At 68.1% G+C, this 55839-nt stretch carries 56 protein-coding genes and 3 pseudogenes (2 of these 59 cut by a window edge); 33 read left to right on the top strand and 26 right to left on the bottom strand.

The window, feature by feature from the left end; genetic code table 11:
- From ACZ7KI_RS13345 to ACZ7KI_RS13335, 3 genes are all read right to left on the bottom strand, one after another.
- A protein-coding gene (locus ACZ7KI_RS13345; RefSeq protein WP_470273400.1) for a fatty acyl-AMP ligase crosses the window boundary here: on the bottom strand, positions 1-128 show its start. Its footprint begins 1507 nt before the window's first position; 128 of the gene's 1635 nt are visible here — the first part of the coding sequence; it begins with the start codon at positions 126-128; its stop codon lies off the left edge, out of view.
- A gap of 668 nt (positions 129-796) precedes the next feature.
- Positions 797-1057 (bottom strand): hypothetical protein, encoded by a 261-nt coding sequence (locus ACZ7KI_RS13340; RefSeq protein ID WP_465505667.1) that lies wholly within the window; start codon positions 1055-1057, stop codon positions 797-799.
- A gap of 436 nt (positions 1058-1493) precedes the next feature.
- On the bottom strand, positions 1494-1742 hold the full coding sequence (locus ACZ7KI_RS13335; RefSeq protein WP_470273399.1) for a hypothetical protein: 249 nt from the start codon (positions 1740-1742) through the stop codon (positions 1494-1496).
- Between the two features lie 146 nt (positions 1743-1888).
- On the opposite strand from ACZ7KI_RS13335, the gene ACZ7KI_RS13330 reads away from it, so the two are divergent.
- The 3 genes from ACZ7KI_RS13330 (at position 1889) to ACZ7KI_RS13320 (ending at position 4233) form a co-directional block, all read left to right on the top strand.
- The gene (locus ACZ7KI_RS13330) at positions 1889-2239 is read left to right on the top strand and encodes a helix-turn-helix domain-containing protein (protein WP_465505668.1); all 351 of its coding nucleotides are present in this window, start codon (positions 1889-1891) and stop codon (positions 2237-2239) included.
- A gap of 234 nt (positions 2240-2473) precedes the next feature.
- Positions 2474-3427 (top strand): hypothetical protein, encoded by a 954-nt coding sequence (locus tag ACZ7KI_RS13325; protein WP_470273398.1) that lies wholly within the window; start codon positions 2474-2476, stop codon positions 3425-3427.
- 107 nt (positions 3428-3534) lie between these two features.
- Complete coding sequence (locus ACZ7KI_RS13320) at positions 3535-4233, top strand: esterase/lipase family protein (RefSeq protein ID WP_470273397.1); 699 nt, start codon at positions 3535-3537, stop codon at positions 4231-4233.
- Between the two features lie 24 nt (positions 4234-4257).
- Here the strand turns inward: ACZ7KI_RS13320 and ACZ7KI_RS13315 are convergent, their stop codons facing one another.
- The 3 genes from ACZ7KI_RS13315 to ACZ7KI_RS13305 all read right to left on the bottom strand — a co-directional run bounded on the left by ACZ7KI_RS13315 (position 4258) and on the right by ACZ7KI_RS13305 (position 8107).
- A complete protein-coding gene (locus tag ACZ7KI_RS13315; protein ID WP_470273396.1) occupies positions 4258-6555 on the bottom strand; it encodes an ATP-binding protein in 2298 nt (765 codons plus the stop codon).
- 6 nt (positions 6556-6561) lie between these two features.
- Entirely contained in the window at positions 6562-7188 is a 627-nt protein-coding gene (locus tag ACZ7KI_RS13310; RefSeq protein WP_470273395.1) for a TetR/AcrR family transcriptional regulator, read from the bottom strand.
- Between the two features lie 70 nt (positions 7189-7258).
- Positions 7259-8107, bottom strand: a complete 849-nt coding sequence (locus ACZ7KI_RS13305) for a poly(ethylene terephthalate) hydrolase family protein (RefSeq protein WP_470273394.1) — start codon at positions 8105-8107, stop codon at positions 7259-7261.
- Positions 8108-8234: 127 nt separating this feature from the next.
- On the opposite strand from ACZ7KI_RS13305, the gene ACZ7KI_RS13300 reads away from it, so the two are divergent.
- The gene (locus ACZ7KI_RS13300; protein ID WP_470273393.1) at positions 8235-8822 is read left to right on the top strand and encodes a TetR/AcrR family transcriptional regulator; all 588 of its coding nucleotides are present in this window, start codon (positions 8235-8237) and stop codon (positions 8820-8822) included.
- A gap of 15 nt (positions 8823-8837) precedes the next feature.
- Entirely contained in the window at positions 8838-9389 is a 552-nt protein-coding gene (locus ACZ7KI_RS13295) for a carboxymuconolactone decarboxylase family protein (RefSeq protein WP_470273392.1), read from the top strand.
- A gap of 74 nt (positions 9390-9463) precedes the next feature.
- Here ACZ7KI_RS13295 and ACZ7KI_RS13290 read toward each other — a convergent pair whose 3' ends face one another.
- Positions 9464-9940, bottom strand: coding sequence for a hypothetical protein (locus tag ACZ7KI_RS13290; RefSeq protein ID WP_470273391.1), 477 nt, complete (start codon positions 9938-9940; stop codon positions 9464-9466).
- 144 nt (positions 9941-10084) lie between these two features.
- On the opposite strand from ACZ7KI_RS13290, the gene ACZ7KI_RS13285 reads away from it, so the two are divergent.
- From ACZ7KI_RS13285 to ACZ7KI_RS13255, 7 genes are all read left to right on the top strand, one after another.
- A complete protein-coding gene (locus ACZ7KI_RS13285) occupies positions 10085-10966 on the top strand; it encodes a LysR family transcriptional regulator (RefSeq protein ID WP_470273390.1) in 882 nt (293 codons plus the stop codon).
- 75 nt (positions 10967-11041) lie between these two features.
- Positions 11042-12001 carry an alpha/beta hydrolase fold domain-containing protein gene (locus ACZ7KI_RS13280; protein WP_470273389.1) on the top strand — a complete coding sequence of 320 codons (960 nt, stop codon included), beginning with the start codon at positions 11042-11044 and terminating at the stop codon, positions 11999-12001.
- Positions 11998-13044, top strand: a complete 1047-nt coding sequence (locus ACZ7KI_RS13275; protein ID WP_470273388.1) for a quercetin 2,3-dioxygenase — start codon at positions 11998-12000, stop codon at positions 13042-13044. The genes ACZ7KI_RS13280 and ACZ7KI_RS13275 overlap by 4 nt, the downstream gene beginning before the upstream one ends.
- 109 nt (positions 13045-13153) lie before the next feature.
- Entirely contained in the window at positions 13154-13870 is a 717-nt protein-coding gene (locus ACZ7KI_RS13270; RefSeq protein WP_470273387.1) for an IclR family transcriptional regulator, read from the top strand.
- Between the two features lie 106 nt (positions 13871-13976).
- Positions 13977-15023, top strand: a complete 1047-nt coding sequence (locus ACZ7KI_RS13265; RefSeq protein ID WP_470273386.1) for a Rieske 2Fe-2S domain-containing protein — start codon at positions 13977-13979, stop codon at positions 15021-15023.
- The gene (locus ACZ7KI_RS13260; protein ID WP_470273385.1) at positions 15020-15211 is read left to right on the top strand and encodes a hypothetical protein; all 192 of its coding nucleotides are present in this window, start codon (positions 15020-15022) and stop codon (positions 15209-15211) included. Before ACZ7KI_RS13265 ends, ACZ7KI_RS13260 begins: the two co-directional genes overlap by 4 nt.
- Positions 15208-16179, top strand: coding sequence for a PDR/VanB family oxidoreductase (locus ACZ7KI_RS13255; protein WP_470273384.1), 972 nt, complete (start codon positions 15208-15210; stop codon positions 16177-16179). The genes ACZ7KI_RS13260 and ACZ7KI_RS13255 overlap by 4 nt, the downstream gene beginning before the upstream one ends.
- Here the strand turns inward: ACZ7KI_RS13255 and ACZ7KI_RS13250 are convergent.
- Positions 16094-16624, bottom strand: a complete 531-nt coding sequence (locus ACZ7KI_RS13250) for a hypothetical protein (RefSeq protein ID WP_470273383.1) — start codon at positions 16622-16624, stop codon at positions 16094-16096. The two genes, ACZ7KI_RS13255 and ACZ7KI_RS13250, sit on opposite strands and share 86 nt — an antisense overlap.
- A 100-nt stretch (positions 16625-16724) precedes the next feature.
- Between ACZ7KI_RS13250 and ACZ7KI_RS13245 the strand changes: the two are divergent.
- Positions 16725-16919 (top strand): annotated as a pseudogene (locus tag ACZ7KI_RS13245) (helix-turn-helix domain-containing protein); the annotation flags it as partial.
- Positions 16920-16987: 68 nt separating this feature from the next.
- The gene (locus ACZ7KI_RS13240) at positions 16988-17413 is read left to right on the top strand and encodes a hypothetical protein (RefSeq protein WP_470273382.1); all 426 of its coding nucleotides are present in this window, start codon (positions 16988-16990) and stop codon (positions 17411-17413) included.
- On the opposite strand, the gene ACZ7KI_RS13235 is transcribed toward ACZ7KI_RS13240, so the two are convergent.
- The 3 genes and pseudogenes from ACZ7KI_RS13235 to ACZ7KI_RS13225 form a co-directional block, all read right to left on the bottom strand.
- Entirely contained in the window at positions 17338-17958 is a 621-nt protein-coding gene (locus ACZ7KI_RS13235; protein WP_470273438.1) for a TetR/AcrR family transcriptional regulator, read from the bottom strand. The two genes, ACZ7KI_RS13240 and ACZ7KI_RS13235, sit on opposite strands and share 76 nt — an antisense overlap.
- 858 nt (positions 17959-18816) lie before the next feature.
- Positions 18817-19512: pseudogene (locus ACZ7KI_RS13230) on the bottom strand (BTAD domain-containing putative transcriptional regulator); the annotation flags it as partial.
- A gap of 412 nt (positions 19513-19924) precedes the next feature.
- A complete protein-coding gene (locus ACZ7KI_RS13225; RefSeq protein ID WP_470273381.1) occupies positions 19925-21280 on the bottom strand; it encodes a type I glutamate--ammonia ligase in 1356 nt (451 codons plus the stop codon).
- A 186-nt stretch (positions 21281-21466) separates the two neighbouring features.
- Here ACZ7KI_RS13225 and ACZ7KI_RS13220 point away from each other — a divergent pair, with 186 nt between their 5' ends.
- Positions 21467-21898: an organic hydroperoxide resistance protein gene (locus tag ACZ7KI_RS13220; RefSeq protein ID WP_470273380.1), complete on the top strand. Its 432-nt coding sequence runs from the start codon at positions 21467-21469 to the stop codon at positions 21896-21898.
- Between the two features lie 565 nt (positions 21899-22463).
- Positions 22464-23918 (top strand): aldehyde dehydrogenase, encoded by a 1455-nt coding sequence (locus tag ACZ7KI_RS13215; protein WP_470273379.1) that lies wholly within the window; start codon positions 22464-22466, stop codon positions 23916-23918.
- Between the two features lie 52 nt (positions 23919-23970).
- On the opposite strand, the gene ACZ7KI_RS13210 is transcribed toward ACZ7KI_RS13215, so the two are convergent.
- On the bottom strand, positions 23971-25008 hold the full coding sequence (locus tag ACZ7KI_RS13210) for an alpha/beta hydrolase (RefSeq protein ID WP_470273378.1): 1038 nt from the start codon (positions 25006-25008) through the stop codon (positions 23971-23973).
- Between the two features lie 114 nt (positions 25009-25122).
- The gene (locus ACZ7KI_RS13205) at positions 25123-26286 is read right to left on the bottom strand and encodes an acyl-CoA dehydrogenase family protein (RefSeq protein WP_470273377.1); all 1164 of its coding nucleotides are present in this window, start codon (positions 26284-26286) and stop codon (positions 25123-25125) included.
- Between the two features lie 93 nt (positions 26287-26379).
- On the opposite strand from ACZ7KI_RS13205, the gene ACZ7KI_RS13200 reads away from it, so the two are divergent.
- Both ACZ7KI_RS13200 and ACZ7KI_RS13195 read left to right on the top strand, forming a co-directional pair.
- Positions 26380-26811: a cupin domain-containing protein gene (locus ACZ7KI_RS13200; protein WP_470273376.1), complete on the top strand. Its 432-nt coding sequence runs from the start codon at positions 26380-26382 to the stop codon at positions 26809-26811.
- 75 nt (positions 26812-26886) lie between these two features.
- Positions 26887-28521 (top strand): tannase/feruloyl esterase family alpha/beta hydrolase, encoded by a 1635-nt coding sequence (locus tag ACZ7KI_RS13195; protein WP_470273375.1) that lies wholly within the window; start codon positions 26887-26889, stop codon positions 28519-28521.
- A 133-nt stretch (positions 28522-28654) separates the two neighbouring features.
- On the opposite strand, the gene ACZ7KI_RS13190 is transcribed toward ACZ7KI_RS13195, so the two are convergent.
- A complete protein-coding gene (locus tag ACZ7KI_RS13190) occupies positions 28655-29116 on the bottom strand; it encodes a glycoside hydrolase family 16 protein (RefSeq protein ID WP_470273374.1) in 462 nt (153 codons plus the stop codon).
- Between ACZ7KI_RS13190 and ACZ7KI_RS13185 the strand changes: the two are divergent.
- Together ACZ7KI_RS13185 and ACZ7KI_RS13180 are read left to right on the top strand one after the other, a co-directional pair.
- Positions 29009-29467, top strand: a pseudogene (locus tag ACZ7KI_RS13185) (CoA-transferase); the annotation flags it as partial. The gene ACZ7KI_RS13190 and the pseudogene ACZ7KI_RS13185 sit on opposite strands and share 108 nt — an antisense overlap.
- Before the next feature lie 626 nt (positions 29468-30093).
- Positions 30094-30555: an SRPBCC family protein gene (locus ACZ7KI_RS13180; protein WP_470273373.1), complete on the top strand. Its 462-nt coding sequence runs from the start codon at positions 30094-30096 to the stop codon at positions 30553-30555.
- On the opposite strand, the gene ACZ7KI_RS13175 is transcribed toward ACZ7KI_RS13180, so the two are convergent.
- The 4 genes from ACZ7KI_RS13175 to ACZ7KI_RS13160 form a co-directional block, all read right to left on the bottom strand.
- Entirely contained in the window at positions 30546-32138 is a 1593-nt protein-coding gene (locus ACZ7KI_RS13175; protein WP_470273372.1) for a phytoene desaturase family protein, read from the bottom strand. The genes ACZ7KI_RS13180 and ACZ7KI_RS13175 overlap by 10 nt on opposite strands.
- A 16-nt stretch (positions 32139-32154) precedes the next feature.
- Positions 32155-33231 (bottom strand): NAD-dependent epimerase/dehydratase family protein, encoded by a 1077-nt coding sequence (locus ACZ7KI_RS13170; protein WP_470273371.1) that lies wholly within the window; start codon positions 33229-33231, stop codon positions 32155-32157.
- 484 nt (positions 33232-33715) lie between these two features.
- The gene (locus tag ACZ7KI_RS13165; RefSeq protein WP_470273370.1) at positions 33716-34723 is read right to left on the bottom strand and encodes a DUF5914 domain-containing protein; all 1008 of its coding nucleotides are present in this window, start codon (positions 34721-34723) and stop codon (positions 33716-33718) included.
- A gap of 68 nt (positions 34724-34791) precedes the next feature.
- Complete coding sequence (locus tag ACZ7KI_RS13160) at positions 34792-35682, bottom strand: MerR family transcriptional regulator (RefSeq protein ID WP_470273369.1); 891 nt, start codon at positions 35680-35682, stop codon at positions 34792-34794.
- Between the two features lie 423 nt (positions 35683-36105).
- On the opposite strand from ACZ7KI_RS13160, the gene ACZ7KI_RS13155 reads away from it, so the two are divergent.
- From ACZ7KI_RS13155 to ACZ7KI_RS13120, 8 genes are all read left to right on the top strand, one after another.
- Entirely contained in the window at positions 36106-37206 is a 1101-nt protein-coding gene (locus ACZ7KI_RS13155) for a polyprenyl synthetase family protein (RefSeq protein WP_470273368.1), read from the top strand.
- Entirely contained in the window at positions 37203-38720 is a 1518-nt protein-coding gene (crtI, locus tag ACZ7KI_RS13150) for a phytoene desaturase family protein (RefSeq protein ID WP_470273367.1), read from the top strand. Before ACZ7KI_RS13155 ends, crtI begins: the two co-directional genes overlap by 4 nt.
- On the top strand, positions 38717-39679 hold the full coding sequence (locus ACZ7KI_RS13145) for a phytoene/squalene synthase family protein (RefSeq protein ID WP_470273366.1): 963 nt from the start codon (positions 38717-38719) through the stop codon (positions 39677-39679). Before crtI ends, ACZ7KI_RS13145 begins: the two co-directional genes overlap by 4 nt.
- Positions 39680-40021, top strand: a complete 342-nt coding sequence (locus ACZ7KI_RS13140; protein ID WP_470273365.1) for a lycopene cyclase domain-containing protein — start codon at positions 39680-39682, stop codon at positions 40019-40021.
- Entirely contained in the window at positions 40018-40338 is a 321-nt protein-coding gene (locus tag ACZ7KI_RS13135) for a lycopene cyclase domain-containing protein (protein WP_470273364.1), read from the top strand. The genes ACZ7KI_RS13140 and ACZ7KI_RS13135 overlap by 4 nt, the downstream gene beginning before the upstream one ends.
- Complete coding sequence (locus ACZ7KI_RS13130) at positions 40335-41066, top strand: class I SAM-dependent methyltransferase (protein WP_470273363.1); 732 nt, start codon at positions 40335-40337, stop codon at positions 41064-41066. The genes ACZ7KI_RS13135 and ACZ7KI_RS13130 overlap by 4 nt, the downstream gene beginning before the upstream one ends.
- A complete protein-coding gene (locus ACZ7KI_RS13125) occupies positions 41063-42592 on the top strand; it encodes an FAD-dependent oxidoreductase (RefSeq protein WP_470273362.1) in 1530 nt (509 codons plus the stop codon). Before ACZ7KI_RS13130 ends, ACZ7KI_RS13125 begins: the two co-directional genes overlap by 4 nt.
- A 378-nt stretch (positions 42593-42970) precedes the next feature.
- Positions 42971-43402, top strand: a complete 432-nt coding sequence (locus ACZ7KI_RS13120) for a hypothetical protein (protein WP_470273361.1) — start codon at positions 42971-42973, stop codon at positions 43400-43402.
- A 53-nt stretch (positions 43403-43455) separates the two neighbouring features.
- Here ACZ7KI_RS13120 and ACZ7KI_RS13115 read toward each other — a convergent pair whose 3' ends face one another.
- The 3 genes from ACZ7KI_RS13115 to ACZ7KI_RS13105 all read right to left on the bottom strand — a co-directional run bounded on the left by ACZ7KI_RS13115 (position 43456) and on the right by ACZ7KI_RS13105 (position 48393).
- Positions 43456-46773: a fibronectin type III domain-containing protein gene (locus ACZ7KI_RS13115; RefSeq protein ID WP_470273360.1), complete on the bottom strand. Its 3318-nt coding sequence runs from the start codon at positions 46771-46773 to the stop codon at positions 43456-43458.
- 375 nt (positions 46774-47148) lie between these two features.
- Positions 47149-47778 (bottom strand): DUF1707 SHOCT-like domain-containing protein, encoded by a 630-nt coding sequence (locus tag ACZ7KI_RS13110; RefSeq protein WP_470273359.1) that lies wholly within the window; start codon positions 47776-47778, stop codon positions 47149-47151.
- 195 nt (positions 47779-47973) lie between these two features.
- Positions 47974-48393 carry a MarR family winged helix-turn-helix transcriptional regulator gene (locus ACZ7KI_RS13105; RefSeq protein ID WP_470273358.1) on the bottom strand — a complete coding sequence of 140 codons (420 nt, stop codon included), beginning with the start codon at positions 48391-48393 and terminating at the stop codon, positions 47974-47976.
- A gap of 56 nt (positions 48394-48449) precedes the next feature.
- On the opposite strand from ACZ7KI_RS13105, the gene ACZ7KI_RS13100 reads away from it, so the two are divergent.
- From ACZ7KI_RS13100 to ACZ7KI_RS13090, 3 genes are all read left to right on the top strand, one after another.
- The gene (locus tag ACZ7KI_RS13100) at positions 48450-48974 is read left to right on the top strand and encodes a DUF6790 family protein (RefSeq protein ID WP_470273357.1); all 525 of its coding nucleotides are present in this window, start codon (positions 48450-48452) and stop codon (positions 48972-48974) included.
- A 5-nt stretch (positions 48975-48979) separates the two neighbouring features.
- Positions 48980-49627 (top strand): TMEM175 family protein, encoded by a 648-nt coding sequence (locus ACZ7KI_RS13095; protein ID WP_470273356.1) that lies wholly within the window; start codon positions 48980-48982, stop codon positions 49625-49627.
- A gap of 129 nt (positions 49628-49756) precedes the next feature.
- A complete protein-coding gene (locus ACZ7KI_RS13090; RefSeq protein ID WP_470273355.1) occupies positions 49757-50266 on the top strand; it encodes a hypothetical protein in 510 nt (169 codons plus the stop codon).
- A 104-nt stretch (positions 50267-50370) separates the two neighbouring features.
- Here the strand turns inward: ACZ7KI_RS13090 and ACZ7KI_RS13085 are convergent, their stop codons facing one another.
- Positions 50371-51207 (bottom strand): hypothetical protein, encoded by an 837-nt coding sequence (locus ACZ7KI_RS13085; protein WP_470273354.1) that lies wholly within the window; start codon positions 51205-51207, stop codon positions 50371-50373.
- A gap of 229 nt (positions 51208-51436) precedes the next feature.
- On the opposite strand from ACZ7KI_RS13085, the gene ACZ7KI_RS13080 reads away from it, so the two are divergent.
- Complete coding sequence (locus ACZ7KI_RS13080; RefSeq protein ID WP_470273353.1) at positions 51437-52345, top strand: helix-turn-helix domain-containing protein; 909 nt, start codon at positions 51437-51439, stop codon at positions 52343-52345.
- The gene (locus tag ACZ7KI_RS13075) at positions 52342-52557 is read left to right on the top strand and encodes a DUF397 domain-containing protein (RefSeq protein ID WP_470273352.1); all 216 of its coding nucleotides are present in this window, start codon (positions 52342-52344) and stop codon (positions 52555-52557) included. The genes ACZ7KI_RS13080 and ACZ7KI_RS13075 overlap by 4 nt, the downstream gene beginning before the upstream one ends.
- Before the next feature lie 19 nt (positions 52558-52576).
- On the opposite strand, the gene ACZ7KI_RS13070 is transcribed toward ACZ7KI_RS13075, so the two are convergent.
- From ACZ7KI_RS13070 to ACZ7KI_RS13055, 4 genes are all read right to left on the bottom strand, one after another.
- Positions 52577-53044 (bottom strand): hypothetical protein, encoded by a 468-nt coding sequence (locus ACZ7KI_RS13070; RefSeq protein WP_470273351.1) that lies wholly within the window; start codon positions 53042-53044, stop codon positions 52577-52579.
- The gene (locus tag ACZ7KI_RS13065) at positions 53041-54006 is read right to left on the bottom strand and encodes a phosphotransferase family protein (RefSeq protein WP_470273350.1); all 966 of its coding nucleotides are present in this window, start codon (positions 54004-54006) and stop codon (positions 53041-53043) included. Before ACZ7KI_RS13065 ends, ACZ7KI_RS13070 begins: the two co-directional genes overlap by 4 nt.
- Before the next feature lie 73 nt (positions 54007-54079).
- Positions 54080-54985 carry a trypsin-like serine peptidase gene (locus tag ACZ7KI_RS13060; protein ID WP_470273349.1) on the bottom strand — a complete coding sequence of 302 codons (906 nt, stop codon included), beginning with the start codon at positions 54983-54985 and terminating at the stop codon, positions 54080-54082.
- Between the two features lie 87 nt (positions 54986-55072).
- Positions 55073-55839 carry the 3' portion of a cation-translocating P-type ATPase gene (locus ACZ7KI_RS13055; protein WP_470273348.1) on the bottom strand. It continues 1780 nt past the right edge of the window, so only the last 767 of its 2547 coding nucleotides appear in the window; its start codon lies beyond the right edge, outside the window — the gene reads right to left on this strand; its stop codon occupies positions 55073-55075.

The following is a 55839-nucleotide window of genomic DNA, read 5'->3' as shown; positions in this document are numbered from 1 at the left end:
GTCCAGGTGAGCGTGGTGTCCACCCCGACGCTGTGGTCCTGATGCGTGAACAGCGGACGCGGATCGGCGGCGCGGGCGAACAACCGCTCGATGATCGAGGTGCGCAGAACCTGCTCCGGAACATCCACCGGCGGCAACCTACTCGTGAGTGATCCGGGCCGTTCCGGTGAGGCCCGGGTGGCAAGTCCGTGAAGGCCTCCTTCCCTACCTTGAGCATCAGGGTCTTCCTGCGCATGGCCTGCGCCGGGATGCCGGTTCAGCGGATGCCGGGATCGACGACGGAGGATTGGGGACGTTGAGTGATGCTGTTGGTTTATTCGGGTTCGGGCGGTTTCGCGTGATCAGACGGAGGACACGCGTGATCAGACGGAGGACACGCGTGTCTGGACGGACGGCACGCGTGCAGCCGGGTTCCGCCGCGTGTCGTCTGTCTGGACACAGGTGCCCTCCGTCTGATCACGCGTGTCGTCCCTTCAAGCACACGAGATCGCCATCCGATCACGCAGGTCCTCCCTCAGAGCACGCGACGACCAGGGGATCCTGCGCTCAACACGAATAAACCAACAGCATCGTTGAGTGTCCCCGATCCTCCGTTGATCAACGTCAGGTCGGCCATGACCTCCGGCAGACCCCCGAGCGGGGAAGAATCCGGACGTCCAACGGCCGGAATCTTCCCCGCTCAGGGGTCTGGTTGGGATGGGTGAACGTGTCGCGGGGGTGAGGGGGTGTGTGGATTTCGGGTCATCTAACGCGCCCCTGACCGTGAGCGTAGGGAAAGAGGCCTTCCCCGGAGCGTTCAGGCGCCGAGACGGCTGTAGAGGCGGCTCGCCAGTGACGCGGCCAGCTGGTTCAGCGCCCCGCGGGGGTCGAGCTGCGCGAAGCGGCCCAGCAGTTCCGCCGCCGCGTAGGCCTCGGCCTCCGACAACAACGCCGCGAACCGTTCCCGGCGTCCCCGCTCCAGCAGCAGGGTCAAGGCCTCGGCGTACTCCTCCAGGTCACGCACACCGACGAGGCCGTAACGCTCGTCGAGCGGATCCCGCATGACCTCGTCACTCATGCCCGTGAGCCCCTCTTCCCGTACTCCGTCCGACACGCCGCAGAAAATCTATGCTGAGCGGAGTAGACATTCAACGACGGGTGTGTGTAGTGTTCTCCTTGTACCGAGAGAGACAACGTCAAGCAGGCGCGGGAGAGAACGTAACTACCCGCGAGGTGAGACAAGGCGGTCAGGCAGGACGGAGCCGATCAAGGAACAGGTTCCGGCTGGTGACCGGAAGCAGTACTCAAGGACCGTGTTGTGAAGAGGTTTTGCCAGGTAGTACCGGTCCTGGAGCAGCAGTATCGAAGTACCGGCAGTACCAGAAGTTGCAGTACCAGAAGTTGAGCAGTATCAGCAGTAGGCAAGTGCAGTTGCAGGACCGGTCAGGTGGCCGGAGCCGATCAGTGAACGGGGCTCCGGCCAGTGACCAGCGGCGTCAGCGTGCTGGGACCGATCAGTGAAAGGGTTCCAGCAGTGACGCTCGCAGTAGGTGAAGTCGCAGTACCAGCAGTTGAAGTTGCAGTATCAGCAGTTGAAGTTGCAGTATCAGCAGTCGCAGTACCAGCAGTTGAAGTTGCAGTACCCAGTAAGTGGAAAACACAGGAAAGAAGGGAACGGCATCATCATTGGATCGCCCGCAGCGGCCGGATAGCGCCGCGCGGGTGCCGTAGTTCCATCGAGTTCGGAGGTGGTTCTCGGTCACGAATGAGCGATCCCCGCAACGTCCGGTTTTTCGACGGACGCGGGTGCAGGAAGCCGGGCAACACGCCGGTTGACAATGGTGAAACCCAACCCTGAGGACCCCGGGTGCCGTTCGGCACCCGGGGTCCTTCGTGATGTGGAGGTGGAATGATCCCTGACCAAGAAGGACCGGCCACGCCCAGCGGGGCCGACAGGTTCGACGACGAGCACTATCCCGCGTACACCATGGGCCGGGCCGCCGACATGCTCGGCACGACCCAAGGTTTCCTGCGCAGCCTCGACGAGGCCGGCTTGATCACCCCGCAACGATCCGCCGGCGGGCACCGCCGCTACTCCCGGCACCAGCTGCGCCTGGCCGCCAGGGTGCGGGAAATGGTCGACCAGGGCACCGCCATCGACGCCGCCTGCCGCATCGTCACCCTCGAAGACCAGCTCCACGAAGCCCAGAACCTCAACCGATCCCAAGGTCTCGCCAACGAGGGCAACACGCGCGACTGACGAACCATTTCTCTCCACCCCTTCGGCACGCGGCTCCAGCGCCGCGTGCCGTTCGCATGTCCGGGGACTCGAACGCGCTCGTGAGTGCCGGGCGGCAGTTCGCTCCTCCGTACGCCGCCGTAACACCTAGGCTGTCCAGTCGTATACGAAGCGATATCATTGAGACGACGGTGCCGAGTAGGAGACACTTCCCGTCTTGACCCACGGAAGTCCTACCGTGAACCGAGGTCCCTCATGCGCCGCGAATTCCGCGTTTCACTGCTGTCCGCTTGCCTCGCCTTGTCCCTCGTCCAGTTTCCCGTCGCCGCCGCGCAACCCGCTTCGAACACCGGCGGGCCGCGCGCCGCGTTCTGCTACGAAGAACCCGTGCAGCCAAAGGCCGATGTAAGCGACATCAAGGCCGGTTTCCAGTCTTCGAAGTGGTTGCAGACGATCCAAGCCGTGTACAAACGACGCTGGCCCAGCGGCGAAGGCCTCGCGACCGCTCAAGCCAATGACAAGTATTTCAGCCAGTTCGTCGAGAAATCCAGTTTCAACGCCCTCGCCGAATCACTGATGGTGGCGATCCACGAGGAAACCCATATGTGGGACCTGGATCCGTCGAGAACGTCGTGGGACGTCTACATGTCCGCGTGGATCAACGCGTCCCGAAAGGCGATGAAGGTGCCTCTGTACGGCGGGTTCCCCCGCCGCGAAATCCTGCCGCTGATCACGGACAAGCTCACCTCCTCCATGGACGACATCTACCTGCGGGACGCGCAGCAGGGAACGTATCGCCTCCAGGGAGTCCTCGCCGAACTCAACGCCGGGCTCATGGGACTGCCCGCGGCGACTGTCGTCGCCGAATACATCCAAGGCGTGGGAGCGAGCAATTCCAGGGACATCGTCGCCACCAACATTCGTTATCTTCTGCTCTACCTGCGCACGGCCAAGACGAAGCATGCCGACTACTGGACCAAGATCAAGGCCGACCCCGCGCTGCGCGAACTGGTGCTCATCGAGTTCCTGCGGTCGGCGTACTGGCTCGATCAATCCGCGTCCTATGCCGCCAAACTCGGCAGTGCGGACGTGGACAAGATCGTCGCCAAGAACTACGCCCCGGAGAACATCGCGATACTCGAGGAGTTCACCGGGGCCAAGGTCAATGTGAGTACACCGAAGAACTGCACGGCACCTTCACCTACGTAGGGACAACTCCGTAGTTCTGCCGATGTCCCGGCCGCGCGATCACGAGACGGTGTGTGCCTGTGACCGAGACCGCGAGGGTCTTGGCCAGGTGCGAGGAGAAAAGTCTCATGAAGCGTGCGCGCCGCAGTGTGGCGGCCCTCGCGGTGGCCGCCATGGCCACCGCCGGGGTCCTTGTCCAGTCCTGGGTTCCCGCCGCGGCGGGAACCCAGGCGGCCGCCGAACGCGATCCGGTGATCCTGATCCACGGGTTGTTCGGCAGCCCGAGCAACTGGACCGAGTTCACGGCCTCGTTGAAGCAGGCCGGGTACCGCGACGATCAGGTCTTCACGTTCGGCTACAACACCTTGACGCAGTCCAACGTCCTCACCGCGGAACAACTCGGCGCGAAGGTCGATGAGGTGCTGAGCCGCACCGGTGCGTCGAAAGTGGACTTGGTCGGCCATTCGATGGGCAGCCTCAACAGCCGTTACTGCGTCAAGTACGGCGCGTGCGCCGGCAAGGTGGACGACTGGGTGTCGCTGGCCGGACCGAACAACGGCACGGCCAACGCCGGTCTCTGCGCGTGGCAGGTCACCTGCCGTGAAATGCAGCCCGGTTCCGGATTCCTGACGAAACTCAACGCGGGCGAGGCGGTGCCCGGCGACGTGGCGGGCACCGTCATCTGGTCGCCGAACGACGGCGTGGTCACCCCGGCCACCAGTTCGAAACTGGACGGCGTGCACAACATCGAGGTGCCCGGAGTCAGTCACCTCGCGATGCTGCGCGACGACAAGGTCGCCGATCTGGTGGTGCAGGCGCTGTCGTGATCGGACGCCGTGCGGCCCGCGGGATCAGTTCTCGTGGGCCGCACGGCGTTCGATGACCCAGACCGTGAGCTGGGTGCGGTTCGCGAAACCCAGCTTCGTCAGGATGTGCTGGACGTGCGTGTCGGCCGTGCGCTGGGCGATGACCAGACGGCGCGCGATCTCCCGGTTCGTCATTCCTTCGGCGACCAGATCCGCGACCTCGGCTTCCCGGCGGGTCAGCGGGGACGACGAACGCGGGAGCCGCAGGGGCTCCTCGATGTGGTCGTCACCGCTGCCGCCGGCGGCTTCGGCCGGGGTCATCGAGCGTCCCTCGGCGAACGCGCGCTCGAACCGCTCGACGCCGAGGGCCTCGCGGGTGGCGTCGCGGAAGCACCGGTGCGGAATCGACACGGCGACGTCGGGAGTCGCTCCGCAGCGCTCCCACATGGTCGCCGCCGCACCGAAAAGCCTTGCCGCCCGCGTGTTCCCGCCCTGCCGCGACGCGACCCAGGCCAGCCCGTCGACCCGGTACGCGGCGGAGAGCCTGTCGCAGGCACGCAGGTCGATCCGCAGCGCCTCGCGCATCGCCGTCTCAGCGACCTCGGCGTCGCCGAACCACACCTCGACGACACCGATTCCGAAGAGAGCCATCGAACGGTAGTGGCTGTCACCGGCGTCCTCGCACAGCGACAGCATCCAGCGCAGCAGGGCCCGCGCGAGGTCGAGGTCGCCGCGATAGGCCACCGCGATACCGAGGATGAACAGCGGATGCATCTGCCTGCGGACCTCGCCCCGTTCGGCGAAGGCCCGCACCGCCTTCGCGGCCAGTTCCACCGTCGGCTCGGTACACAGCATCGCTGCGAAGCTCCGCACGTAGTCGAGATGCGCCTCGGCCGCCGCGCTGTCGAGGGCCGCCGCTTCGTCCAGCCGGGCACGAGCCAAGGGCAGGTCGGAATGGAACAACGCGCACAGTGCCGACGTGCTCAGCGCGAGCGCCCGCCCAGGCTCGTCCTCCTCCACGGCCGCCAGCGCGCGATCGATCCACTCACGGGCCTCGCGCGCGGCGCCGCTCATCACGAAGTACTCGGAGACCCGGGTTGCCATGCGCAGCGCCACAGCGGCTTCGCCGGGCTCAGTGAGAGACCACGTCAGCGCGACACGCAGGTTCGCGTGTTCGGCGCGCAGCCGGTCGCTCCACGCGGGCTGGCGTGGCCCGAACCATTCGGTGTCGGCGTCGCAGGTCAGCCGGTCATAGTGGTCGCGGTGCCGACGGGCGGTCTCGCGATCCGCCTTCTGGGCCACCAGCTGCTCGTGACCGTAGTCGCGCAGCGTCTCCAGCATTCGGTAACGCACGGTCGTACCGGCGTCCTCTCGCTGCAGCACCGACATGTCGATAAGACCGTCGACAGCGGTGAGGACGTCCTCACCGCGTGCGTCACCGGCGCAGACGTACTCCGCCGCGGCCAGGTCGAAGGATCCGGCGAACACCGAGCACCGTGCCCAGACCACCCGCTCGGCCTCGGTGCACAACGCGAAACTCCAGTCCGCCGTCGCCCGCAGGGTGCGCTGCCGTTCGGGCACGGTGGGTGAGCCGGTGCTCAGCGTTGCCAGGCGGTCTTCGAGCCGCTGTGCGATCTGGTGCGGCGACAGCGCCCGGATCCGGGCCGCGGCGAGTTCGATACCCAGTGGCAGCCCGTCCACCTGACGGCACACCTTGGCCACGTCCGGCCCGTTGTCGTCGGTGAGCCGGAACGAGGGCAATACCGAGCAGGCGCGATCGACGAACAGCTGGACGGCCTCGCTGGCCGCGAGCTCCCGCGCGGAGGTGACGTGTCCGGATGGGACGGTCAGCGGCGGCACGGCGTGAACGTGTTCACCGGTCACGCCGAGGGACCGCCGGCTGGTGCACAACACCACCAGCCGCGGGCAGTGGCGCAAGAGCATGGCGACCAGCTCGGCGCAGCCCGCGACGAGATGCTCGCAGTTGTCGAGCACGAGCAGTAGCTGTTTCTCGCGCAGATAGTCGGCGACCGTGTGCAGGGTGGGTCGGAGCGACCGGTCGTGCAGCCCGAGCCGGTGCGCGATCAACCCGGCGAGTAGGCGCTCGTCGCGCGCTTCGGCGAGCGGCACGCCGACCACCCCGTCGGCGAACGCCCGGCAGATCCTGGCCGCGACCTGTTCGGCGAGACGGGTCTTCCCCACCCCGCCCGGACCGGTCAACGTGACCAGACGCGCGGACCCGAGCAGCCTGCGTACTTCGGCGCCCTCCTCCTGCCTGCCGACGTAGGTGGCCAGTTCCGTCCAGGCTGGGGACGCGTCACCGGTGCGGGAATCGGTCCACATGGCCGGTCACCTCGACCGGTCCGGCCCCGAGGGGTCCCCGGGCCGCAGCATCCGGATGGCCAGCTCGGCGTAGGCGTCGGCGAGGTCGGCGGGTCCGTAGCCGGAGGTGGGAACGAACCAGTACGGCGCCCGGACACCCATGCTCGCGATCGCCGCCGTGGTCGCGACGACCTCGGAGCCGTCGAACACTCCTTGTTCGACACCACGGATACCCACCTCGACAGCGATCTGTTCGGTACGTTGCCGCAAGGCGAGGACCTCCTCGGCACGCGCCGGGGAAAGGTGGTGCAACTCGTCGTTGGTGACGATGGCCAGCAGCGGGTACGTGACGTGGTTGAGCACATGGGTACGCACCAGTTCCCGGATCTGGCTCACCGGGTCGGGGTCACATTCGGCGATCGTCCGCTCGAACGAGGTCAGCAGCGCACTGTGTCCGATGTGGACTATCCGCGTCAGGATGTCCTCCTTGGCGGAGAAATGCTCGTACAGACTGGGCGCCTTGATCCCGATCGCGGTGGCGATCTTCCGCACGCTGGTGGCCGGATAGCCATGGTAGGCGAACAGGCGCAACGATTCCAGGAGGATGCGCAGCTCGGTACCCGTGCTGGTCCCCGGCGGCAATTTCGGCTCCACCGCGCGAACCCTGGTCAATGCGGTGAGATCGCGGGTTTGCGGGTTCTCGTTCAGCGTGGTGGCCCTTTCCTCAGACCTGGCCGCTCTCGGCCTTGTCATTGCGCCGCACGTCGCTCCAGTCAGGATCCGTGCACAGCCCGCAGGAGGGGCCCGCGAACTCGGCTTTGGCCCGCTCGTCTCCCTTGAGACGATAGGCGAACCACGCCGTGAGGACACCACGGAACCTGCCGCCGTCGAGCGCCGGTTCGAAATGGCCCGCGCCCTTCAGTTCGGCGTAGACCGCGGGAATCTGGTCAGCGGCCTCGTAGAACGGCAGCACGATCAAGCCGGGTTTGACGATAGTGTCCGTCTGTCCGGCGAGGAAGAGCGTAGGCCCGTGCAGCTTGCCCGCGTCGGCCAGCGGTCCGGGCTGCAGCGCGATCGTCGTGGTGATCAACGGATCGGCCCCGGCGTTGATCGCTCCGGCACCGCCCTGCGAATGCCCCGCCGACCCGATCGCCATCGCGGCGACCTTGCGGTAGTAGCGACTTCCCGGTCGCTGATTCTCTCCGACGAGCCACCGCGCGCCGCCCAGCATCGCCTTACCGTCATTGGCGAACGGCGTGTTGGCCGCCGCGACGATGAACCCGTACGAGGCCCAGTGCCGCAACAGACCGTCGTAGGCCGCCGGAGTCGCCCCGGTGCCGTTCCCCCAGACGATCACCGGATGCGGAGCGCCCTGGTCGAGCGCCGCCGGCCGGTAGAACGTGTGGATCAGCCCGGCGTCGACCGCGACGGCGAACGGCCCGGGATCCGCCCAATGCGGGTCGACCGACGAAGCCACCGGATCGGCGGCCTCGGCGGCGTGTGTGGCCGGTGCGACCAGAACCGCCGCGACCGCGAACAGGACTGCGAGAAGTACGCGAGTAGGGAACTTCATTGTTTCCTCCCTAACGATTGTTAGGGAGGATCGCAGCACCTCCCGTCGCTGTCAACCCACCCCCCTTGCGGGAGGCGCGAGTGGACCGCTAACTTGGAATGGACGTTCCAAGTTAGCGAGGGTGGCCATGCCCGATGTGAAACACTTCGATCCGGACGCGGTGCTCGACTCCGTCGTGCGGCTGTTCTGGCGCCAGGGCGTGGATTCGACCGGGGTCCAGGACATCGTGACCGCGACCGGCGTCAACCGGTCGAGCCTGTACTCGACCTTCGGCGGCAAGCGGGATCTCTACGTCGCGGCGCTGCGGCACTATGTCGAGCGGCGTTCCGAGCCGATCCTGCGACGGCTCACCGACGACACCCGCGGCCTGCCCGCCATCTCGTCCTTTTTCGACGGGCTGATCACGACCCGCTGTTCGGGCGAGCACGCACGATGGGGCTGCATGATTTCCAATGCCCACGCGAACGGGGAAAACGACGATCCCGACGTGCGAGCGGTCCTGCACCTGCACCACGACCGGCTCCGTACCGCGATGCTCGCCGCCTTGGCGCACGCGTCGGATTCCGGGCAGTTACGCCCGGAAGTCACCTCGGCCACGGCCGCCGACATGCTGGCCCTGCTGGCCTATGGCGTCAATCTCCGGTCCCGCGCGGGAGCGGAACCGGAAACGCTCGAGAAAACCGTAACGGCCACGATCAGCTTGCTGGCCGCCTGAGAGGAGACAGTCCCGATGCCCCAGTTCACGGTCCATGACGAAGCGAGCGCACCGGAGAACTCCCGACCCCACTTGGCATCCGCGAAACGCCGCATGGGTTTCGTCACCACGCTGAACGCGGTGATGGCCGAGTCGCCGGAGCTGCTCGCCGGATACAACACCCTGGCGGAACTGTTCGGCAAATCCTCCTTGCCCGCCAAGGCCAAGCACGTCGTCTGGATCACGGCCAGCGTTCAGAACGGCTGCGAGTACTGCGTGGCCGCGCACTCCACGCTGGCGCTGAAGTCCGGAGTGGACAGTGCCACCGTCACCGCCTTGCGTGAAGGCAAACCGCTGCCCGATGACACGCTGGACGCGGCACGGCGCTTCACCGCGTCGATGGTCGCCAACCAAGGCTGGGTTCCCGACGACGAGGTCGCGCGGTTCCTGGCCGCGGGCTACACGAAACGCCACGTGATGGACGTGATCCTCGGTGTCGGGATGAAGACGTTGTCCAACTACACCAACCACATCGCGCACACGCCACTCGATCCCGCGTGGAAGGAGCAGGAGTGGAAGCGCCACTGACCGCCACCTGATGTCTCCAATGTGGGTGACCAGCCTCCTCAAGCCCTCAACGAGATGTTGCGAAAGGCCGCTCGTTATTCCACCGGGACGTACTCACCGCCGGTCCGTGCGGCGGTGAGACCGGCGTACGTGGACACACTGCCGATGAAACGCCCCTGGGTCACGCGGACATAGGACCCGTCCAACGGAAAGACGACCACGAATCTCAACCCGTCGTTTCCTCGGAGAACGACTCGCTTTCTCAAGTTGTCGAGGAATTCGGCGATGTCCCGTTCGATCTCTTCCGCGAATTCGCGCTGCTTGTCCTGCGATATGTCATACAGGTCGGTGTCGATCTCGTAGGTGGCGCGTCTGCCGGTCACGGGATCCAGCGCCTCGAATGCCAACCCGAGCCAACGCAGCGGTTCGACGACCACGGTCGCTTGCCATGTCGATCCGCCAAGCCGCCACGTCGAAGTACCGGCTTCTTCGGTGACCGCGACCGTCCACGTGGTGGTCACCTGGAGCTCGCGAAGAAAAGCCAGGAGTCGATGGCCTCTTTCGGATTTCATGCACCCACCACTGTCGTCATAGCTCAAATCTTATAGGCGTGGTGTCGTCGGTTACCCTGCGCTCTCGTACCCGACCACACCAGGAGAAGCACCTCATGTCCATCGCACCGCTCACCACTCCGGGCTCCTGATCAGGCGGGAAACGTGGACCTCACCATTCATCACCTCCGGTGTTTCCTCGCCGTGGCGGAGGAAAGTCATTTCGGCCGCGCCGCGGCCCGGCTGCACCTGAGTCCGTCCGCGATGAGCGAGCAGATCGCCGCGCTCGAACGGCGCCTCGCCCGGACGTTGTTCCAGCGCACGTCCCGGAGCGTCGAACTGACCGAACACGGCCGGGAGCTGGCGCCACGGGCCCGGCGGGCGATCGCGGCCATGGACGAGGTCGTGGACTGGGCGCGGAAAGCGGTCGACGAGCCGGGGATCCGGGTCGGGTTGATGGTCTCCAGTCCACGGTTTCGCGAGATCATGGCGGCGGTGGCGGAGGAACTGCCGCAGGTCCGCTGGCAGATCCGGCAGCTGGGCTTCCTCGGTTGTTACGACGCGCTGGCCGACGGCGAAGTGGACTGCGCCTTCGTCGCCGAGCTCGGCCGGAACCCGGCTCCCGCGTTCGAGTCGGTGCCGTTGTGGGAAGAAGGGTGCGTGCTGGTGGCCCCCGACCGGCATCCACTGGCCGCGCGGGACTCGGTACGGCTGGCCGACCTGGCCGGGGAAACCTTCGTGTCCGTCGAGGACGACGAGGTGGCCGAACACTGGTATTCGCCGCTCACCGCGGCCGGTGTCGTACCCCGGTTGCTGCCGGTTTCCAGGAACTTCGAAGAGGTGCTCGAACTGTGCGGGGCCGGGCAGGGGCTCAACATCGCCGGGGAATCCGCGTCCGCCACCTACGCGCGACCAGGGCTTTCGTTCGTGCCCATCGTGGATTCCCCGCCTGCGACGACCTACCTCTATCTGCGCCGGGAACGCCGATCCGACGCACTGGAGCGGTTTGTCCGGATCGCCGCCGGACTCGGCGGCCTGGCCCGCTGATCATCCGGATCCGCCGAACGATCGTGCGGATGATCGCGCTGGTGTGGCCCGGTCCGGGCGACCAAGCTCGATGACATGGCACACCGCTTCACCCCGCCGTCGGGGGCGGTCAGGGTCGGCGCCGATGTCGTCTTCGCCCGGCGGGAAACCGGGGACCTGTTGCTCGATCTCTATCGACCCGTCACCGACGAAGCGGTCCCGGTGGTGCTGTGGCTGCACGGCGGCGGCTGGTTCACCGGCGACCGCACGCTGGCACCCGACCTCGTCCAGTCCGCTCTGGCCACCGGCTGCGCGATGGCGAGCATCGAATACCGGCTCTCGCCGCAGGCGTTGTTCCCGGCCCAGCTGCACGACCTGCGCGCCGCGATCCGGTTCCTGGACGCGAACGCCGAACGGTATCGCCTCGTTCCCGGCGCGATCGGGCTCTGGGGCGCGTCGGCCGGTGGTCATCTGGCCGCCCTCGGCGGGCTCACCGGGCACCTCACCGACGTCCCGGGCGAGCGGGAGGCGGGTGCCGTCCCGGTGCGCGCGGTCGCCGCGTCCTATCCACCGGTCGACCTCGCCGAAGTGGTCGCGGAAGCGGAAGCCACCCACCTCGGGCCGAGCGGGGCGCCGTCGCCGGAGGAACGGTTGCTCGGCGGGCATCCGGCGCGGTCGCCGGAGCCGGCACGGCAAGCCTGTCCCCTGACCTGGGTCAGCGCCGCGGCGCCGCCGTTCCAGCTCTCCCACGGCACCGGGGACGTGCTGGTGTCACACCGGCAGAGCGAACGGCTGCACGCGGCACTCGTTGCCGCCGGGGTGCCGAGCGAGCTGTACCTCCTGAAGGGGTACCGGCACGGTTTCCTCAACCCGCCCGGCCGCCTCGACGTCGCGCTCGGCCAGGTGATGGACGACGGGAGGCTCGCGGCGGAAGGCAGCGCGTCCGCCGTGCGGCGGACATCGGCCGACGACGGCGGACCGGCCACGTTCGGCTTCTCCGACATCCACGATTTCTTCCGCAGGCATCTCACGTCCAGGACAGGAGAAACCCGGTGACGACCCCCGATCTGGAGACCATGCACGGCCGCGCGCCGGTCATCGACGCACTGCCCGGGGAACCGGTCCCCTACTATCTCGCCGCGGGCGAAGGCGCACGGTTCGAAACCGGCGGTCTCTTGTGGACGGTCATCGCCCGAACCGAGGACACCGGTGGCCTTTTCGACGCGGCGTTCATACTCGGCCCGCGAGGGGCCGAAATCCCGTTCCACACCTTCGCCGGCCATCAACGTTCCTACTACGTCTTCGAGGGCAGCGCCCAGTTCTGGCTGCCGGGCGAGAGCCGGATCCTGGTGCCCGGCGACTCGGTGCACGTCCCGCCGGGCACCCCGGTGGCCTGTCGCATGCTGAGTCACTTGACCAAGGTGCTGCAGTACTCCGCTCCCGGCGGCGCACTGGACGGACTCCCCGGGACGGTCGCGAACGTCGAGCGGCACCTCTACGCGGCAGGCGCTGTGCTCACCGGGGAACTGCCGCCGGGTGCGACGCCGCACGACCTGCCCCGGGTGGCCGCCGGCGAGGCGTGGGACGACACCCTTCCCGTCGGCACCGAAGGCTATTTCCTGCGCGCCCGCACCGGGGAGCGGCGAGGCTGGCCGGACGCGGTGAACTCCTTCCTGGCCAGGGGCCGCAACACCGGTGGCCGATACTTCGCGGTGAACACCCTCGCCGCACCCCAGCCGTACATCATCCGGCATTTCCACCAGCGGCACACCGAGAACTTCCTGTGCCTTTCCGGCCGGATCTGGCTGTGGGTCAACGGTGAGGAAATCCTGCTCACCCCGGGGGACTTCCTGCACGCCCCACCCGGAACCGTGCACAGCTTCGCCGTCACCGCGCACAACACCCAGCTACTCGGCGTGCTCACCTCCGACATCTTCGAGCCGTTCTTCGACGTGACCGGGGTGCCGACCGAGGACCACGTGCACACCGAGGGACTCATCGACCCGTCGATCGTGCTGGGCGGCATGCGGGCCAACCCGGATCTGGACGTCGTCGTGGCCGGTGGCCCGCCGGAACGGGTTCGGGCGGCCGGTATCTGAGATCCTGGCTTGACTCGGGCGACGAGCCGCCCGCGAGACCGAGCGAGGACGAGTGAGAACGATGCCGAGAGGTCGCCGTCCTGGCCGCACGGGATCCGTGGTCGGTCGCATGTTCCAGGTGCTGGACGCGTTCAGCGTCCAACGACCGACGCTGAGCCTCAGCGAAATCGCCCGCCGGGCGGATATGCCACTGTCCACAGTGCACCGTTTGTTGAACGAGCTTTCTTCCTGGGGCGCCGTCGAGCGAGGCGAAGACGGATTGTTCCGGGTCGGGTTGCGCCTGTGGGAACTCGGCGCGCTGGCGCCGCGCGGACAAGGACTGCGGGAGCGCGCGCTGCCGTTCCTCGAAGACCTTTCCCAGATCACGAAGGAAAACGTGCAACTCGCGGTCCGTGAGGGCACCGAGGTCGTCTTCATCGAACGTATCGCCGGTTCCGGTGCCGTGCCCGTGCTGACCAGGGTCGGCGGCCGGTTCGCGCTCACCGCGACCGGCGTCGGCCTGGTGCTGCTCGCGCATGCCCCCACCGCGGTACAGGACGAGGTGCTCGGCAAGCCGATCGAGCGCTACACCCGCAAGACGGTCACCGATCCGGCCGGGTTGCGGCGGATGCTCGCCGACGTCCGCACCAACGGCTTCGCGATCAGCGATCGGCAGGTCACCATGGACGCCCTGTCGGTGGCCGCGCCGATCGACGACGGCCGCGGGCAGGTCGTCGCCGCGGTGTCCCTCGTCGTCCACCACACCGGCACCAAACCGCACGCGCTGGCTCCGCTGGTCCGCACCAGCGCACGGGCGATCTCCCGCGCCCTGATCGCACCGACCTAGGAAAAGTCTTCCATCTTTCGGAAACGCTGTTCGGCGCGACCGGTCCTTTTCGTCAGGCTGACCTCGGCTTCCTGGCTCTGCCCTCGACGACGAGGAGACACCGATCATGACCACCACCATCCCGCGGGACCAATGGTACGTCGCCGCGTACGGCACCGAAATCGAACAGGAGCTGTTCTCCCGCACGATCTGCGGTGAGCCCATCCTCTTCTGGCGCGCTCGTGACGGCGAGGTCACCGCGATGGCCGATCGCTGCGTGCATCGCCGCTTCCCGCTGTCACAAGCGCCTTCCCGGCTCGTGGACGACCGAGTCGTCTGCGGCTACCACGGATTCACCTACGGCACCGACGGCAAATGCGTCTTCGTGCCGGGCCAGCAGCGCGTCCCGCGCACCGCCCGGCTACGGCGATACCCGTTGGTGGAGCAGGATTCCTTGATCTGGGTCTTCATCGGCGACCCGGAAAAGGCGGATGCCTCGCGTATCCCGCGGGTGCCCTATCTCGACTCGCCGGACTACACCACCGTGCGCGGGATGGAACCGCTGAAGGCCCGGTACTCGCTACTGGTCGACAATCTTCTCGACCTGTCACACGAAACGTATCTGCATGGCGGTTACATCGGCACCCCCGAAGTGGCGGAAACGCCGATCACGACGGAGGTCGACGAGGACGCGGGCATCGTCTACGTCTCGCGTCACATGGACGACGCCGAATGCCCGCCGTTCTACTCGAAATCGACGGGGCTGCGGGGCAGGATCGCGCGCTGGCAGGACATCGAGTACACCCCGCCCTGTCTGTACAAACTGCACAGCCGCATCGCGCCGACCGGATCGGTCCCCCGGCCGGACGGAAGCGATCCGGACGCCTTCCACGTCGAGGTGGTGTACGCGATCACCCCGGAGACGGAACACTCCACCCACGACTTCTGGGCCGTCGCCCGCGACTTCGCGCTCGGCGACGACGAGGTGTCGAAGTTCCTCGCCGAAAACAACCGCACCGTGGTCCTCCAGGACGTCGTCGCGCTCGATGTCCTGGAAAAGGTCATCGAGGCCGAGCCCGACGGTTATCAGGAACTGTCGATCAACATCGACACCGGCGGCCTCGCGGCGAGGCGGATGCTCGCCAGGCTACAGAACCCCACGGCCACGGCATGACCGGCGCTCCCGCGAACCGGCCGATGTTGTCCGGCGACCGCGTGTACCGCATCCATTGGGTGCTGGGCACGGACCTGTTGCGCGCGGTCTGCCACTGCTCCGCCGAGCGAGACTTCGAAGACCCCGTCCAGCTGTGGGAATGGCTGCTCGCCCATCCCAGCGGACACGACCCGGAATCCTCCCGATGAAGAACACACCCCACACCGAGCACGAACTGGATCTGGTGCTCGAACGCAAGGAAACCCTCGCCGACGACGTCGTCCGGTTGTCCCTGCGGCATCCGGACGGGGACGCCCTTCCCGGCTGGGAACCGGGTGCACACCTCGACCTCGTGCTGGAGTCCGGCCTGACCCGCCAGTACTCGCTGTGCGGTGATCCGCGGGACTCGTCGGTTCTCCAGGTGGCCGTGCTCCGGGAAGAGGCCGGACGCGGCGGGTCGCGGTACGTGCACGACACCCTCGCCGAAGGACAGCGAGTGCGCGTGCGCGGTCCCCGCAATCATTTTCCTTTGGTGGAAGCCGAACGCTACCTGTTCATCGCGGGCGGCATCGGCATCACGCCGATCCTTCCGATGATCGCGCGGGTGGCCGCGGCCGGTGGCGAGTGGCGTCTCGTCTACGGCGGCCGGACCCGCTCCTCCATGGCCTTCCGCGACGAGCTCGAAAGGCGCTACCCCGACCGCCTCGAACTGCACCCACAGGATGAACGCGGCCTGCTCGACTTGCCCACGCTGCTCGCCGGAGGTGACGAAGACGTCGAGACGGCGATCTATTGCTGCGGACCGGAAGGCCTGATCACCGCCACCGAAGAGCACTGTGCGCATCGACCGGCCGGTGCCCTGCACGTCGAACGATTCACGCCGAAGGAGGGCGCCGCCGCGGGTCCCCGCGGGGCTTTCGAGGTGGAGCTGGCACGGACCGGCACCGTACTGGAAGTCCCCGCCGACCGCTCCATCCTCGACGTCGTCGAAGAAGCCGGGACGACCGTCCTTTCTTCGTGCCGGGAAGGAACCTGCGGTACCTGCGAAACCCCCGTGCTTTCCGGAAAACCGGATCATCGGGACTCGCTTCTCACCGACGAAGAACGGGACGCCTGCGACACGATGATGATCTGCGTGTCCCGCTCGTGGTCACCCCGTCTGGTCCTCGACCTCTGACGGTGGCGCGCTGGTGGACCTCGACGGCGTGCGGGCCACCGAGTGCCCCCGCCTGCTCCGCGGTTTCGGGGAACACGGCCATCGCCCCGGGGGCCTCGCCGCGAGCGGCGGCGGTGCGCGCCAGGGCGGCGGCATCGAGCAGGCTCTGGAAGACGGCGTGGTCCTGGGTGCCATCCGCGCCGAGGCGGAACTGGCGGGCGACGTCGACCCCGGAGACGGTCGCGACGGCCTTGACGCGGTGGTCGGCGTCGACCTCTGCGTGGGGGACGAAGCCACGCTGCGCCATACGACGCGCGTACGTGCCAGAGGCCTGTTCCTTCACGCCGGTGCCGGGGTGACCGACGACGAGCGCCGGGCGCGGGCCTGACGTCGGCGTGTCGGGGAGGTAGAGGTGGGCGGCGAGCGGGATGTCGGCGCTGTCGAAGCTGACGGTGGTCCTGGCCATGGGGCACTCTCCTGAGACGGTGACGAGATGTCGTCGCGAACCCGGGCGGTGCCCCCGCAAACCCGTGCCGGGATCCCCGCGGTGGCCGCACACTGGAGTCATGAGTTCCGACCCCGACGCCAAGGCGCCGGGAGCCTTCCTCAAGGCTCGCCGGGCCCAGCTGACCCCGAAGGAGTGCGGTCTTCCCGAGACGGAGTCCGCCCGCAAGGTCGCCGGGTTACGCCGCGAGGAAGCCGCTCAGCTCGCCGCCATCAGCGTCGACTACTACACACGACTGGAACAGGGCCGTGTGCGGGCGTCCGCACGATGCGGCCGCGCAACCGAAGAGGTGTCCGGCTACGTCTTCGGCACATGAGATGGATAGTGACGTGTCTTGTGCTGGTGCTGGCGGGATGTGGCGCGGTCGCCGACGGGAAGACGCGGCTGGAGGCCTTCGTGCGCCTCGACGGCCTGCACAAGAGGTCGGCGGACCTGCGGCCCGCGGAACTGGGCACAGCCGAGGCGCGGGCGTTCCAACGAGCGCTGGAGAGTGCCGAGATCGCGACCATGGATGAGGTCCGCGCGGCTTTGTCGTTCGTTCCGCCGTCCGATCGGCGTGCTTTCGCCTTCGCCGTGCCCGGTTGCACCGAGGACAGCGCCGAGCTGACCTTGGCGCACGGCGCGCTGACCGTGCGCCTCACCGGCGGGGAGAATGTCAACTGCGCTCAGGCGAACTATTTCCTCGCTGTCTTTTCCCTCGAACGTGATTCGATACCGCCGACGCCGAAGTTCTCGACATCGCCGGGGTGATGCTCATCCGCGCCGAAACCGCGCAGGAACGTGTCGACGATGACATCGGCGGCGCGCGCGTCGCTCAGGTCGGGGAGTTCGCGTGACGCAAGGTGCAGCAACTGGCCGAGCACGTGACTCGCCCAGCGGTCCGGCCGGCCGGGCCGGAGCAGTCCGTCCTCGGTGGCCCGCCGGAGAAACCGTTCGACCTCGTCGACCGCCCGAAGCCGCCGCGCCCAGATCTCCGGTTCCGTCCGCATCCTGCTGAGTTCGACGGGCCACTTGCGGTTCACCCCGACGATTCCCTCGACGTACCGGTGCAGCGCGACCGGCACTGGCGCCTCCCGGAGCCGGGCGGCTTCGATCGCCGCCTCGATCGCGTCCAGCCGGGCCTCGTACACCGCTGTCAGCAGTTCGTCCCGTCCGGCGAACCGCCGGTACACGGTGCGGCGGTCCACGCCCGCCTCGGCCGCGATCGCGGCGACGCTGGTCGCGGGGTCGTCGGCGAGCATGCGGGCCCCCGTGGTCAGCACGAGTTCCAGGTTCCGCGCGGCATCGGCTCTCACTGTGCCAACATACCCACACGTGTAGCGCTTCGCGCGAGTACCCGCTACATCGCCGAGGCACTGCCGGGGCGGGTCGCACAGCAGCGTGTTCTTCACGTAATGCCGGATCCGCCGGTGCATCCGCTCGTAGCCGACCGGGTCCCGCCACCGCAGGTGTGCCTCCAGTGCTTTCCGCAGGACGCCGTTGATGTCCAGCCCGTGCCCCGGTGTCTCGACGTAGGGCCGGGTCCGCAACCAGTCGAACAGTTCCGCGGCGTCGCCGCCCGGTACGGCCACCCGCAAGAGGTCTTCGGTGGTGCAGCGGGCGTGCGCGCACACGTGAAGCGCCCACCGGTGCCGCGGCGACGGAACGTCGTCGAGCAGGGTCTCCAGCACGGTGTCGACCACGTACCGCACGGCCTCGCGCCGCGACGGCCCTCCGGTGTGCGACATGCTCCGGCCGACCTCGGCGGCCAAGGACAGCGCGAACGGGTTGCCCGCCGCGAAATCCACAATGGACCGAACGAATCCGGCGTCGACACCACGGGCCTCGACCAGCGCCGCCGACTCCGTGGCGCCGAGGGCTTCCAGCCGCCGCACCACCATCGCGCCGGACCACGCCGGATCGGTGATCCAGGCGACGCCGGGACCGGTACGGCTCGCCACGACGACGATCGAACCGGCGGGCAGCGTGCGAAGGTAGGTGTCGCGCAGCCAGGGCTCGAGTTCGCCGTGCCGCTCGAACGAGTCGACGAGCGCGACCGGGCGGGCGGAGGTCCCCGCGACTCCGGCCGCGAGCCGTTCGAGACGTTCCCGCAGTTCCGCGGTCGTGAGGTCGTGAAGGCGCCACACCGTCCGCCCCGCGACCTCGGCGTCGTCGGCGTACCGGCGCAGCAGGGTCGACTTGCCGATGCCCGCGTGACCGCGGATGAAGAGCACCTCGAGACCCTCACCGCGTTCGCGTTCGAGCATGGCCGCGAACGCCGCACGCTCGGCGTCCCGTCCGACGAACCGGGAATCGGCGTTGCGGTCCAAAGCCGCGCCCGCGGGTTCGCTCGGCGGTTCCTCGGCAGGCGGCGCCACCACCCGGGGACGCGGGGCGGGCACGTAGGCGTCCTCGGCGTCGGGGTCCGCCCGCAGGATCTTCTCGTGGATCGCCCGCAGCCGGGAGCCAGGGCTGACCCCCAGTTCCTTGCCGAACAGGTCGTAGACCATCCGGTAGACCTCCAGCGCCTCTGCGCGGCGGCCGCCGCGGTCAAGGGCAAGCAGGTAGATCTCGTACAGCGGCTCCTCCAGCCGGTTCAGCTGGATGAGGAGGGGCACCTCGGCCACCACTTCGGCGTGCTCCCCCAGCTCCAGTCGCAGTCGCAGCAGCTCCTGGGTGGCGATCAGCTTCAGCCGTTCCAGGCGGGAACGTTCCCGCTCCGCCGCGTCGCCCGGCACGCCGGCGAGCGCGGTGCCCGTCCACAGGTCGAGCGCCTCCCGCAGATGCCCTGCCGCACTCGGCACGTCACCGCTCGCGCGCTCCTGCCGTGCCGTCTCGACCAGCCGCGTGAACTCGGCCGCGTCCAGCATGAACAACGACGAGTCGAGCAGGTAGCCACCGGACTGCGAGCGGATCGCCGAACCGAGGCCGTGCGCGGAGAACACCCGGCGGATCCGTGAGATGTAGGTGCGGATGACGGCCTCACCGGTCGCCGGGGCCCGATCGCCCCACAACCCGTCGACGAGTTCGTCGACCCGGACGAAATTCCCGCCGCGGACGAGCAGCAGCGTCAGTACCGCCTGCTGTTGTGGCGCGCCGAGGTCCAGCTCCGCGTCACCGCGGCTGAGTCCGGGCGGTCCGAGGATGGTGAACCGGCATGGGGGCGACACCGCTCGCTGTTGTCCGATCACGACCGCCTGGCTCCGCATATCGGGAAGGTAGGCCTGCCGGAACGGTCCTCGCGAGCGTCACGTGACGCCGTGCTTGTACGTCGCCCCGCGGTCAGTACAACCAGTGGTGTCCCGCGACCACCTCCTCGGGCGACCGCGCCGCCGCCCACGCGGCGTCGGACTCCCGAACAGCACGGAAGGCGTCGGCCAGGTCCGCGCCGAGGACCGCGGAAACCCGCGCGTCGTCCGCCAGCGCGGCGAGCTGTTCGTCCACTGTGGAGGGAAGGAGGCGGATGCCCGCGGCCGCGCGTTCGGCGTCGGTCCACGTGCCGGGGTCCTGCTGCACCGGATCCGGCGGGGTCAGGCCGTCCTCGATACCGGACACCCCGGCCGCGATGACGACCGCCAGCGCGAGGTACGGGTTGGCCGAGGCGTCCGACGGTTTGAGCTCGACGTTGGCGTGCCCGGCACCCAGGAATTCCGATCCCGGGACCAGCCTCAGCGCCGCTTCCCGGTTCTCGGCACCCCAGAATCCATAGGCGCCGGACCAGAACCCAGGACGCCGGCGCAGCAGCGACACGACGCTCGGCGCGGTGACGGCGACGACAGCGGGCAGGTCCCGCAGCAGCCCGGCCAGGTAGGCGGCCCCGTCCGCGGTGAGGCCGTGCGGTCCGGTGCCGCCTTCGAGCAGGTTGACGCCGTCGCGGCTGACGGAGGTGTGCAGATGCCAGCCGTTGCCGACGGTGCCGGTCTCCACGAGCGGCGAAAAACTCGCCCGCAGACCGTGCGTGCGGGCGGCGGCGTGGATGGTCTGGCGGGCGAGCAGCTGGTGATCGGCCGCCGTGAGCGGGTCCTGGGCCGCGATGCTGAGCTCGAACTGTCCTGGCCCGTACTCGCCGTGGAACTGGTGCACCCCGACACCGTTTCGGTCCAGGTCGCGCAGCAGCTGCTCGGCGAACCCGTCGACGGCCAGCGTGCGGACGGGCCCGTAGGAGGGACCGTCGTGCACCGGGCGGAACCCGTCCGCGTCCGCGGTCGTGAGCTGGAACTCCATCTCGTAGCCCGCGCGCACGGTCAGGCCGGCGCTCGCGGCCCGCTCCACCTGCCGCTCGAGTACCCGTCGCGGGTCGTAGGGCCACGCCGAGCCGTCGGCGGCGACCTGATGTCCCGGCGCCCAAGCGAATCCGGGCTGGCCGGACAGGCGCACGAGGCCATTTAGCTCGGGCACGAGCCGGATGTCCCCGGAAGGGGTGGCGAGCCCCTTGTGCCCGAAGGTGATCGCGTCGTGGGAGTCGAAGACGGCGAAGAGCGGCGTGATGCCGATCCCGGTGCGCGCGGCAGACGCCAGTCCGCGCACGGGAACGGTGCGCGAACGAGTGATGCCGTTGTTGTCGGCCCAGGCGACGATGACACCGACGACACCCTGATCCGCGAGCTCCGCCACCGTGTCCTGTACGTCCTTGCCCACCTGGTACCCCTCATCCGTCGCGTTCCCGTCAGCACACCATTCCTACTGCAGTGGCGCGGACAACCGGTAGACGTCCGATCCACGAATCGTGGTGACGTACACCGATGACGTCGTCCGACGGTCGCCGCGGCGCTTCCCGCGTTCGTAACGTGGTCGGCACAAACCCTGGAACGCAAAGGAAAGCCGATGTCTGAAGTCACCTACACCGCGGTCGCCTCCTCCACCGCGGAAGGCCGCAACGGCGGGCACGCGAGGTCCGACGACGGCGCGCTCGACGTCACCCTCGGCGTGCCGAAGGCCTTCGGCGGCGCGGGCGACGGCACCAACCCCGAACAGCTGTTCGCCGCGGGCTGGGCGTCCTGCTTCGTCGGCGCGGTGCGCCGGGTCGCCGCCGCGAAGAAGGTCACGCCGACCGACCTCGCCGTCGTCGCGGAAATCACCCTGCACCACGACACGGAAGCCAACGACTTCAAGCTGAGCGCGGCGCTGCACCTCGAAGCCTCCGGCGTCGACCAGGCCACCGCCGACGAGCTGGTCCAGGGCGCGCACCAGCTGTGCCCGTACTCGAAGGCCACGCGCGGCAACATCGAGGTCTCCCTCGACGCCACCGTCGCCTGACCCTGTTCCTCGAGGCCGCCCCGTGCCCCCAGGAGGCGGTCTCGAGCCAACCCTCTGTTGGGTAGGAAGTACATGAAGGTCCCCTTCCTTGCGCCTGGCGCCAATGCCAGGAAGTTGAGCGACGGTGCCTGAGGTTTCCCTGATCATCCATAAAGGACGCTTACCGTGGTAAATTGTCCGTTTGAGTAGCATTTGCCCGTATTTCCAAGTCTGTGAAGGCCTCCTTGAGGGACTCTGGGTCCCTCAAGGAGGCCTTCACGGACCCACCAACCCTCGTCGGCGAACCAGCGCCGCCCGAACGTCCGGTACCCGCTGGAACCGGACCACCTGACCAGGGAAAACACGCTAAAACAGCACCACGCCACCGACCTTAAGTTCCTGGCATTGGCGCCTGGCGCAAGGAAGGGGACCTTCATGTACTGGGGAGACCCGCCGTCCTCCACCACATGCGTCCTCTGTGGACAACCTCCTACCGCAACCGCCTGTCTCCTGGCTCACCTATGTGCCACTAAGTCGTATTAAGAGCTACACTAGTGTGACACTTCAGCTTCAAAGGAGCCCTTGAGTGATCACCTACGAGCAGCTCTTCATCGGCGGCGAATGGACCGACCCGAGCAGTACGGAACTGCTGGAAATCCGCTCCCCGCACGACCGAACGACACTGGGCCGCGCCGCGCAGGCGCTGCCCGCCGACATCGACCGGGCCGTAGCCGCCGCCCGCAAGGCTTTCGACGAGGGACCGTGGCCGCGCACCTCGCCCGCGGAACGGATCGCGGTCATCCGCAGACTCCTCAAGCTCCGCGAAGAGCGCGCTGAGGAAATCGCGGCGCTCATCTCGGCCGAAAACGGTTCGGCACTGTGGTTCACCAAGGCGGGCCGGCCCGGCCTCACCCGTCAGGCCAACGCCTACCTGAAGGCGGCGGAAGAGTTCGGCTGGGAGGAGACACTGGAACCGTCCGACCCGGCCGCGCCGTTCCGCTCGGTCGTGCGCCGCGAGGCGATCGGTGTCGTCGCCGCGATCATCCCGTGGAATTCGCCGTTTTCTTCGGCCATGGCGAAGATCCTGCCCGCGCTGCTGGCGGGCAACACGGTCGTCCTCAAGGTCTCGCCGGAGAACACGCTCAGCATGAACCTGCTCGCGCGGCTGCTGGAAGAGACCGGTCTGCCCGAGGGCGTGATCAGCGTGCTGCCCGCCGACCGCGAGACCAGCGAGTACCTGGTCAAGCACGCCGACGTCGACAAGATCGCCTTCACCGGTTCGACCCGCGCCGGTCGCCGCATCGCGTCGCTCGCGGGTGAGCAGCTCAAGCGGGTCAGCCTGGAGCTGGGCGGCAAATCGGCCATGATCATCCTGCCGGACGCCGACCTCGACGCGGCGATCCAAGGTGTCAAGTTCGCTTCCCTGCTGAACAACGCCGAATCGTGCATCGCGCAGACCCGTGTCCTCGCCCCGCGCGGCCGCTACGACGAGGTGGTCGCCGGGCTCAAGGAGCTCATCGAATCCCTGGGCGTGGGAGACCCGGCCGATGAGAAGACCTTCATCGGCCCGATGGTCCGCCTCGACCAGCAGCAGCGAGTGCTCGACTACATCCGGATCGGTGTCTCCGAAGGTGCCCGGCTCGTCACCGGAGGCCCGGAAGTCCCGGCTGGGCTGGAAAACGGCTTCTACGTGACACCGACGCTGTTCGCCGACGTGGACAACTCGATGCGTATCGCGCAGGAGGAGATCTTCGGCCCGGTCCTGGTCGTCATCGCCTACGACGACGAGGACGACGCCGTCCGCATCGCCAACGAATCCGAGTACGGCCTGTCCGGCGGCGTGTGGTCGGCCGATCCCGCGCACGCCATGGAGATCGCGCGCCGCGTGCGCACCGGAACCATCACCGTGAACGGCGCCCCCATCGGGTTCGACGGCCCGTTCGGCGGCTTCAAGGCCAGCGGTCTGGGCCGCGAGTACGGCGCGGTCGGGCTCGGCACCTACACCGAATACAAGACCGTCACGCTTCCCGCGACGGCATGACGACGAACACGCCGGTCCGGGCTTCCCGCACGGGAAGCCCGGATCTCGTGGGTCAGAAGTGGTCCACGTCGACGATCGCCTGGGTGAACGGCTGCGGCGCCTCCTGCGGCACGTTGTGCCCGATGCCGGCGAACACCCGGTGGGCGTACTTGCCGGTGAACTTGCCCCGGTAGGACATCCCGTCGGTCGCGGCGCCGTCGAAGTCACTCCCGATCGTGATCGTCGGTACCGCGATGGCGGGGGCGGTCTGGAGCTTCTGCTCGTAGGACTCGTACTGCGGCTCGCCTGCCGCCAGGCCCAACCGCCAGCGGTAATTGTGCACCACGATCGCCACGTGGTCCGGGTTGTCGAACGCCGCCGCGCTGCGGTCGAAGGTGGCGTCGTCGAAGTTCCACGCCGGGGAGGCGTTCTTCCAGATCAGCTTGGCGAAATCGTGGCGGTTCTTCGTGTAGCCGAGAACGCCGCGCTCGGTGGCGAAGTAGTACTGGTACCACCAGCCCTGCTCGGCGGCCGGGGCCAGCGGCTGCTGGTTCGCCACCAGGTTCGTGATCAGGTACCCGCTCACCGCGACCAGCGCCTTGACGCGCTCCGGCCACAGCGCGGCGATGACGGCGGCGGTGCGCGAACCCCAGTCGTAGCCGCCGAAGATCGCCTTGTCGATCTTGAGCGCGTCCAAGAGCGCGATGACGTCGAGCGCGATCGCCGACTGCTGCCCGTTGCGCACGGTCTGCGCCGAAGTGAACCTGGTGCTGCCGTAACCACGCAGGAACGGCACGATCACCCGGTAGCCCTGCGCGGCCAGCAGCGGCGCGACGTCGACGTAGCTGTACGGGTCGTAGGGCCAGCCGTGCAGCAGCACCACCGCCTGTCCGGTCGCGGGCCCGGACTCGAAGTAGCCCATGTCCACCGCTCCGGCGGTGATCTGCTTGACCGGGCCGAGCGAGGTGTTCTTCCCGGAGCCCGCCCGCAGATCCGACCCGGGCGGAGCCGCCGCGGCCGGTGCCGCGCCTGGTTTCGGCGAGCAGGCGGCCAGCGACGTCGCCGCCACCCCCGCCACCACCGTCTGCCCGAACAGTCTCCTGCTGATCATCTGAAAACTCCCCCGTTCGAGATGTCTTTTGACGTCGACGACGTTAGGTACCGCGCGCGGGGTTCCGCGCCTGTCGGATGACGCTGCGGGTGTACGTCACCGAGGCTTTGGCCGTCAGAACAGCGGCAAGCCGGGCTCCAGGCCCAGCCGCACGCGTCCCGAACCGCCGAAGAATTCCGGCGCCTGGTTGACGTGCTGCAGCGCCACCATCCCGTCGCGGAACAGCCGTTCGAGAGTGTTGCCCCGGTAGAGCGAGGTGGAGCTGCCCAGCTGGTACATCGCGACCAGGGCGTCCCGGCCGACGACGGCCGCGTGTGCCATCGCCGAATGCAGATCGGCGCGCAGGGCGGGAGCGGCGGGCTCAGCGCGCTCAGCGGTCTCGTCGATCCGCCGGGCCACGTCGAACAGGAAGAGGCGCGCGGCCCGTACCGCGGCCTCGTGGCGCGCCAACGACTCCTGCACGTGGGGCTGCTCGGCGAGCGTCCCGCCGAAGGCCGTCGTCTTGCCGGGCGCGAGCGCGACCAGTTCGTCGATGGCCTGCTCCACCGTGCCCAGCGCGACGGCGGTGCAGCCGGCGAAGACCAGCAGGACCGGGTCGCGGCGGTAGGTGGGCCGGTCGAGGCGCAGCGGGGTGTCGATCCTCGCGGTCAATTCGGCCGGGACGAACGCGTCCTCGACCACCACGCCGTGGCTGCCGGTCGCGCCCATGCCGCTGACCTGCCAGGTGTGCTCGATTTCCAGCTGGTCACGACGGACGTGGAACAGGCGCACGTCCGGTTCGCCCGTCTCGGTCGTCGCGGGCTGTTCGCCGTCCATGACGACGCCGAGCGGGACGAACCAGTCGGCCGCCTCGATCCCGCTGACGACGCGCCACCGCCCGGAGAGCCGGTACCCGCCGTCCACCGCGACGGCCTTGCCCGGCTGGCCCGCGTTCGCCAGTACCGGTTCCGGGCCGCCGGTCCAGACCTTCGCCGCGCCCGCCTCACCGAGCATCGCCGCCGTGAAACCGAAATTGGCGTTCCACACGATCCAGGCGACCGAGGTGTCGATCCGGCCGAACCGCTCGTAGACGGTCAGCGCGGTGCTGAGCGACACCTCCAGTCCGCCGTACTCGGCAGGGGTGAACAGGCTGAAGGCACCCGCGTCGCGAAGTTCGGTGATGAGGTGATCCGGCAGGCGGCCGAGCTTGTCGGCTTCGTCCCGTGCGGCTTCGATCGCGCACCGCAGCAGACTCGGCAGGGCAAGTGCCCGGGTGTCCCCGGAAGTGGTGTCGGACATGAGTTCAGGGTGCCGCCGCGGTGTATACGCGCGATCGACGTCGTCGATTCCACGTACAACGATTGTCCACGACGCGGCCATAACTTACCGCGTATGAACAGGAAATCATCAGCCGTTCTGATCGCCGCCGTCGGCCTGTCACTGGCTTTCCTGCCGAGTACGGCGAACGCGACGCCCGGCCGCGGCGTCTCGGCGGTCACGCTTTTCGACCACGTCGTCGACGGCACCGACTACGTGCTCAAGGAGATCACCCTCGCGCCGGGCGGCAGCACCGGCTGGCACTACCACCCCGGCCAGGTGACCGGTTACGTCAAACAGGGCGTACTGAGCCATAACGACGCCAGCTGCGACAGCGACGGCGTCTACCACGATGGACAGCTCATCTCCGAAGAGAGCGGTGCCGGTTATGTCCACATCGGACGCAATCTGGGCACCACACCGGTCGTGCTCGAGGTGCTTTACCGGAGCCCTGCCGGTCAGCCGCTCGCTGTGGACGTACCCAACCCCGGCTGTTCGTTCGAGTGAGCCTCGTCTGCGAAACGTCCATGGATCGTCAATTTCCGGCGCTTACGGTCTCGATGTACGACGAAAGGTAAGGGAATGAAGGAAAAACGAAAACACAGAGCCGGGCGTCGCCTGGCGAGACTCCTGGCGGTGGCCGGGCCCCTCGCCGCGCTGCTCCCCCTCGCCGCGAGCGCCTCGGCCCAGCTCGCGCCCGCACAGGCCACGATTTCGGCCTGCGCGCCGGTGCCGGTCACCGCCCCGCAGGGTGCGAAGATCGAATCGGTGCTGGCCGAACGCCACGAGGGCGGGACCCTCTCGTTCCCGGCGACGGAACTCTCGCCGGCGACCGTGCTCACCGGTGTCCCGGCGTACTGCCAGATCACCGTGACCGTCACCCACCCCGGTGCGGGCGACCACGTGAAGATCGGGATCGCTCTTCCGGAGACCGGCTGGACCGGCAGGCTCCAGGGCATCGGCGGCAGCGCCTACGCCGCGGGCAACTTCGGCGCGCCGCTGGTGCAGGCGGTCAAGGACGGCTACACCGGCGTCACGACCGACGCCGGTGTCCTGAGTGGACTCGACACCAGCTGGGCGGTGACCGGTGACGGCAAGGTCAACCAGGCGTTGCTGACCGACTTCGCGTCCCGTTCGGTGCACGAGTCGGCCCTGATCGGCAAGGACGTGGCGCGCGCACACTACGACCGCGCGGTGTCGTACTCGTACTGGAACGGCTGCTCGACCGGTGGCCGCCAGGGCTACGAGGAAGCACAGGAGCACGCGGGCGACTTCGACGGCATCCTTGCCGACGCGCCCGCGGTGAACTGGACCCGGTTCGCGGTGGCGACTCTGTGGCCGCAGGTCGTGATGAACAACGACCACCACTTCGTCGCCAACTGCGTCCTCGGCGCGTTCCAGAAGGCCGCGATCCAGGCGTGTGACGCACGGGACGGGGTCACGAACGGCATCATCGACCGGCCGGACGAGTGCGGCTACGATCCGCGCTCACTCGTGGGCGCCAAGGTGCTCTGCGACGGCCGGGAGATCACCGTGACCACCGCGGACGCGGACGTCATGCGCGAGATCTGGAACGGCCCGACCGACGAGCGCGGCACGAAGCTGTGGGCAGGACTGCCCAAGGGCGCGGATTACACCTGGCTGGCGGGCACACAGCCCGACGCGAACGGAGACCTGTTCTCTCCCGGTTTCCCGGTGGCCGTCCAGTGGGTGCAAAGCTTCCTGGAGAAGCAGCCGGGGTTCGACACCTCGAAGCTCACCTACGCCCAGTACCGAGACCTGTTCCGCCAGTCGGTGCGGGAGTACGACCGGGTCATCGGCACCTCCGATCCGGACCTGTCGGGCTTCCACCGCGCGGGCGGCAAACTGATCACCGTCGTCGGCACGGCGGACCAGCTGATCCCGCCGGGCGGCACCCTCGCCTACCGCGAGCAGGTCGAACGGCGGATGGGCGGCGCGGCGCGGGTGAACGACTTCTACCGCCTGTTCCTGGCACCCGGCGTACAGCACTGTGGCGGTGGCGCGGGTGCGCAACCGGTCAATGCCCTCGGCGCGCTGGTCGACTGGGTCGAGCACGGCAAGGCCCCGGCCACCCTGGCCGCGACCACTCTCGACGGCTCGGCCTCGCGGGACCTGTGCCCGCTGCCGCAGAGGTCGCGCTACACCGGTCACGGTGATCCGGCACTGGCGTCGAGCTACCGCTGCACGAGGTTCTGACGTCGTGAGCGGCGATTCGGGTCAGTGAGGGGTAAGCCGAACGTGGCGTGCGGCTTGCGATATCGGGCTCGCGCCGCAGTCCAATGCCACATTGGTGGCATGCCCGGCTTCCGATTCGCCGCTCACCCAGGCGCTAGGCCTTCCGGTAAGCGCGGAAGTAGTCCACCACGAATTCCTTCGGCCGCGGATCGGACGGGTCGACATCCCCGGTCCAGCCCGCGTTCTCATAGATGCCGAGGAGGAACGCCGAGGCGTAGGAAGGAGCGGCGTTTATCGTCTTCGTCAGCACGTTGTCGACGTAAAGCTTCAGCTGGGTCGGCGTCCACTCGAGAGCGTAGATGTGCATCTCGCTCGCCAGATCGAAGCCGACATTGATCGAATGGTTGACTTCCGGGACATTCGGGTCCGACCACTTGTGCAGTCCACTGCGAGCCGACGTCTTCGCACGGATCTCGAAGTACCCGTACTTGGGAGCGTACTTCCAGACGACGTCGATCCCGACCTCATCAACGCGGGCAAGGAAACGGTGACCACCCTCGCCGGGGCGAGTTTCTTCGACTCCGCCCAGTCGTTCGGCATGATCCGCGGCGGCCACATCGACATCGCGATCCTCGGCGCCATGCAGATTTCCGCCCGCGGCGACATCGCCGACTGGTCGATCCCCGGCAAGATAATCAAAGGCATGGGCGGGGCGATGGACCTCGTCCACGGCGCCCGCCGCGTCATCGCCCTCACCGAACACACCGCCCGCGACGGCAGCCCCAAGATCGTCGACGACTGCACCCTGCCACTCACCGGTCGCCAGTGCGTCAGCCGCGTCATCACCGACCTCGCCGTCCTCGACATCACCCCCGGCGGCCTTCGGCTGGTCGAAACCGCACCTGGGGTCACCGTCGCCGACGTCGAGGAGGCCACCGGCGCAACCCCCAAGGTGGCGTGTCCGTGAAGGCCTCCTTCCCTACCCTCAAGGCAGGGTCCCGGCAAAGTCGCATAACTGCTGGTCGGTTCCGCTACTAGAGCGGGACAGGGCGAACGTGTCGTGGTGGCCCTGGCGGGAGCGGGCTCACGCAAAAGGGCCTCCCCGGCTTCTGACCGTCCATAAGGGACACTTTCCGAGTCAAATGTGCCCGATTTGGGAGACTTGCACGGTTTTAAGAAGGGGTCGTGAGTGATTTGGGTCGTTCTAACCCTCATTATCACTCACGACCTCGCGTCGAAACGTGCATAGCGGCATCAATCGGACACTCAATCGCCCGGTGGTGTCCCTTGTGGACAGTGAAACCTCTCCGGCGTCCAGAATCAGGCCTGCCCTACCTCGGCTCGCCTCTGACCTTCCGTTGATCAACCTCCACCACCGATGCGTGCGGCCCCGCCACAGTGCAGAAATAGTCGACCGACCAGCAAGACTTCGACTTTGCCGGGACCCTGCGCTCAAGGTAGGGAAGGAGGCCTTCACGGCCCTTCCGCTCTCGCCGATTGAACTCACCCGTCCCGGGTATCCACCGTGCGTTGCGCATTCGATTCACACCGTCGGGGTATCCGGGCTCTGTCACCCCACAACAGGAGGACGCAGTGAGCGAAGTCAGCCGAGTCGTCGACGTACCGCCGGACGCCGTTTTCACCGTGCTCGCCGACGGCTGGCTATACGCGAGCTGGGTCGTCGGCAGTTCCCACATCCGTGACGTCGACGAGGATTGGCCCGCCGTCGGTTCCCGGATCCACCACAGCGTCGGACCGTGGCCCTTCCACATCCAGGACGTGACGGTCGTGAAAGCCGTCGAGCCCGGGGTTTCCCTGTCGCTGGAGGCGAGGGGATGGCCGCTCGGCGCGGCGACGGTCGAGATGACGCTCCTTCCCCACGGCGAAGGCCGGACGGAGGTCCGGATGCGGGAAAGCATCGTGCGTGGTCCCGGCAAGGTGCTGCCCGAGGCGGTTCAGGCGCTGGTCGCCAAGCCGCGCAACACCGAAGCCCTCGCCCGCCTGGCGGATCTGGCGACCGGGAAGTACGCGAACCGCAAGGGGGCTCAGCGGTAGACCACCCGGTTCGCCGCGCCGATCACCGCCGCGTAGCCCTCGCCGAGCAGGCCCGCCCTGGCCAGCGCGGCGCGGGCCGCGTTGGCACCGGGGCCGCCGTGGACCGCGCCTCCCGGATGCGCCGACGCACCCGCGAGGAACAACCGGTCGACCGGGGTGTCCGCGCGGCCGAGGCCGGGGACGGGACGGAAGAACAACTGCTGGTGGATGGCCGTGGTCCCGCCGCTGATCGCGCCCCCGACCAGCCCGGGATCGTGGGCGGCCAGTTCGAGCGGGCCTTGCACGTACCGGCCCTGGATCAGGTCGAGGAACCCCGGCGCGTTGGCCTCGACCGTCTTTTCGATCCGCGTGACCTGCCGGTCCAGTTCCTCCCGGTTCTCCATCAGCCCGCGGGGAACATGGGTGTACGCCCACGCCGCCTCGGTACCCGGCGGCGATCGGAGCGGGTCACTCGTCGTCATCTGCCCGAACAGCAGGAACGGATTCCGCGGGCTCCGGCCGCGGACCAGGTCGCCGCCGAACGCCGACAAGCCGTCCAAATCCGCACCGAGGTGGATCGTGCCCGCCCCGCGAGCGCCTTCCGCCCTCCACGGAACGGGACCGGACAAAGCCCAATCCACCTTCACCGTGGCGCTGTCCCACTGGAACCGGCCGAGATCGTCGAGCAGCCGCGAGGGCAGCCATTCCGGCGCGACCATCTCGCCGTACAACGTCGGCGCCGGAACGTCCGCGAGTACCGCCTTGCGCGCCCGAATCGGGTTGCCGTCGCCGTCTCGCACGCCCATCGCCCGTCCACCCGCGACAAGCACTTCCGTTGCCGGGCAACCACATCGGATCTCACCGCCGCGCGCGGAAAGCCGCCGCACCAGTGCCGCGATCAACTCACCCGCTCCGCCGGCCGGCACGGGAAAGCCCTCGTCCTGCCCGATCATCGCGAGCAGCCAGCCGAAGACCGCGCTGCCCGCGTTGTCCACGGAAATATCGCTGTGCGCGGCGTTGCCGGCCAGCAGCAACCGGGCGCCCTCGCCGTCGAAATGCTCTTCTCCCAACCGGCGGGCGGGCAAGGTCAGCATCCGTGCCAGCCGCAGCGCGTCGGCGGTCCCCGTCCGCCGCAGCAGCCGCACAGCCGGGCGCACGGGCGGAAACGGCGTGAACAACGCGTTCAGCAGCGGTTCGCGAAGGTCCTGCCACTGCGCGAACAAGCGCCGCCAGGCGGCGCCGTCGCCCGGCGCGAACTCGTCGGCCGACGCCGCCGTCCGATCTATGTCCCGTGACAGCACCGCGCACCGGTTGTCGGGCAGTACGTGCGCGAGTACTTCGTGAGCGTGCCGCCAGCTCAACCCATGGTCTTCGAGCCGCAGTCCCCGCATCACCGGCGACACCGCGGTGAGCGGGAAGAACGCGCTGCAGAGGTCGTTGCGGAAACCGGGTGCGGTGACTTCGTCGGTCCGTACCGCGCCGCCCGGCTTCTCCGCGTGCTCCAGCACCAGCACCGACCAGCCGGCGTCGGCCAGGATGTTCGCCGCGACCAGGCCGTTGTGGCCGGCACCGATGACGACCGCGTCGAAGACTTCCGTGCTCATCCGAGCCTCCCGATCGTCAGGATTGTGATTGGTGGCTGGGCCTGCCACGGGCGAGCGAGCGGAGCCTGGTCACCAAACCGTGCCCACGCGGCGGGGCGAGTGGGGCACTCGCGGCGCCTTCACCCGACCGGAGTCCGGCGACCAGTTCCGCGATCACACTGGCGGCGTCGTACCGGGGTGTCCAGCCCAACGCGGTCTCGGCGAGGGTGGTGTCCACGAGCGGCGCGCCGTCGGCGAGATCCAGCCAACCGGGGTGCAGCGGTAAGGCGCCTGTCCGCCAGGCGGCGTGCGCGGCCACCCGGACGAGTGAGCGTGGCGCCGGGACCCGGATCCCGCCGAGCAGACCGGCCAGCGCGTCGGCGTCGAGCACCCCCGGAGCGGCGAGATTCACCGCTCCGGTGAAACGCCGCTCAAGCACCAGCCTGATCGCTTCGGCGACGTCGGCGCTGTGCACCGCTTGCGCCCGCAGATCCGCCCACAGCGGGAGCGGCAGCCATCGGCGGCCCACGACACCGGCGGGGACAGCCGGCCCCAGCAGCCAGCGCTCGAACTCCCCCGCCGCCCGGCGCTGCAGGATCGCGCACGGCCGCAACCTGGCCACCCGGATCTCCGGATGGGTCTCCTCGAACCGGTCGAGCAAGGCCTCCAGCCCCGCTTTGCCTCGGCTATAGGCGCTGGTCGGGATGCCCTCGCGCGGCCAGTCCTCGGTGACCTTCTCCCACCGAGGCGCCGGTCCATAGGCGGCGACGGACGACAGGACGACCAGATGCGATACCCCGGCCGCCGCCACCGCGGCGAGCACGTTCCGGGTCCCGTGGTCGTTGGTCCGCCACATCGGCGGGTCCCCGCGCTCAGGTGAGATCGCCCAAGCGAGGTGGACGACCGCGTCGGCGCCCTCCACCAGGTCGGTCAGCTTCGCGCGGCCGACGTCGTCGCCCAGGTCCATGGCCGACCAGGCCGCCGCGCGATACGGCACTGCCGTGGTGTCGGGCAGCCTCCTCGCCACGCCGATCAGGTCGTCGTCGCCGGGCTCGAGGGCGTGGAGCAGCGCCGTCCCGACGTTTCCGGTCGCCCCGGTGATCACGATCCGCACAGCCTGCGCTTACCCGGCCCGGTGATCGCGGAAACTTGTGTTGGTCGTGAGTGGGGATTCAGGTTCTGGCGAACCCTCTCTTAGGTACCTGGCTCTATTGAGGCTGAGGCAACATGGCGTGCTCGGCTCACTGTCCGTGAAGGCCTCCTTCCCTACCTTCAGGGTCAATGCCAGGAGCTTAAGGCCGGCGGGGCGGTCGCGTGTCGGACATGTTCGCCCAGGTCGGGTAGTCCGGCTCCAGTACGTACCGTCCGTTCGGGCAGCGACTGTTCGCCCACGAAGGTCGATGGTGTCGATGGTCCGTGAAGGCCTCCTTGAGGGACTCAGAGTCCCTCAAGGAGGCCTTCACGGACTTGATAACACGGGCAAAGGGTGATCAATCGGACGAATCGGCTCTCGATGAATCCTTTATGGACAGTTGGAGAGCCTCAGGAACCGTCGCTTAAGTTCCTGGCATTGACCCTGAAGGTAGTGAAGGAGGCCTTCACGGACACCGCAAGGCGTAGCGCCGCTCGGCGTAGGCGAGGTCGTCCCGCCAGAGACGCGCGGACGCCCGGCGCATCAGTGGCCGCAGTGCCGGTGCGATCCGCGCGGCCTTGGCGAAACCGGGCCGGTCGGAGGTGGCTATCGTCGCCTCGATCACGGCGGTCCGAGGTCGTCCGTCGGGGCCGTTCCCGAGCGGGGTGGCATGGGTTTCGACCACACTGCCCGCGCCTTCGCCGTCGACGATGGTCATCAGCACCGTGCGGGGCTCGGGACAGGTGAACTCGGCGATCACCGGCACACCCAGTTTCCCGGCGAGCCGGAAGGTCACTTCGACGACGAATTTGTCCTCGGCGTCGGTGACGTCGTTCCCTTGCGGCGCCGACAGAACCCGCAGACGCGTGAACGAGTACGGGTGGAACCAGGCGCCGTGCCAGGGATCGAGCCGGTTGGCGACGACGTCCACGGGTTCACACGTCCCAGTCAGCGTCGCGACCGCGTCGATGGTGGCCTCACCTCGCGGGCGGACCGGCACGATCGGCCGCTCCGTGGGGTTTTCGCCACCGAAGCGGTCGAGGCGCACCCAGACGAGCACTCCGTCGTCGTAGGACGGCAACCGTGACCAGCCCGGCCGCTCCGGCCCGATCCGCAGCCCGTGCCACCGGCAGACCAACTCTCCACAATGGACACGAGCCTGTTCGAGCGGGGCACCGAGATGCGGGCAGGCACCGGGTCCGATGACCAGCTCACCGTCCTCGCCACGCCAGGCCACCAGTTCGCGGCCACCGGCGCTCAGCCCCAGCGGCCGATCCTCGCGGATCTCGCGGCTGGCCGCGACGACGAACCAATTGCCTGCCGGACGGGCGTCGGCGCGTTTGACCGCGGCGTCGATCAGTGCCGGACCGCATTCGCGGTAGGTCGGTTCCTGCCGGGCCCAAGCCGGTTCACGGAACGGCTGGACCGGCCACTTCGACGGCCAACGCTCGATCACCTGCCGCCTGAGATCCACCGGAAGCCCTCTCTGCCGCGCGTCGTCTCCCTGCCATCCTCAGGCACTTGAAGCGATCCCGCAACGGTTCAGGCCTTGAAGTGAGCGGCGGCGGCATCCAGCGCGGTGGTCAGGTCGTTGACCCAGGGTGCGCCACGGACGTCGAGCCCTTCCCAGCCGGGGCCGGCGACGACGACCTCGGTTTCCTGCCGCCGCAAACGCTCGCACAGCAGGACGTCGACAGTGGCGGCGGACATCGACCACAGCACCACCACCACCGGATCCAGTTTGGACGCCAGGCCCGCCATGGTCTCCGCGGGTACCAGCTGACCGAGGTAGAGCGCGGGAACACCGATCTCCAGCAGCGACGCGCGGAGAACTTCGACCGGCAGGCTGTGCCGCTCGTCCGGGCAACAGGCGATGAGCACTCCGCGTTCGGTGGGCACGGCGGCGAACCGGGCGACATAGCGTTGCAGCGCCAGGGAAACCTCGGTGGTGAGCGCCCATTCCGACTCGAAGCACACGTCACCCCCTGCCCAGCGGCGCCCGAGGCGGCGCAGGATCGGCAGCAAGACGTCGACCCACGTCGCCGCCGCGCCGATCGCGTCGAGGGTCTCGTCCAGCAACGCCGCGATGGAAGCGAATTCGAGGTCTTCCGCGGCCTGCTCCAGCTCACCCACCAGCCTGTCGACGGGTACGTCGGGGACCGTCTCATCGGTGCCGGAGAAGGCCGCCGCGGCCGCCTCGCGGGCAGGAATCCCCCGGTCGATCAGCCGTTGCATATGTTGCAGCTTGCGGACGTCCGCGTCCGAGTAACGGCGATGACGACCCTCACCCCGCAAGGTGGGGCCGACGCCGTAACGCGCGGCCCAGGTCCGGAGCGTGACCGGAGAGACGCCCAGCACCTCGGCGACCCTGCCAGGAGTCCACGAACCTCCGGCTCGGGGGCCGACACGGCCGCTCATCTCGTCGACGTCCATCCATTCCGCGTTCCGGTGCGAGTGCCCGCTCGCACGAATATCAACTGCGGGCAGCTTACGAGGTCACCGGGCGTGGACAGGCGCATACCGCCTTCCGGAACGAACGAACGCCCGGCGGCACCTGGGCGTGACCGGGGAGATACCGGCCAACGCCAGGTGCCGCCGGGCGCCGGGAACCCGGTACGAGGGGCACCGGGCTCCCGAGGGTGGCGGGGTCCGGACCACCCTCGTTCGCATGGCGGTCTTCTTCGATCCGCGAGCGATCCAGGTTTGAGCCGAGAAGACCGAGGAAACCCCCGGACTTCCTTGCCTGCAGGCGATACCGCCCGAGTTGCGGGGGCGTCGCCGGATCTAGTAGACAAGGTTACCTCAGCAGTGAAACGGTTGTGCAACGAATCACCGGATCGGCGGAAGGAAAGTCGGATGGCGTCGACCATGGCGGCGGAAGTGACGCCGTCGAAGGAGTCGCCTGCCGCGTGGCTGGACGTCCTGGGCGCGCGCTGTCTTGCCGAAGCACACGGTTTCGTCGAAGCACGGGCCGCCGAGCACTTCTCCGGCCGCGCCGAGGGTGAACTCGCGGAAACCGTCCTCCCCCAGTTCCTCGCCGGAGGGAAATTCCTCCGGCCGATGTTCGCCTACGTGGGCTGGCGATGCGGAGGCCCGGAATCCGACGGCGCGCTGCGGGCCGCGTCGAGCTTGGAACTGCTCCATTGTTTCGCGCTGGCGCAGGACGACGTCATGGACGGCTCGGCGCTGCGGCGAGGCCGTCCCGCGTTGCACCTGCGATTCGCGCGGTGGCATGCCGAACAGGGGTGGAGCGGCTCCGCCGATCGATTCGGTGAATCCGCGGCGACCCTCGCCGGTGATCTCTTCCTGGTCTGGTCGGAGCAGCTGCTCCGGGAATCCGGTCTGGACGCGGAAGCGTTGTCGCGCGGTTGGGCGAGGTACGACGCGATGCGCGCGGAGCTGGCGGTCGGCCAGCTGGCCGATCTGGTGAACGACGCCCGGACGCTACCCGGCTGGGACGCGTTGCTCGACGTGCTGCGCCGGAAGTCCGGTAACTACACCGTCCGCAGGCCGCTGGAGTTCGGCGCGGCCATGGCCGGCTGCGGTCCGGACGTCCTCGCCGCTCTCGCCGAGTACGGCGGCCTGGTCGGCGAGGCGTTCCAGTTCAAGGACGACCTGCTCGGTGTCTTCGGCGATCCCGCGGTCACCGGTAAACCCGCCGGCCAGGACCTCCGTGATCGCAAGGCGTCCAGTGTCGTGGTGCTCGCCGCCGAAATGGCCGACCGGTCGCAGCGCGACGAACTCGGCGCACTGCTGAACCTGACCACGGTGGACGACGACGCCGTCTCCCGCTGGCGCGGGCTGATCACGGCGACCGGGGCACGCGAGCGCCTCGGCGAACTCATCCGGGAACGCGCCGACAAGGCGCTGGCGGTGATCGACCCGGCCGTCGTCCCGCGACCGGCCGCGGACGCGCTGGCCGTCCTCGCCGGCCGGTGCACGGAGCGCGACCAGTGAAGACGGTGCCCGGACGGACGGACCGGATCGTCGTGGTGGGCGCGGGGTTGTCGGGTCTGGCGGCGGCGCTGCACCTGGCCGGCCGCGGCCGCGAGGTGACCGTCCTCGAACGCGACCCCGGCCCGGGTGGCCGCGCGGGACGGGTCGAACGCAAGGGCTATCTGCTCGACACCGGCCCGACGGTGCTGACCATGCCGTCGATCCTGCGAGACACCTTCGGCGCGGTGGGCGCAGACCTGGACGAGGAACTACCGCTCACCCGGCTCGATCCGGCCTATCTGGCACAGTTCGCCGACGGCAGCACCCTGCCCGTGCACACCGACGCCGCGGCGATGACGGACGCGGTACGCGAGTTCGCCGGCGCGGGCGAGGCCGCGGGATATCTCCGGCTGCGCGAGTGGCTGACCCGGCTCTACCGCACCGAATTCGGCCGGTTCATCGACTCGAACATCGACTCACCCCTCGGCATGCTCAACCCGGACCTGGCCCGGCTGGTGGCACTCGGCGGATTCCGGCGGCTGGACCCGAAGATCGGGTCTTTCCTGTCCGACGAGCGGCTGAAGCGGGTGTTCACCTTCCAAGCGCTCTACGCGGGTGAGTCGCCGATGCGGGCGCTGGCGCTGTACGCGGTCATTCCCTATATGGACACCGTCGGCGGCGTGTACTTCCCGCCCGGCGGGGTCGCGGCGCTCCCCCAGGCACTCGCCCGGGTCGCCGCCGAGAACGGCGTCACCTTCCACTACGGCGATCCCGTGCACACGCTCGAACGTGAAGGCGCCCGGATCCACGCGGTCCGCACGGCCGCCGGTGAACGCCATCCGTGCGACGCCGTCGTCCTGACCACCGAGCTGCCCGAGAGCCACCGGCTGCTCGGCCGGACCCCGAAGCGGCCCATTCCGTTGCGGCCCGCGCCGTCGGCGCTGATCGTGCACACCGGCGGCGTTGATCCCCGGCCCGAGGTCGGGCACCACACCATCTCTTTCGGACACGGGTGGCGTTCGACCTTCCACGAACTCATCACCACCGGACGCCGTATGACCGACCCGTCCCTGCTGATCACCCGGCCGACCGCGACCGATCCGGGCCTCGCACCGCTGGCCCGTCAGCTCTACTCGATCCTCGCGCCGGTACCGAATCTCGACCGGGGCCCCGCGGATTGGGCCGCTGACGCCGAACCGTACGCGGAGGAGATCCTCGCCATCGCCCGGCAGCGAGCACTGCCGGACTTCGAGCCCGAGTTCACCGAGGTGCTCAGCCCCGCCGACTGGGCCGACCGCGGGCTGGTGGCCGGAACCCCGTTCAGCTACGCCCACTCGTTCGTCCAAACCGGACCGTTCCGCCCCCGGAACCTCCCGCGTGGCACCGAAAACGTCGTCCTCGCCGGTGGTGCGACGGTGCCGGGAGTCGGGGTGCCGACCGTGCTGATCTCCGGCAGGCTGGCCGCCGACCGGATCACCGGCGTACCCGTACGCCGCTCCCGTGTTCTCGACCTGGCCGCGGAGGCGAACCGATGACCCGACGCGAACTCGACGCCGCCGAAATCCACGACCCTGGACTGCGCGCCGCCTACACCTGGTGCCGCGACGTCAACGCCCGGCACGGCCGGACGTACTTCCTGGCGACACGCATGCTGACTCCCGCGCAACGGCCCGCCGTCCACGCGCTCTACGGTTTCGCGCGGTGGCTGGACGACATCGTCGACGAGCCCGACGCGAACGCCACCCCGGAGTCCCTTGCCGCGCGACTGTCCGAAGTGGAGGATCGCTTCCTCGCCGACCTGACCGCGGGCACGAGCGACGATCCCCTGCTGACGGCGGTGATCGACACGGCGGCCCGGTACGAACTGGAGGAGCGGCTCTTTCGAGCCTTCTTCGCCTCGATGCGGATGGACCTGAGCGTCACCGACTACGCCACCAGAGAAGATCTCGACGATTACATGCACGGCTCGGCGGAAGTGATCGGCCTGCAGGTGCTCCCGATCCTCGGCGCGGTGACGGCCCGCGAAGAGGCCGCACCACGCGCCGCCGCGCTCGGAAAGGCCTTCCAGCTGACCAACTTCCTCCGCGACGTCGCCGAGGACTTCGCACGCGGACGGGTCTACCTGCCCGCCGACGAACTCAAGGAACACGACGTCGACCGCGAACGGCTGTCGTGGTGCGCGGAACACGGCAGATCCGACATACGCGTGCGGGCCGCGATCAAGGAACAGATCGCGGTGACCCGGCGTGTCTACGCCGAAGCGCGGCCGGGGATCGCGATGCTGCATCCGGTCTCACGACCTTGCGTGGCCACCGCCGCGACCCTTTACGGGGAGATCCTCGACCGGATCGAGGATCTGGACCACGACGTCTTCGCCGGCCGCGCGACGGTCTCCCGGCGCCGTCGGTTCGGGGTCGCCTGCGGCGCGCTCGCTCGTGCACAGTGGGCGCGCACACGGCATTCCACTCCCGCTCCCCCGTCGGCGGTGGCCTGAGTGGGCAAGGTCGAATACCTCGTCGTGCTGGCGGCGTGCGTTCTCGTCACGCTGCCGCTGGAAATCGCGGGCGCCCGCGTCTACCGGCGGCCGAAACGACTCGCCCGCGCACTGCTCCCGGTGGCCGTGGTCTTCCTCGTCTGGGACGCGCTGGCGATCGCGGGCGAGGTCTGGAGTTACGCGCCGGAATTCGTCACCGGTGTCCGCGCGCCGTTTTCCCTTCCGCTGGAAGAGATCTTGTTCTTCGTCGTGATCCCGGTCTGCGGGGTGCTGACCTACGAAGCCGTGCAGCTCACCCTCACCGCGGTCCGGCGGCGCGAAAAACCGGCGGTCCGGCGATGATTCCTTGGGGCTACACCGTTCCAGCGGTCGCCGCGGCGATCGTGGTCGTACTCGTCGAGCTGGGCGTGCTGAAGACCGGACTGTTCCGGAAACCCGCCTACTGGCTCACGATGGCGATCGTCACCGGTTTCCAGATCCCCGTCGACGGCTGGCTGACGAAGCTGTCCGCTCCGATCGTCCGCTACGCGCCCGAGCACATCACCGGCTGGCGGTTTCCCTGGGACATCCCGGTCGAAGACTTCCTCTTCGGCTTCGCGATGGTGACCGCCGTACTGCTGCTGTGGGAACGAGCCCGAGCACGAGAGGAAACGCGATGAACGCCATGGCGCGAGACGGTTTGCCGCGCGAAACCGTGCCATCGGCCTTCGACACCGAAGCCCGGTTCTACGACCGCCTCGTCGGCGCGAATCCCGGTTACCACGAGCATCTGCGCCTTTCCGCCCGGCGGCTCGCGCTCCCCACCAAGGCACCCGGCCTCCGCGTGCTGGACGCCGGCTGCGGAACCGGCGCGTCCACGGCGGCTCTCCTTTCCGTGGCGCCGGACGCGCGGATCACCGCCTTCGACGCGTCCGGCGAAATGCTGGACCGCGCCAGGAGCAAGACCTGGCCCGACAGCGTCGAGTTCGTGCACACGCCGGTCGAGGACCTGGCCGGGATCCACGGGCCGTTCGACGGGATCCTGGCGGCGTATCTGCTGCGCAACCTCACCGACCCGACCGCGCAGCTGCGCCGGCTCCGCGAGCTGCTCCGACCGGGTGGCCGGATCGCCGTGCACGAGTACTCCGTCCGCGATTCCCGGCGCGCCCGCCTCGTCTGGAACGCCGTCTGCGCGGGCGTGATCATCCCGCTCGGGAAGCTCACCACCGGTGACGCCACCCTCTACCGTCACCTTCGCCGCAGCGTCCTCGAATTCGACGGCGTCACCGCGCTCACCCGGCGCCTCACCGACGCCGGTTTCACCGACGTCCACACCGCGACCGTCGGTGGCTGGCAACGCGACATCGTCCACACCGTCGTCGGCACCGCGCCCTTGGGAACACCGTGAGCCGCCCTCGGGACCGCCGCCGCGTCACCCGGCAGGCACCGGCGGGCCTTCCCGACGCCGACCTGCTCGGACGGCGTCCCACCGCCGCGATCGTGGGCGGCGGCATCGCCGGGCTCACCGCCGCGACCGGACTGGCCGAACGCGGCGTCAGCGTCACCGTCTTCGAACGCGAAGACCATCTCGGCGGACGAGCCGGCGGTTGGCGGGAACGGCTCCCGGACGGCACCGCGGTGACCATGAGCCGGGGTTTCCACGCGTTCTTCCGCCAGTACTACAACCTGCGCGCCCTGCTCGCGCGCACCGATCCGCGGCTGGACCGGCTCACCCCGCTGACCGACTATCCACTGCTGGACGCGCACGGCCGCATCGACACCTTCGCCGGACTTCCGCGCACCCCGCCGTGGAACGCGGTGGCGTTCGCCTGGCGCAGCCCGACCTTCACCCGCAAGGACCTGCTGCACCTCAGCGGCCGCGAGGCGCTGCCGCTGGCGACGGTCAGCGTGCCGGACATCTATCACCGGCTCGACCACACCGACGCCTCGAGCTTCCTCGAAGCGATCAACTTCCCGCCCGCCGCCAAGCACCTCGCGTTCGAGGTCTTCTCGCGCAGCTTCTTCGCCGACCCGCGCGATCTGTCGGCCGCCGAGCTGGCGACCATGTTCCACCTGTATTTCCTGGGCTCCAGCGAAGGTCTCGTCTTCGACGTACCGACCGAGCCGTTCCCGCAAGCGCTCTGGGATCCGCTCGCGAGCTATCTCACCGACCGCCGCGTCGACATCCGCACCGGAGCGACGGTGACCGGCCTCGGCCGGACCCCCGACGGTTTCGCGCTCGAAGCAGACGGCCGGACGGAGACCTTCGACGGCGTGGTCCTCGCCTGCGATGTCACCGGCCTGCGCGAAATCGTGGCCGCTTCACCGGAGCTCGGCACCGAGGCCTGGCGAGCCGCCGTCGGCGGCTTGCGTACCGCCCCGCCCTTCCTGGTCCGACGGCTTTGGCTCGACCGCCCGGTCGAGCCACACCGGTCGCCGTTCCTCGGCACCGGCAGCATCCCGCCGCTGGACAACATCAGCCTGCTCGATCGGTATGAGGGAGAAGCCCGGCGCTGGGCGGCCCGCACCGGCGGATCGGTCGTCGAACTGCACGCCTACGCGGCCACCGCCAAGGACTCGAGCGGCTTGGGAAAAGCACTGGAGGACCGGCTCCACGAGATCTACCCGGAGACCCGGGACACCCGTGTCGTCGGCGACCTCACGTTGTGGCGCGAAGACTGCCCGCTGTTCGGAGTCGGCGATTTCGTCCGGCGGCCCAAGGTCGAAACACCCGACCCGGCACTGGCACTCGCGGGCGACGGCATCCGGATCGACCTGCCGGTCGCCCTCATGGAACGCGCCGCCGCCACCGGCTGGACCGCGGCGAACTCGCTTCTCGGGCACTGGGGCCTCGCCGGGCACCCGATCCGCTCGGTCCCCAACCACGGACGGATCCGCCTGCTGAACCGGCTGGCCGCCTCGATGCCCGGTTGACCCGGAACTCGCCGCGAGGCCGAAGCGGAGTCGTGGGCTGATCCTGACCGGGGCGCGGGGAGGTCGCGACGATGGAGGAATCGGGACATTGAGTGTCCCGATTCCTCCATCGTCGATCCCGTCAACGGCTGAACCGTCACGCTCCCGCAGGGCCAGATCCTGACTTCACCGGGATCACGAAGGCCAAGGAACGCGTCGATCGGCGGCACTGGTCACAGGTCGCCCGGACGTTCAGCGGGCGGTTGTCCTCGCTGGTGCAGGCCGCCCCGCCCTACTCGGCGTTGCTGGGCCTGATCCGATCCGGTCTGGTGTCGTGGGACTGGGCGCACGCTCAGGCCGCCCAGTACCCCACGCACGCGCGGCTGCCCGCCCATCACCGTGCCCGCGGACGGCTGGCAAGACCTGCGCGTCGCCTACGAACAGGGCTCCGCGGTTTTGGACGTCGACCAGCCACGGGTGCTGCCGCCGGTGCACGAGTCCATGCTGGCCGAGTTGTTCGACCGCGTCCGCGCGTACTTGTGGGAGCACGCGCCGCTAGGCCACGTCGGCGGCCCGGGCCGCGAGGCGGGACTGCGCGACTTTCCTGGCTGCTGGGCGCATTCGCCTACGCCTACCGCGCCGACACGACTCACTCTGTTCGCAGAAGGCTCCCCCACGCTCAAGCGACTGCACGACATGGCCGACGACGAAGCCATCGCCGACCCCGCGGAGGCCAGGGCGCAGTTCGTCGCACTGGCCGGACAACGCCGTGACGAGGACTACGCGCGCAGACTGAAATGGCGGGCGACTCCCCGCACTGTCCGGCCATGAAACCGGTCCTGCCGCGGGGTTGCGGCAGGACCGGTTCGGTGCGTCCGATCAGCTCACTTGGCCGGACGCGGGGTCAGGTTCACCTCCACCGTGTTGCCGGGGCCGGAAGCGATCCCTGACACGAGATCGTTCAGGAACCCGCAACCCTGCAGCGGCGGCAGGGTGTAGGTGCCGGTGAGCTTGCCGCCCGCCAACGGATCGAACCCGGCCTTCGACTGCAGCGGGATCTGCGCCGGGGTCGCGGTCTGGCAGGTCTGGCTCGCCGAGACCGGGATCCCGAAGACGCTGATCCGCGGCAGCTTGACCGTCACCGCCGAGGTCGACTTGAGCATCCCGCCTGCCAGGGTGCCCTTGGTCTTGCCCACCGGCGAGAACTCGACCTTCGCGTTGACCGGGACGAAGCCCCAGAGCGTGAAATTCGCGCTCGACGGGTTCAGCGTGAGATCGGCGTCGAAGGCCCCGTTCGCCAGGGTGATCGCCGCGTTGATCCCGCCCCGGAGATCGATCGGGCCGGTCAGCTTCTTCAACTGAGACTTGCCGGCCAGGTCATAGCTGTACGTCACGCCAGGCGTGGTCTTCGGCTTGGTCCTCGCCGTCACCGGCGCGCTGGGAACCGACTTGTTGCCCGCGGCGTCCTTCGCGACCACCGTGAACGAGTACTCCATGTCCGCCGCGAGACCGTCCACGGTCACAGCGGTGCCGGTGACCGACTTGACCAGCGAAGCACCCTGATAGACGTCATACCCGGTGACTCCGACGTTGTCGGTCGCGGCGTCCCAGGCCAGTGCGACGGTGGTTTCGGTCGTGCCGGTGGAACGCGGGTTGCCCGGTGCCCCTGGGGCCACCGTGTCGGGCGCGGCCTGCGTCCGCACGGTCACCGCGGCGCTCGGCGCCGACAGGTTGCCCGCCGCGTCCTTCGCGACCACCGTGAACGAATACTCCGTGCCCGGCGCGAGACCGTCGATCGTCGCAGTGGTGCCGGAGACCGACTTCGCCAGGTTCGCCCCGTTGTAGACGTCGTACCCGGTGACGCCCACGTTGTCCGTCGAGGCGTTCCACTCGAGGGTCACGCTGGTTTGCGTGGTTCCGGTGGAGCGCGGGTTGCCCGGCACCGCGGGAGCCTGCGTGTCCGGCGCGGCCTGTGTCCGGACGGTCGCCGCGGCGCTGGCGGCCGACGCGTTGCCCGCGGCGTCCTTCGCGACCACCGTGAACGAGTACTCCGTGTCCGGCGCGAGGCCATCGACCGTCGCGGAGGTCTCCGTGACCGTCTTCACCAGGGTGGCGCCGTTGTAGACGTCGTAGCCGACCACACCCACGTTGTCGCTGGACGCCGTCCACGACAGCTTGACGCTGGACTGGCTGACATCCGCAGCGGCGAGGCCTGCCGGGGCACTCGGCGCTTCGGTGTCCGGGACGGTGGCCGTCCGGACGGTCACCGGTGCGCTGGGCTGGGACTTGTTCCCGGCCGCGTCCTTGGCGACGACCGTGAAGGTGTAGTCGGTGTCGGCGGTCAGGCCGTCGACCGTGGCGCTGGTTTCGGTCACCGACTTCACCAAGGCCGTGCCGTTGTAGACGTCGTAGCCGACCACACCCACGTTGTCGGTCGAAGCGTCCCAGGCCAGTCCGACGCTGGTCGCCGCCGCCCCGGTCGAGTGGAGACCGCCCGGCACCCCAGGAGCCTGCGTGTCCGGCGCGGCCTGCGTTCGAGCGGTCACCGCGGAACTCGCGGGAGACTTGTTCCCGGCGGCGTCCTTGGCCACCACTGTGAACGAGTACTCGGTATCGGCGGTCAGCCCGTCGATCGTGGCGCTCGTGTCCGTGACCGTCTTGACCACTTCGCCACCGCGGAGCACGTCGTAACCGGTGACACCGACCTCGTCACTCGAGGCGTCCCACGCCAGCGTCACGCTGGTCTGCGTGGTCCCGGTCGAGCGGGGGTTCGCGGGCGCCGTCGGTGCCTGCGTGTCCGGGGCTTTCGCGGTGTGCGCGGTCACCGGCGCGGTGGCCGGGGAGACATTGCCCGCCGCGTCCCTGGCCTTGACCGTGAAGCTGTAATCCTTGTCCGGCGCCAGGCCGTCGATCGTGGCGGAGGTGCCGGTCACGGCCTTGACGAGGTTGGCGCCCTCGTAGACGTCGTATCCGGTCACGGCGACGTTGTCGGTGGCGGCACCCCAGGACAACCCGACGCTGTTCTGCTTGACTTCACCGACCGTGACCGCACCCGGCGCCGAAGGCGCGGTGGCATCGGGCGCGGCGGTGATGGTGAAGGTGTGCAGGACGTTGGCCTGCCCGTTCGCGGGCGTGCAGTCCGCGACGAACGTACCGAGGCCGGTCTCCGCGCCGGTCGCCGTCAGCGGGGTCATGGTCAGCACCAGATCGTGTACCGACAAGGTCGCCGTTCCCGGCTGGTCGAACCGCAACGACGGGGCGGCCCCGCTCGCGTTGATGACCAGATCGTTGCCCTTGGGCGGAATCGGCTGAAGCGGGACGGCGGTCGGCACTCCGACGGCCAGGTGGCCTTGCGGGCTGGAAACCAGCGAGGTGGCCAGCGCCGATCCCTTGATGCTTTCGGCGCCGACGAGCCGGAGCCCCTCGGTCGCCGTCTTGCCCGCGTTGGAGACGGCCGTGATGTCTATCTTCGGGGTGAACTGGCCAGCCGGGATCGTGTCGGGCAACGTCGCGTTGATGTCGACCGACACGTCCTGATTGCCGATCAGCGGGAACGGACAGCTGTAGACCTGGTGCAGCGGCGGATGATTTCCCGCGCCCACAACGGCTTCCGGGGCGACCGGCGAGCCGGTCACCGTATAGCTCTGCAGGACGGTCGCGGCCCCCTCCGACAGGACGCAGTCCGAAGTGAAAGTGCCGAGACCGGTCAAGGTGCCGTCGGCCTTCAGCGGGGTCATCACCAGCTGGAGACCGTTCACCGCCAAGGTCGCGGTTCCCGGCTGATCGAATCTCAACGCGGGCGCGCTGCCCTTGGCGTTGACGACGAGGTCGTTGCCCGCCGCCGGAAGGGGCTGATTCGGCACGTCCGCGTCGACCTTCACCGTCAACGCGCCCTGTGTGCCGGGCATCGTCACGGTCGAAGTCGCCTTCGCGGTGCCCTGGATGGTTTCCGCGCCGACGAGGCGAAGGCCATCAGTCGCGGTTTTGCCCGCGTTGGACACGGCCGCGATCTCGATCGCGGGCGTCAGCTTTCCCGCCTCGATCGTCGAAGGCTGGGTGGTCTTGATCGTCACCGAAACGTTCTGATTGCCGATCAACGGGAACGGGCACGAATAGGTCTGCGTGAGCTCACCGGGTGCCGCGACACTGGCACCCGAACCAGCCACGAGACCCAACGCCACCAGAGCCGTCGTGGTCGCCACGGCCACCACTCCGGTCAGTCTTCGATTACGTCTTCTGTGCTTCACAGGTCACTCTCCCACTGCTCACTCAAAACCCAAAGAACAACGACACGAAAATGCCTTTCGCCGCCCATCCCCCCAACGAATTCAGACGCGCTACCGGCATGCCACACGGAATTAACACACCCGAAGCACAGGCCAGGCAAGAGAAAAGCCGAGACCCGCGTGACGATTCGAAACACTTGTCACGGGCGGGCGCTTCACCATCCGCGAATCTGTCAACCGCGGGATATACCGGGACCGGCTAGAAGGCGATGACTGACGGGTTCTGACCAACAGCGGGCAGAATGTCGAGATTGTCCAACGGACCCTGTCGCAGCCGCGGTGAGCCGGTGCTCATCGACGCGGACGGCGGGACGACCGGTGCTCGCGCCGGCTCTGCCGCGGGGACTCCCGGGATTTGCGGATCACCTTCACCGAACCCCACCAGGCGAACCCGGTGACCCGCAGAACCGGCGTGCCCACCGTCGATCGCTGCCCCGCCGGCCTCCGGCCGCCACCGAACCCGCCCATGAGTCCGACACCACGGACATCGACGACCACGTCCTCGGGCACCACGATCTTGATTCCACCCATGACCGCCCTGGCCTTGATCACGCAGAGGCCGTCGGGAAATTCCGCCTGACGCAGGTCGAGGCGGACACTCCCGCAGAACGCGCGGCTGACGTGCTCGGCGGGCAACACCCCGTCGAACCGCCGCGTGACGCCGGACATGACCGCGATCGACCCCCGCGGCCCCCCGACGCCGGCATCCGGACGCACCGGGCGAGCGGGGGACGCGGCCGGGAGATCCGCGATGATCGGCTCGAAATCGGCGAAGATCTTGGCCGCGTAGACGAGATCCAGCCTGCTTTCCACTTCGGCGGTGGTGAGCCGCCCCGCCCCCATGGCCTCGTAAAGCAGCTGCGCCATTCGCTCGCGGTCGGAATCGGCCACCCGCATCGTCGAACGCTCCAGGTTGGACATGACAGCGACTATAGGACGCGCAATGAGGGATGATTCCACCGCACAGGACATTCTTCATCGGCGCGCCATCCTCGAAATTCCACCGAGTCGCGCGCTATAACGGCCGTGCGCATGAATAGCGCTCAAAGGCTCACGCATCGCACAAGAAATGACCGATCGGATACCCGCGAGGAAACGCGAGTTCGTCGCACACCCTCAGTCGGACGCGAGGATTTCGGCCAGCCGAAGGGTGTCTTCGAGGTAGCGCTCGTACGGGAAGCCCGCCGCGACGAGCGCCGCGCGGAACTCGTCGTAGAGAGGCTTTCCGGCGGCATGGAAGGCTTTCTTGCCGAGGTCGGTGAGGCGGACCAGCCGTCGCCGCGCGTGTTCGGGGTCGACGGTGATCCGCACCAGGCCGTCCGCTTCAAGCGGCCGAAGCGCCCGGCTGATCGCCGGATCGGACACCGACAGCGCCTGCGCGAGCCGGTGCTGCGTCGTCGGCTCGATGTCCTCCAGTGTCCCCAGAAGCCGTATCTGGCCATAGGTCAAACCGCCGAGGTCATCGGTGCGCCGCCGGGTCGCCTCACCCATGAGCATGACCACGCGGTGCAGCAAGTCTGCGAGTCCGTCGTCCACGCCCACATCGTACCAGAGTGTTGACGGGTTAATATTAACTAGGTAAGACTTAGGTCATGGACAACCTCTCATTCGTCGCCCAATCCGCTTTCCCGCTGGTCTGGGTCGTGATACCCGCCGTCGGCGCCTTCCTCCGCGCCCGCCACGTCACGTCGTCTCAGGAGCGGCTCGAGATCTGGCAACGCTGGTGGGCGATCGGCGCCTTCGGCTGCGGCAGCCTGTGGATGACGATCGCCTTCCTCGCCTTCCCGGACGTCATGGCCACGGCGATCGGCTTCGACCGGACCCCCTTCATGTTCGAAATCGCTTTCGCCAACCTCGGCCTGGCCGTCATGGGCTTCCGGGCCGCGTCGGCATCCGCGCGCGAACGCCTCACCATCGGCATCGGCGGCGGAATGTTCCTCTGGGGAGCCGTGATCGGCCACGTCTACCAGTGGTTCGCCAATGGCGACCACGCTCCCGGTAACACCGGCGGAGTCCTCGTCACCGACGTCCTGATCCCGGCGGTCATGATCATCCTCGCCCTCCGATCCCGGCGCCTCGCGAACACCCCGCGGCCGGCAACGGAAATCGCCGCGTGACCCCCATGACGACACCTACCGGCCAGAAACCCGACGACTCGGTCGGGAAGACGCGAGCGGCCGCCGCCGAACGGCTCACCATGTTCGTCGACGCGGTGATCGCGATAGCGCTCACCCTGCTGGCCCTGGACCTCCCCATCCCCCGAGGCGACACCACCGGCGCCATGCTGAGCTCGGTGTCGGCCCACGGCAAGGAGTACCTCGCCTTCGCGCTCAGCTTCGTGGTGATCGCCGCGCACTGGCGCGCCCACCACGAGATCTTCCCCCATGTCCGCTCGCTGAGCGGCCGCCTGATCAGCCTCACCCTCACCTGGCTGTTCATGCAGGTCCTGATGCCGTTCGCGACGCGCGTGATCACCGCCGAGGGCGCCCTTCCGCCCCGGTTCAGCCTCTACGCGATGGTGCAGGTTCTGGCGTCCGCGTCGTTCGCGCTGATCATCCGGGAAATCCGGCGCGAACATCTGTACCGAACCGACGACCCGCCCCAGGTGTTCGCCCAGAGCCTGACGCGCAGCGTCTGCCTGGCAGCGGTGTTCGCGGTGTCGATTCCGGTCTCGTTCCTGACCGACGACACCAGTGCGTACCTGTGCTGGCTCGCCGCGCCGATCACGCTCGCCATCGCCCGCCGCGTCGCGGCGCGGCAGGCGCGCTGACTCCGAGCGCTGCCCAGCACGATAGATCCTGCTGGGGAGCGCAAGAATCACGATGTGGCCTCGCCCGGTAACGGAAGATCAGGTTCGGGGGACATACCGGCGTCGACCATCGTCATGCTGGAGGAATTCGTGACCATCCGTCGTATCGTGGCCGTCGCTTCCGTCACACTGGCCGCGCTCTCGTTGGCCGCATGCGGCGGCAGCTCGCCGTCGGCGATCGGTTCCGCCACCGCCACCGCCGGGAGCAGTGCACCAAAGACCGCAGAAGACGTCACGAAGACGATCGGCGAGAAGATCGCGGCACTGAAGCCGACCAAGGCGTACACCGCCGAGGACGACCCGAACCACCTGCTGGGACGCCCGAACGGCTACACGTCGAAGACCGCGTTCACCGACTCGCGGGTCAAGGCAGCCGACGTCGAGTATCTGGGCGCGGACGCGGTGGAGCGCGGCGGTTCGGTGGAGGTGTTCGCGGACGGGGCGGGCGCGAGGGCTCGGATGGAGTTCATTCAGTCGGTGGCGAAGAACCTGCCCATGGCAGGCGAGTACGACTACGTGAAGGACGCGGTGCTGGTGCGGGTATCGCGGTTCCTGACTCCAGACCAGGCGAAGGAGTACGAGGCCGCGCTGAACGGCTGACGGAGCAACGGAAGCGCTCCGGATCTCCTGTCCAGGACCTTCACCAGCACCTCATACCCCCGCGCGATTCAGCTCGACCGCACAGCGCACAGAAAATACGCCACCTATCGCCTCGGGCCCCGTCGTGCCGGTCGAGGGCAGGACCCGTGACGCGGGATTCGCGAACCCAGGTTCGAGCCGCGAGGCGCACTGGAGGTTCTGGCAAGAAGCACCCACCCTCGCGTTTCCGCCTCCTTGCCTTTGATCTCCAAGGAGGAATACGACCCCGCATGACTGAATTCGCTATGCTGGATGACCTCATTGAAAAACCACTCAGACCCGATGATGGCCAGAATCGCAGAGCTGTCGGCGAGCGTCACCTTGAGAGATGACGCATCAAGGAGCCTGAACGCGTGGATGATCGAGTAGCCGGTAACACCGTATTCATCGTAGTTGATCTCGCCCGCATGCAGGACAAGCCGAAGGCGCATCTGCTCTTCATGCGGATGAGTCGAATTGTGCCTGGACAACTCCAGTGCGAGAGTATAGGGCAGGCATTCGACGAATAGGCCCTTTGGCGTCTCAGCGCGAGAGAGGATCAAGATGCCGTCGCCACGGTCTTCGCGGTGACACGAAAGCCACGGAATTCCGGCGCCTTCGAATGCCGCCTGCATCACCCGGTAGAGACCGCGGCGTATGCGCACTCGGTTCGCGTTGCTGCGATGATGCTGCCCGAACCCCTCGATATCGACAGCGACGATGGTGCAATGGGCCGCGGCCTGGCCGACCACCTCCATACCCAACGCATGACTCACGTCGAAACTCAGCGTCGTCGGCGAAGGCAGCGAATCGCTTGCCATGACGGCTTCAGGATCGGGAGGCGAACCCGTCGACGGTGGGCGGCGGTCGGCGATAGACGATTCAGGATGGGCGTCGAACCCATACCAGCCAGGAGTTGACATCTGATTCCTCCCCGTTGGCGCACAGCATCGTTGTGGCGGCACACCGCCGAAAAGCCAGGCGCGGGGGTCCCGGTCACGGAGCGCGGACTGGGCTCTCGATGGGCCCTTGAAACCACGACATGCGGCTTGACTGGGCGGTCAGCTTGCCAGGTCGCTTTGAACGTTAGAGTGGGGTTACGCTCACCGGCTACAGTGCCCGGTCTATCGTGTGGTTACTGTAACCATGCACGTGAACCAGCTCATGCACGAAGGTGTCGACCGGAAGGGAGGGGAAGTGCCAAAACCGACATCTCCCGTGGTCGCGGCATGGGAGCTCGCGCTTCGACTCCGCGAACGCCGCGACCAACTGAACATCGACGTCAAGACCATCACCGCCACACTGGGCTTCTCGCGCAACTACTGGTCCGCCGTGGAAAACGAACGCAAAATTCTGTCCCAAGAGAGCCTGGAAAGGCTTCTGACGCTTCTCGAGTTCGACGACAGCGAGCGACAGGAGCTACTTGATTTACGGCACATGGCCAAGGGACGAGGCTGGTGGACGAAGTACTCCAGCTTCCTTGACAGCGAGATTCAACGCATGTTCGGCCTCGAACTGGGCGCCCATGGTGTCCGCGACTACGAAAGCCTGATCATTCCAGGACTGTTGCAGACCGCGGACTATGCGAGGGCGATCACGACACCATCTGTCGTTGTTCGCCAAGTAGAGGTCGATCAGCGCGTCGACGTCCGCCTGCAGAGGCAGCAGCGGCTCGCAGGCGATGATCCGCTTCACATTACGGCCATTATCAGCGAAGCCGCACTGCGACAGCAGATTGGCGGCCCGGCCACCCTTCGCGATCAGCTTGACTACCTTGCGAACATGATCGAAGATCATCCCGAAACGGTAAGGGTTCGCATCATCCCCTTCACCGCGAAAGCGTGCGGCCTCTTCGGCGCGTCCACGGTACACCTGATTGATTTTGAAAACCCGAGATTACCCTCCGTAGCATGGCAAGAAACGGTCACAAAATACGACATCATCGATGATCCGCTGCAAATCCGCGATATAACACTGACCTACAGTGATGCGTTCGGCCAGGCCATGAATGAACAGCAATCACTGAAACTTATTCGCCAATATGCCAGGGAATTAGATTGAACGACGCCACACTTCCGCCGACAACGAGCGTCCAAGGAGAATGGTTCAAAAGCAGCTATTCAAACGCGACAGCCAGCTGCGTAGAAGTAAAAATCTCTAGCGATCGCATCCTGGTGCGCGACAGCAAAGACCGTACGGAAGACCAGCCGACGATCAAAGTCGATCCCAAAATCTGGAGCTCCTTCTTGGAATCGCTCGAAGCACCTTCATAGCAACCCAGAGCAGGGCGGTTCACTGCACCGTGAACCGCCAGTCGAGGACGATGGCGATCTCGTGGAGCGCCGGGATCACCGTGAAGTCGAGCAAAGCCGCCGCCGCCCCGATGTGCAGGAACACGCCATCGCTGCCGGGAAACCAGATCATCTCGGTCGAGCCGCCCGCGTCGAACTTCACGGCCACGTCCCCGGCCCACCACGAATCGCCATCGACCGCCGCCGCGAACGACGACAACCCGTCGCCTTCGGCTTCCGACTCGAGCTTCCCCAGTGGCCTTGCCGTACGCGACCGGCCTGTGCCGGTCGCGGTGGCCACGAACCTCAGCAGTCTTCGCTTCTCCTCGCTGTCGGCGGCGTCCGGCCATTGCACTGTCAGCGATTCGAACGTCGGTGGCACCCCGGACTGGATGACGAAATCGGGTGCCACGCCGGCGAAGTCGCCGAGGTCGTCACGGAAGACGATCACCTCGGCCGGGTCGCTCATGTTTCCTCCAGTCCCGGAACACTCGCCTGGCCGTCCGCCGGTTCCCTGCGACGCAGGCGCTCGCGGGCCTCATTCTCGGATAGTGAGGTAATGGGCTGCCCGGCCACGTGCTGATATTTGGCGTCGTAGGCCCTGGTCCAGACGCCTGCCGCCCACGACCGCTCACGTTCGTCGGCGCTGAACTCCCGGCCACGAGCGTGGCAATACGCGTCGAGGAATCGCTCCGTGTCCTCGACGGTCGCCAACTCGTCCACGTTGCCGGTCGAATACAGCGCGGCGGCGAAGCCGACGAGGACGGCTTCGCTGTCCACGGTCATGCTGTCCCAATCGTGTACCACCAGTAGCTCGTCACCGCTCCAGCGCAGGTTGCCGGCGAGCCAGTCGCAGTGACCGATGACGGTCTCGGACTCGCCGGCTCGGAGCCGGTCACGAGCACGGCGCCCGGTATCGTCGATCCACTCCGGACCGGCCACGTCGTTGAGGTCGACCTCCGGATTCTCCGGACATGGCCACAGCCCGTCCTCGGCGTGATCCCACGCCGCCCACGACGGCGCCGGTTCGAGCGTGGGCACCTCGGCAGGCCTCGGGGCGAGCCTGATCAACCGCGCGAACGCCTCAGCGAAGGCCTGGGCCGCGCGGTCCGCGCTCGGGAGCATGGTGCCGCCGGGGACGTAGGTCTCCGCGGTCGCGACATCCTCGCCGAAAGGCTCCGCGCCGGTGAGCGGCCGGGGGCACGGATAACCGGCTTCGAACATCCGGCGCTGGACGTCGACGCAGGCCGCTGTCCGCGGCGCGTCCGGACGAACCTTGACCACGACCTCACGGTCGTCAGCCAGCCGGAGCCCGATGACGGCGGACAGATGCCCAGAGCTGAAGATCTCGGCCGCCGGCGGACTGCCGAGATGCTCCATGCACCACTGAGCGAGGCACGCCGGATCGACGGCTCGCGCGCGAGATGACATCTGAACATCCTCACATGCGCTCGTGGCCACTGTGCCCGAAATCCGGCTGCCCGGTGTTCGACACCGGCACGGGTCAGAGGCTCCCTGCACTCTCCAGCAACTTTCGCACGGGTTCGCTCAGCGCGGCACCGCTCAGGTCCAGGGTCACGAGGTCTTCGTTCATCGTTCCCCGGCTCGTGACACTGAAAATGGTCCCCTTGCCCGTGGCGGGATCGAAGTCCCGCAGCCATGGGCCACCGCTGGAACCACCGGCGAGGTCGCAATCGGTCTTCCACGAAACGCTGACCGAGTTCACGTCGAGCGCGGCGGGCCGCGAGCAGGAGAACAACGCCTCGCCGCCCGCCGCCTTCGACACCGGGTAGCCGAGAAGCGTCGCGCCGACAGGGGACGGTGGCGCCTCGAAGGAGATGTCCTGCGTGCCCGCGACATCGGCGACATGACGGCCGTCGACCGGGTCCAGGGCGAGCACCGCGTCGTCGTCGATCCCACTGGACGGACCGGGATAGGTCGCGGACCAGGCGAACGCACGCGCCGCGAACACCCCGTGCGGCGCTTCACCGTGATCGTAGCCAGGAACGAACACGACGTTGACGATCTTGATCGGATTGTCGTAGCGGTCGAACCCGCCGTTGACGCAGTGGCCCGCGGTGAGCGCCACATCCTTGCTGACACTGGGAACCACGGTCGCCGTGCACGACCCGTCGACACCCGGCCACGCGGTGAAGAACAACCGCCCGACACCGGAAGGCACCGGCCGCTCCCATTCGCGGCCGATCTTCTCCGCGGGCGGCAGTTCGTCCTCACCCACCCACTGACGCATCCGCTCCGGAGTCCAATAAGCCAACGCCGCGGCCCGATCGGCCTCACTCACCCGAGTCGCCACCTGATCGTCAGCCGCCGACGCCGGGGCGGCCGCGCAGACGGCGCCAAGAGTCGCCGTCAAGACGATGATCCGGCGGAAGGCGAGCTTCAAGTTCATGATCAGTGGACGCGCCGACCGCCACGAAGGTTGTTCGGCCGGATGCTCGAAGTTGAGCCCGGCAGAGGACGAGCCCGCGTGAAGGTGCTACCGGTTTCGCGCCCGGAAGACCTTGTGCAGCGTGTCGGCCAGCAGGACCACCGGCACGGTGGCGAAGGCCAGCACCCACCCGAGCGGACTGGGCACGGCGCCACCGAGCAGCCCCGGCAAGGGCGGCAGCACCAGGAACAGCGCCAGCATCCCCAGTTCGAACACGAGCGCGTACCAGAGCAGCGGGTTCCCTCGGACACCGATACGGCCGATCCAGCGTGCCTCGCTGCGGCAGGCGAAGGCGTTGGCGAGCTGGCCGAGCACGATCGCGGAGAACGCCGTGCCCGACGCCACCGCCAGCAGCCCGCCCTCCGGCGCTTCACCGAACCACCAGCCACCGGCGAGCAGTACGACCAGGAACCCGGCCATCGCCATCGCGGCCTCCGCCGGTCCGAGCACGCCGAAGGCACGACGGGCCAGCCTGCCGTCGATCAGTGAACCGCCCTTCGCCGGACCGATCATCGTCCGCTTGTTCGGCGGCTCCGCGCCGAGTGCCACCGCGGGGAGCAGATCCGTGCCGATGTCGAGTGCCAGCACCTGCAGCACCGTGATCGCGAGCGGAATCTGCCCGCCGGCGAGCGCCCACACCACGAACGGTGTCAGCTCCGCGACGTTGTCGGTCAGGTGGTAGGTGAGGAACCGGCGGATGTTGACGAAGGTGGCCCTGCCGAGTTCGATCGCCGAGACGATGGTGCCGAAGTGGTCGTCGAGCAACACCAGATCCGCGGCTTCGCGGGCGACGTCGCTTCCCGACGCCCCCATGG

It is taken from the genome of Amycolatopsis sp. NPDC039088, from assembly GCF_055598845.1.
This window is presented reverse-complemented; position numbering and strand designations above follow the sequence as displayed.

Bases quoted from the DNA above. Each gene is read 5' to 3' on its own strand.
- ACZ7KI_RS13340 (WP_465505667.1), bottom strand. From the start codon at position 1,057: ATGAGTGACGAGGTCATGCGGGATCCGCTCGACGAGCGTTACGGCCTC.
- ACZ7KI_RS13330 (WP_465505668.1), top strand. From the start codon at position 1,889: ATGATCCCTGACCAAGAAGGACCGGCCACGCCCAGCGGGGCCGACAGG.
- ACZ7KI_RS13325 (WP_470273398.1), top strand. From the start codon at position 2,474: ATGCGCCGCGAATTCCGCGTTTCACTGCTGTCCGCTTGCCTCGCCTTG.
- ACZ7KI_RS13320 (WP_470273397.1), top strand. From the start codon at position 3,535: ATGAAGCGTGCGCGCCGCAGTGTGGCGGCCCTCGCGGTGGCCGCCATG.
- ACZ7KI_RS13315 (WP_470273396.1), bottom strand. From the start codon at position 6,555: ATGTGGACCGATTCCCGCACCGGTGACGCGTCCCCAGCCTGGACGGAA.
- ACZ7KI_RS13305 (WP_470273394.1), bottom strand. From the start codon at position 8,107: ATGAAGTTCCCTACTCGCGTACTTCTCGCAGTCCTGTTCGCGGTCGCG.
- ACZ7KI_RS13300 (WP_470273393.1), top strand. From the start codon at position 8,235: ATGCCCGATGTGAAACACTTCGATCCGGACGCGGTGCTCGACTCCGTC.
- ACZ7KI_RS13295 (WP_470273392.1), top strand. From the start codon at position 8,838: ATGCCCCAGTTCACGGTCCATGACGAAGCGAGCGCACCGGAGAACTCC.
- ACZ7KI_RS13290 (WP_470273391.1), bottom strand. From the start codon at position 9,940: ATGAAATCCGAAAGAGGCCATCGACTCCTGGCTTTTCTTCGCGAGCTC.
- ACZ7KI_RS13280 (WP_470273389.1), top strand. From the start codon at position 11,042: ATGGCACACCGCTTCACCCCGCCGTCGGGGGCGGTCAGGGTCGGCGCC.
- ACZ7KI_RS13270 (WP_470273387.1), top strand. From the start codon at position 13,154: ATGTTCCAGGTGCTGGACGCGTTCAGCGTCCAACGACCGACGCTGAGC.
- ACZ7KI_RS13265 (WP_470273386.1), top strand. From the start codon at position 13,977: ATGACCACCACCATCCCGCGGGACCAATGGTACGTCGCCGCGTACGGC.
- ACZ7KI_RS13260 (WP_470273385.1), top strand. From the start codon at position 15,020: ATGACCGGCGCTCCCGCGAACCGGCCGATGTTGTCCGGCGACCGCGTG.
- ACZ7KI_RS13255 (WP_470273384.1), top strand. From the start codon at position 15,208: ATGAAGAACACACCCCACACCGAGCACGAACTGGATCTGGTGCTCGAA.
- ACZ7KI_RS13250 (WP_470273383.1), bottom strand. From the start codon at position 16,624: ATGGCCAGGACCACCGTCAGCTTCGACAGCGCCGACATCCCGCTCGCC.
- ACZ7KI_RS13220 (WP_470273380.1), top strand. From the start codon at position 21,467: ATGTCTGAAGTCACCTACACCGCGGTCGCCTCCTCCACCGCGGAAGGC.
- ACZ7KI_RS13210 (WP_470273378.1), bottom strand. From the start codon at position 25,008: ATGATCAGCAGGAGACTGTTCGGGCAGACGGTGGTGGCGGGGGTGGCG.
- ACZ7KI_RS13205 (WP_470273377.1), bottom strand. From the start codon at position 26,286: ATGTCCGACACCACTTCCGGGGACACCCGGGCACTTGCCCTGCCGAGT.
- ACZ7KI_RS13200 (WP_470273376.1), top strand. From the start codon at position 26,380: ATGAACAGGAAATCATCAGCCGTTCTGATCGCCGCCGTCGGCCTGTCA.
- ACZ7KI_RS13195 (WP_470273375.1), top strand. From the start codon at position 26,887: ATGAAGGAAAAACGAAAACACAGAGCCGGGCGTCGCCTGGCGAGACTC.
- ACZ7KI_RS13175 (WP_470273372.1), bottom strand. From the start codon at position 32,138: ATGAGCACGGAAGTCTTCGACGCGGTCGTCATCGGTGCCGGCCACAAC.
- ACZ7KI_RS13160 (WP_470273369.1), bottom strand. From the start codon at position 35,682: ATGGACGTCGACGAGATGAGCGGCCGTGTCGGCCCCCGAGCCGGAGGT.
- ACZ7KI_RS13155 (WP_470273368.1), top strand. From the start codon at position 36,106: ATGGCGTCGACCATGGCGGCGGAAGTGACGCCGTCGAAGGAGTCGCCT.
- ACZ7KI_RS13145 (WP_470273366.1), top strand. From the start codon at position 38,717: ATGACCCGACGCGAACTCGACGCCGCCGAAATCCACGACCCTGGACTG.
- ACZ7KI_RS13135 (WP_470273364.1), top strand. From the start codon at position 40,018: ATGATTCCTTGGGGCTACACCGTTCCAGCGGTCGCCGCGGCGATCGTG.
- ACZ7KI_RS13130 (WP_470273363.1), top strand. From the start codon at position 40,335: ATGAACGCCATGGCGCGAGACGGTTTGCCGCGCGAAACCGTGCCATCG.
- ACZ7KI_RS13110 (WP_470273359.1), bottom strand. From the start codon at position 47,778: ATGTCCAACCTGGAGCGTTCGACGATGCGGGTGGCCGATTCCGACCGC.
- ACZ7KI_RS13100 (WP_470273357.1), top strand. From the start codon at position 48,450: ATGGACAACCTCTCATTCGTCGCCCAATCCGCTTTCCCGCTGGTCTGG.
- ACZ7KI_RS13095 (WP_470273356.1), top strand. From the start codon at position 48,980: ATGACGACACCTACCGGCCAGAAACCCGACGACTCGGTCGGGAAGACG.
- ACZ7KI_RS13085 (WP_470273354.1), bottom strand. From the start codon at position 51,207: ATGTCAACTCCTGGCTGGTATGGGTTCGACGCCCATCCTGAATCGTCT.
- ACZ7KI_RS13070 (WP_470273351.1), bottom strand. From the start codon at position 53,044: ATGAGCGACCCGGCCGAGGTGATCGTCTTCCGTGACGACCTCGGCGAC.
- ACZ7KI_RS13065 (WP_470273350.1), bottom strand. From the start codon at position 54,006: ATGTCATCTCGCGCGCGAGCCGTCGATCCGGCGTGCCTCGCTCAGTGG.
- ACZ7KI_RS13060 (WP_470273349.1), bottom strand. From the start codon at position 54,985: ATGAACTTGAAGCTCGCCTTCCGCCGGATCATCGTCTTGACGGCGACT.